This window comes from Streptomyces resistomycificus (genome assembly GCF_001514265.1).
GTDB classification, from domain to species: Bacteria; Actinomycetota; Actinomycetes; order Streptomycetales; family Streptomycetaceae; genus Streptomyces; species Streptomyces resistomycificus.
Map to the genome: position 1 here is coordinate 190,575 of NZ_KQ948990.1, position 54,207 is coordinate 244,781.

A 54,207-nucleotide genomic window follows, 5' to 3' on the forward strand; every position below is an offset into this window, starting at 1 on the left:
GGGTGCCGTGCCCCTTGCTACTTCTAGAACCCGTTACTACCTTCACGGCGACCTCATCCCTGATGGGCCGTCAGAAAACGTCACGGTCCGGAACCTCAGCCGGAGTCGCCCATGCCCTGTCCAGCTCTTCCCGACGGGTTCGACTTCACCGACCCCGATCTGCTGCAACACCGCGTCCCCCTCCCGGAGTTCGCCGAGCTGCGCCGAGCCGAGCCGGTCCGCTGGATCCCCCAGACGGACAACCTCGCCGGCTTCGAGGACGCTGGGTACTGGGCCGTCACCCGGCACGCGGACGTCAAGTACGTCTCCACGCACCCGGAGCTCTTCTCCTCCTACCTCAACACGGCGATCATCCGCTTCAACGACCACATCGAGCGCGACGCCATCGACGCCCAGCGGCTGATCCTGCTCAACATGGACCCGCCGGAGCACACCCGGGTCCGCCAGATCGTGCAGCGCGTGTTCACGCCGCGGGCCATCCGCGCCCTGGAGGGCACCCTGCGCGACCGCGCCCACGCGATCGTGGCCGAGGCGCGCGCCCGCTCCGGATCCTTCGACTTCGTCACCCAGGTCGCCTGCGAACTGCCCCTCCAGGCGATAGCCGAGCTCATCGGCATCCCGCAGGACGACCGGTCGAAGATCTTCGACTGGTCCAACAAGATGATCTCGTACGACGACCCGGAGTACGCGATCACCGAGGAGGTCGGCGCCGAGTCGGCCATCGAGCTGATCGCCTACGCCATGAACATGGCCGCCGACCGCAAGCAGTGCCCGGCGAAGGACATCGTGACGACGATGGTGGCGGCGGAGGACGAGGGCAACCTCAGCTCCGACGAGTTCGGTTTCTTCGTGCTGATGCTGGCCGTGGCGGGCAACGAGACGACCCGCAACGCGATCACCCACGGCATGCACGCCTTCCTCACCCACCCCGAGCAGTGGGAGCTGTACAAGGCGCGGCGCCCGTCCACGGCGGCCGAGGAGATCGTCCGCTGGGCGACCCCCGTCAACTCCTTCCAGCGCACCGCCACCCAGGACACCAAGCTCGGCGGCAAGCAGATCAGGAAGGGCGACCGCGTCGGCCTCTTCTACGCCTCCGCCAACCACGACCCCGACGTCTTCGAGAACCCGGACGCCTTCGACATCACCCGCGACCCGAACCCCCACCTCGGCTTCGGCGGCGGTGGCCCGCACTACTGCCTCGGCAAGTCGCTGGCCGTCCTCGAGATCGACCTCATCTTCAACGCCGTCGCCGACGCCATGCCCGACCTGCGCCAGACCGGCGATCCACGACGGCTGCGCTCCGCCTGGATCAACGGCGTCAAGGAGCTCCAGGTCAGCGCGGGTTGACGTACCTCCCGGTACTCGGGCCGACGGCTTCCCGGCGCCGTCGGCCCGTCCCGCGGGCGGGAGCACACCGGATCAGCCCGGCGTGCGGTCCTTCTCCAGGGTCGCGGGCGCACTTCTCGCGGCCGCCGTCGCCTCCGTCGCCTGCCGTGCCCGCGGCCCCTGGAACAGGTAGGCGAGGCCGAAGCCCGCGCCGACCACGACCGCGCCGCCCGCCGCGTCCAGCACCCAGTGGTTGCCGGTCACCACGATCGCCGCGGCCGTGAGCAGCGGGTGCAGCAGGCCCAGGGCCTTCATCCACCCCTTCGGCGCGATGACCGCGATGACGAGGCCGCACCACAGGGACCAGCCGAAGTGCAGGGACGGCATCGCGGCGTACTGGTTGGTGAGGGCGGTCAAAGTGCCGTAGTCCGGCTTGGAGAAGTCCTGGACGCCGTGCACGGTGTCGATGACGCCGAGGTTCGGCATCAGGCGGGGTGGGGCGAGCGGGTAGAGCCAGAAGCCGACCAGGGCGAGCAGGGTGGTGAAGCCGAGGGAGGAACGGGCCCAGCGGTAGTCGACGGGCCGGCGCCAGTACAGGACGGCGAGGACGCTCAGCGGGACGGCGAAGTGGAAGGACCCGTAGTAGAAGTCGAAGAAGTCGCGCAACCAGCCGACCTCGACGATGGCGTGGTTGGCCCAGTACTCGACGTCGAGGTGGAGCAGCCGCTCCAGGTCGTGGATCTGGTGGCCGTGCTCCTCCGCGCGGGCCCGGCCGGCCGATTGGGAACCCCCGGTCGCCGCCAGCCTGACCTGCTGGTAGGCGGCGTACGTGACGCGGATGAGGAGCAGTTCGAGCAGCAGGTTCGGGCGGGTGAGGACCCGGCGCAGGAACGGCAGCAGGGGGACACGCTCGAAGCGGGCGGGGACGGGTGGGGCGTAGTCCGTCGGGATCGGTGAGCGGTGGTACGGCGAGGTGCGGGACAGGAACGGGACGACGGTGGCCGCGGCGAGGGCGGCGAGCAGGACCCCGTCGTCACGCAGGGGGTTGAGGACGGCCATGTGCGGCAGCATCATCTTCGCGGGCAGCGTCATCACCAGGACGACGGCGACCGGCCACACGTACCGGTCGCAGGCCCGCTTGCCGACCCGGCCGACGACCGCGAGCAGCACCCACAGCAACTGGTGCTGCCAGGTGGTCGGCGAGACGGCGATCGCGGCGCAGCCGGTGATCGCGACGGCGAGCAGGAGCTGTCCGTCCTGCGCGTAGCGCACCGCGCGGCGCAGGCCGAGGGCGGCGACGACCCCGCCCAACAGCAGGAAGAGCGAGATCTCCAGCGGACCGGACAGGCCCGCGCGGAGCAGGAAGCCGTGCAGGGACTGGTTGGCGAGGTCGTCGGCCGGGCCGCCGAGGCCGACACCGGCCATGTGGTGCACCCAGTAGGTGTGCGAGTCGTGCGCCATCGCCGCCCAGGCCAGAGCCGTGCAGCCGGCGAAGGTGACGCCCGCGGACAGGGCGGCCTTGCGGCGGCCGGTGAACCACAGCAGCGGGGCGAAGAGCAGGACCGTGGGCTGCAGGGCGGCGGCGAACCCGATGAGCAGTCCACTGCCACGTTGGCCGCGCACCGCGAAGCAGCCCAGGAGCACGAGCAGGACCGGGACGATGCTGGTCTGGCCGAGCCAGAGCGTGTTGCGCACCGGCAGCGACAGCATGAGCAGGCTGATGGCGACGGGGGCGGCGAACAGGGCGGTCCGTCTGCTCACCGGCTGGGGCAGGGCGCGGGCGGCGACCAGGCCGAGCGCGGCCACCAGCAGCAGGGTGCCGAAGGTCCAGCCCCAGCCGAGGGCCTGCTCGGCGGCCCGGGTGAGCGGCTTCATGACGAGTCCCCCGAAAGGGGTACCGGTGAAGCGCGTCGAGTTGTACAACGAGCCCCTCACGTGCAGGACGCCGTTCGGCCCGACCCAGGTCTCCAGATCCGTCAGCCGGTCCCCGCGGGGGGTACCGAGAACGACGGCCACCTGCCGGCCGGCGAGGACCGCGGCGATCAGCCACAGGCCGAGCCGGGCCGCGCTCAGGCGGGCCCGGGCGGCTGCGGCCGTACCCGCGGCCGTCGCTCCGAGAGCTTCCGCCGGTCGCCCACTGTGCTCCGCGTTCGCCACGCCTCGTCGGCCTCTCGCCCCGTCCGTCCCCTTTTGCCCGGATGACGATAGTGCGCGGAAGGGACGAATGCCTCCACAGGACGCGAGAAGGATCACATCGGGGCATCCGAACACCCGTCCCGGGGCCGGGACACGGGCCTGCGTACGGCGCCTTTAAGTGCACTATGCATTGACCTGTGCGCGGCGCGTGAACAGGAAAAGTCGCACTATCGTCGCCCTTCGGCCTGCCGCCCGGGCCGCGTCCCTGTCCCCGTCGAAAGGTAGGCGAGCGAAGCTTTGCCGACTGCCCCGGTCGCTCCCCCGTCCCCCCGCGCCGCCGCCCCGGCGGACGCCACCGTCGCCGACCCTGCCCTGGTCAAGCGCGCCGTGAAGGCCGCCGCCCTGGGCAACGCGATGGAGTGGTTCGACTTCGGTGTCTACAGCTACATCGCGGTCACCCTGGGCAAGGTCTTCTTCCCGTCCGGGAACCCGACCGCCCAGCTCCTCTCCACGTTCGGCGCGTTCGCCGCGGCCTTCCTGGTCCGCCCGCTCGGCGGCATGGTCTTCGGTCCGCTCGGCGACCGCGTCGGGCGCCAGAAGGTCCTCGCCGTCACGATGATCATGATGGCGGTGGGCACCTTCGCCATCGGCCTCATCCCGTCGTACGCCTCGATCGGCGTCGGCGCCCCGCTGCTCCTGCTGGCCGCCCGTCTGGTGCAGGGCTTCTCCACCGGCGGCGAGTACGCCGGCGCCGCCACCTTCATCGCCGAGTACGCCCCCGACAAGCGGCGCGGCTTCCTCGGCAGCTGGCTGGAGTTCGGCACGCTCGCCGGGTACATCGCCGGCGCGGGCCTGGTCACGGTGATGACCGCCCTGCTGTCCAGCGAGGACCTGCTGAGCTGGGGCTGGCGGATCCCGTTCCTCATCGCCGGTCCGATGGGCGTCATCGGCCTCTACCTGCGGATGCGGCTGGAGGAGACCCCGGCGTTCGCGGCCGAGGCCGCCAAGGCCGAGACGGACCGCCCGAAGGTGCCGCTGCGCGAGATGGTCACAGGCCAGTGGCGGGCGCTGCTGCTCTGCGTCGGCCTGGTCCTGGTCTTCAACGTCACCGACTACATGCTGCTGTCGTACATGCCGAGCTACCTGACCAGCGAGCTGAAGTACGACGAGACCCACGGCCTGCTCGTCGTCCTCGCCGTGATGGCGCTGATGATGGTCGTCCAGCCCTTCGCGGGCGCCCTGTCCGACCGCGTCGGGCGCCGCCCGGTGATCGCCGCCGGCTGCGCCGGCTTCCTGCTGCTGTCCGTGCCGGCCCTGCTGCTGATCCGCGAGGGCAGTCTGCTCGCGGTCGCGCTCGGCATGGGTGCGCTGGGCCTGCTGCTGGTCTGCTTCACGGCGGCGATGCCGGCCGCGCTGCCGGCGCTGTTCCCGACGCGGGTGCGCTACGGATCGCTGTCGATCGGCTTCAACGTCTCCGTCTCGCTGTTCGGCGGCACGACCCCGCTGGTGGTGACGGCCCTGATCGGCGCGACCGGGAACATGATGATGCCCGCCTACTACATGATGGCCGCGGCCGTGGTCGGCGGCGTGGCGGTGTGGTTCATGGCGGAGTCCGCGGGACGGCCGCTGCCGGGCTCGGCACCCTCGGTGGCCGGCTGAGCCGATCGGCTGAAACCGGTCGGCGGGTGGGCGCTGACAGAGAACCGTCGCGCGACTATATTCGTTAGCACAGCTAGTTAGCGGCACTAACTAGACATACGAAAGGCACAGGTGCATGAGCCAGTCGCAGCGCTGGGACGACGTCGACGCCTACTTCACCGCCCACCTCTCGCCCCACGACGAAGCCCTGGAGGCGGCCGTCCGCGACAGCGAGGCCGCCGAACTCCCGCACGCCGCCGTCACGGCACCCCAGGGCAAGCTCCTCCAGCTCCTCGCCCAGATCCAGGGCGCCCGCAACATCCTGGAGATCGGGACCCTCGGCGGCTACAGCACCATCTGGCTGGCCCGCGCGCTGCCCGCCGACGGCCGTCTGGTCTCCCTGGAGTACAGCCCCCGGCACGCCGAGGTCGCCACCCGCAACATCGCCCGCGCGGGCCTCGACAAGGTCGTCGAGGTGCGGGTGGGCCCGGCGCTGGAGTCGCTGCCCCGGCTGGCCGACGAGAACCCGGCCCCGTTCGACCTGGTCTTCGTCGACGCCGACAAGGCCAACAACCCGCACTACGTGGAGTGGGCGCTCAGGCTCACCCGCGCGGGCAGCCTGATCATCGTCGACAACGTGGTGCGGGACGGCCGGGTCGTCGACGCCGACAGCATCGCCCCGGACGTCCAGGGGACCCGGACCGCCGTCGAACTGATCGGCAAGCACCCGAGGTTGAGCGCCACGGCGATCCAGACGGTGGGCAGCAAGGGTTACGACGGCTTCGCACTGGCCCGCGTCCTCGCCTGACCCCCGCCCCTCACCCCCGCTTTCCTCCGCCCCTCACCCCCCGCTTTCTCACACCCCGCTTCTCACACCTCGTGGTAGAAGCCGACGTTGACGCTGCGCGGGGCGGTGCGGTCCTGGACGACGACCTCGCCGCTGCCGCCCCTGGGCAGCGGCACCGACCCGCCGTAGGCAAGCGGCTGCACGTACTCGCCGACGGTGAGGCGGACCTCGGAGGACGGGTCGGGCTGGGAGCCCTGCAGCCAGGTCAGGTGCCAGGTGCCGTCGGGCCCGCAGAGGAACTCCAGGTGGACGCGGGAGACGAACAGCCAGTCCTCGGGCGTCGCCAGACGGCACACCGTCTTGTCCCGGCCCACCCGCAGCACGGCCCCCGGCTCGCTGGGTGAGTCGGCCATGAGCATGCCGGCCGTGGCACCCTCCTCCGCCGCGGAGACGGCGGCCATGGTGAGTTCGAGCACGTGCGTTCCTCCTGAAGTGTCCTTACACAGCCGCCGCATGATAAATCGCCCGGCCCCGGCCCGTCCGGCACAATGGACTCATGACCGAGCGAAAGCCGCCCGGAGTTCCGTTCGAGTCCTGGGTGGACCAGCAGATCCGCGATGCCGAGCGTCGCGGCGATTTCGCCCAACTGGCGGGCGCGGGCAAGCCGTTGCCGGACACCGACACGCCGTACGACGAACTGTGGTGGATCAGACAGAAGATGGCCCGCGAGGGCCTCGCCGTCCTGCCGCCGACGCTCGCGCTGCGCAAGGAGGCCGAGGACGCGCTCACGGCGGCCTATGCGGCACCCTCGGAGCGGATCGTCCGCAAGCTCCTCACCGACGTCAACGTCAAGATCCGCGACATGATGCTCAGGCCGCCGCCCGGCCCCCCGCTGGGAATGAAGCCGTACGACGTCGAGGACGTCGTACGGCAGTGGCGGGAGCGCCGGGCGGCGGCCGAGGCGGACGCGTCAGATGTGTAGCAGCCGTTCCGCCAGCTCACGGTAGTCCCGCAGGGCCAGCCGGAGCTGCTCGGTGTCGGTGGCCGACGCGGTCCTGCCCGCGCCTCCGTCCGAGGCCTCCCACGAGTTGCGGAGGGTACGGCGCCGCTGTGTCACCGCGTCGGTGAAGCGGGCCGCGGCCTCCTCCAGCACGTGGTCGGCCTCCTCCACGGCGTGCTTGGGCTCGTCCACGAACCCGGCGACCGCGTGCTGCAGCCGCTGCGCGAGCTTGTCGGACTCGTCGCTCGGCAGCAGACGGGAGCCGTGGCCGCCCGCTCCGTTCGTGCCGTGGCTACCCGCACCGTTCGTGCCGTGCCGTTCGGCTCCGCCGGCGCCGGGGCTCGTCGTCACGTTGGTGCCGCGGCCTTCCGTGCCCACTGTGCCGTGGCTCTGGTCGGAGCCGGTGACCAGCGGGGCCGCGTCGCCGGTGGTGCCGGAGGGCCCGTGGCTGCCCGGCGTACCCGCGGGGTCGGGGACCCCGTCGCGGCCGGTGGTGGTCTCGCCGCCGAGGCCGCCCCGTCCACGGGACGCCGCCCCCGCGCCCGGCTCGGTGTCACGGCCGTGCCCGGTGTCGATGTCCGCACCGGTCGTCGGCACGTTGCCCGGCACCTTCTCGCCGGTCACGGGGTCACGGCCGGGAGCGGCCGCCGGAACGGTCGCGCGGCCCCTCGTCTTTCCGTCGCGCGGGGCGCCCTCGGTGCCCGAGCCGGTCGTCGCATCCGTCATGTCGCTCAACTCCCCTTCGCGTGACGCCTGGTGAATCCCCACGGCTGGTGGGCGCGGCCGTCGGCGCGGCCGTGCGCCCGATCGCCGTCGGACCTTTCGACGGACTTCCGGGACTCGTCCCGGTGCCGGGCCGGGCCTACCAGGTCCTCGAAGAGGGCCCGTGCCTCGACCATGGCCTCGCGCATCTCCTCGGTGCCCGTCCGGCCGTCGCCGTTGTCCATGCCGCTCTCGCCCGTGCGGGCGACGCTGTGCACACGCCGGTAGCCGTGCACATGGTGTGCGTGGTGCACGGAGAGGGCGTCGACCTGCTCCTCGTACCGCCCGCCGTCCGGGAAGCCCCGGGCGGCGGCCAGCTCGGCGAGCAGCCGGTCCGCCTCGGCCACGGCCTCCCGCGGCGAGTCGACGAACCGCTCCTGCGCGGCCGTCCAGCGGGCCTCGTACTGTTCGCGCTGCGCGGGCTCCAGCGAGCGCTCACGCAGCGATCCGTGCCGCTCCACGCGCTCGGTGAGCTCGTGCTCGGCAGCCTTGGTGTCTCCGTCGTGCCTGGCGACGGCCCGGTCGTACTCGGGCCCGAAGCGCCGCTTCAGGTTCTGACCACCGGGCCCACGCCGGGCCCGCAGGGTCAGGACGGCCGCGATGAGGACGACGGCCGCCAGGATCACGATCAGAGCGATGATCACGCCTGTGGACATGAGTGCCTTCCGGGTTCTCGACCCAACCGGCTCTCCGTACGAGCCGGTTTCAACAACCGGGTAGCCCGGTCGGCGCCGTCCAAACGGCCCGCGCATCAGTGGCGACGGCGTGTCGATCCGGTGTGGGCCCGATCGACGCAAGGGTGAAGGCACCTGACGGGTGCCCCTGAGGAGGAGGTCGCCATGAGTGACGTCATCGCCCAGCTGTCCATGTCGCTCGACGGATACGTCGCCGGACCCGGGTCGGGGCGCGAGCACCCCCTGGGGATCGGTGGGGAACGGCTGCACCGGTGGGTGTTCGGGCTGCGCTCGTGGCGCGCGGGCCAGGGACTGGAGGGCGGCCGGGGCGGCCCGGAGGACGAGTTGCTCGCCGACTGGATCGCCCGTCCCGGGGCGGTCGTGATGGGGCACGGCATGTACGTCACCGGAGAGCTCCCCTGGGGCGACGACCCGCCCTTCCACATGCCGGTCCACGTGGTGACCCACCACCCGCGCGAGCCCCTGGTGAAGCAGGGCGGCACCACCTTCCACTTCGTCACCCAGGGCCCCGGACACGCGCTCGCCCTCGCCCGGGAGGCGGCCGGGGACAAGGACGTCTCGCTGGCCGGAGGCGCGGACCTGGTACAGCAGTTCATCCGCGCCGGGTGGCTCGACGAACTGTGGCTGCACGTGGTGCCCGTGTTCGTCGGCGGCGGCCGGCGGCTCTTCGACGGCCTCGGCGACCAGCCCGTCGAGTGGCGCCCGACCCAGGTGCTGGACGGTCCGGAGGCGACCCATATTCGCTTGCGGGCGGTGTAGGCGGCCTGCCGAAAATGGGCGCCATGCCCACCTGGACCATCGCCCCGGAACCCTTCGACTCGCCCGTCGCCGCCGCGCTCTGGCGGGCGTACTACACGGAGGTCAGCGACCGCTGGTACCTGCTGCACGAGGGGCGCCGCACGGACCCCGGCGAGCTGGAGCGCGAGATCGCCGCCCACTCGGGGGGCGAACTCGCCCCGCCGACCGGGCGGTTGCTCGTGGGACGGTACGGCGGCGAGCCGGCCGGCACCGCGGGCGTACGGCTGCGGGCGGACGGACGCGCCGAGCTCACCCGGGTGTTCGTGTACGAGGGGATGCGCGGCCGGGGCGGTGCCGCGCTCCTCGTCCACGCCGCCGAGGACGCGGCCCGCGCCCTCGGTGCCGAGCGGATCGTCCTCGACACCCGCCACGACCTGGTGGAGGCCCGTGCCCTGTACGCGCGACTCGGCTACCAGGAGACCGGCGCGCACAACGCCGCCACGTACGCCGACCACTGGTTCGCCAAACGACTCAGGTGAACCGGGGCACCGCGCGCTCGTCGTGCGGGCGCTCCGACTCGGATCCGCACAGTTCGCCGTTCAGCTCCTTGACCAGCTGGATCAGGTCGGTGGGCCGGTCCGGTCCCCACCAGTCGCCCAGCAGTTCGGAGAGGGACTCCTCGCGGGCCTCGGCGAGCCGGTCGGCGACCGCGCTGCCCTCCTCGGTCAGCAGCAGGTCGAGGCCCTGCCGGAAGGCGAGGTGCCGCTCCTCGACCTGCCGGGCGGCCTCGATGACGACCGTCAGCGGGACGCTGGTGCGCTCGACGAGCATCGCCGGCTCGACCCGGCCGTACTTCCTGACCCGCAGCAGCAGCCAGCTCGCCGCGGGCAGCAGGTCGTAGCCGGCCCTCGCGGTGATCCTCCGGTAGATCTCCCGCCGGCCGTCCCGCGTGCCGAGCACGGACAACGCCCGGCACACCTCGTCGTGCGACGACCGCTCCACCGGGTTGCTGGCGAGGGTCTCCGTGACGTCCGGCGCCGTCACCGACTCGCGCAGCCGGTCCTCCTTCAGGAACCACGCCAGCACGAAGCCGACGAGGGCTACCGGCACGGCGTACAGGAACACGTCGGTGATGGACGACGCGTACGCGTGCACGGCGGGCGGTCGCAGCGCGGCCGGCAGGGCCTCGATGCCACGCGGGTCGGACTCCAGCGCGCCCACCGAGACGCCGGGCGGGAGCGGGGCGCCGGCGAACGCGTCGGTCAGCTTCTCGCCGAGGCGGCTCGCGAAGATCGTGCCGAAGATCGCGACGCCGAAGGAGGCCCCGATGGACCGGAAGAAGGTCGCGCCGGAGGTGGCGACACCGAGATCCTCGTAGGCGACCGCGTTCTGCACGATGAGCACGAGGACCTGCATGACCAGGCCCAGTCCCAGGCCGAAGACGAAGAAGCAGGTGCTCATCTCGGCGTCGGAGCTGTTCTCGTCGAGGCGGTGCAACAGGAGCAGGCCGAAGGTGGTGATCCCGGTGCCCGCGACCGGGAAGACCTTCCAGCGGCCGGTGCGGCTCACGATCTGCCCGGAGAGCGTCGACGACAGCAGCAGGCCGAGCACCATCGGCAGCATGTGCACACCGGACATGGTCGGGCTGACGCCCTGGACGACCTGGAGGAAGGTCGGCAGATAGGTCATCGCGCCGAACATCGCGAAGCCGACGACGAAACTGATGACCGCGGAGAGCGTGAAGGTGCGGATCCTGAACAGCTTGAGCGGGATCACGGGTTCGGCGGCCCGCCGCTCCACCGCCACGAACGCGACGGCGAGTACGACGCCGAGCACCGCCAGGCCGACGATCTGCGGCGAAGCCCAGTCCCACGTCGTGCCGCCCAGCGACGCCACCAGCACCAGACAGGTGGCCACGGCGGCGATGAGGAAGGTGCCGAGGTAGTCGATGACGTGCCGCGTCGACTTGCGCGGGATCCGCAGGACCACGGCGATGACCGCCAGGGCGACGACACCGACGGGCAGGTTGACGTAGAACACCCAACGCCAGCTCAGATGCTCCGTGAACAGCCCGCCGAGCAGCGGCCCGAGGACGCTGGTCGCCCCGAACACGGCACCGAACAGCCCCTGGTAGCGCCCGCGTTCCCGCGGTGGGACGAGGTCGCCCACGATCGCCATCGAGAGCACCATCAGTCCGCCGCCGCCGAGGCCCTGCAGCGCCCGGAACGCGATGAGCTGGGACATGTCCTGCGCCGCGCCGCACAGCGCCGAGCCCACCAGGAAGATCACGATCGCGATCTGGAACAGCCTTTTCCGGCCGTACTGGTCGCCGAGCTTGCCCCACAGCGGGGTCGCGGCGGTCGAGGCCAGCAGATACGCGGTGACCACCCAGGACAGGTGCTCCATGCCGCCGAGTTCACTGACGATGGTGGGCAGCGCGGTCGACACGATCGTCTGGTCGAGAGCGGCGAGCAGCATCCCGAGGAGCAGGGCGCCGATCGAGACGAGGACGTTGCCCGGCACGTGTTCGTCGCCTACGTCCCTCGGCTGCCGCGTCACTGCGCGCGCGTCCCCGGCCATGTAGACCTCCCGAGCGTCTCGTTCCCTCTGTCCATCGTGATCGGTGTGACCAGTTATGGCCTGTCGAGTCCTCCGGAAGCCGTTGTTCCGGGGGCTCGTGACCCATGGTGTGGAGGAGACCTGGATAATCTCTGGAGTTCGCGAGGGGGAGACGCGAGGGGAGGGACAAGAGCGTGGACCAGTCCAAGGGGCACCTGTGCCCGGAGTGCGGTGCCCCCAGAGGCACCGACAACACCCCGTCCTGCGCCTGCACCCGACGAGCAGCCGACGCCCTGCGCGCCACCCGCACGGCGGAGGCGGCCGCCGCGGAGGACTTCGATCCGCTGCGCATACGGCCGTACGTCGAGCTGGAGGGGGCGACGGAGGGCGAGGAGGACGGTGGGCCGACGCCCGTCGGCGGCGCCGAGGGCAGTGGGGCAGGGCGGACAGCGGGCGGGACCGACAGGGCCGACCATCACCCGGCGCCACCGGTGGAAGCCACCATGCTGCTGCGCCCCGTCGATCCCGCCGCGCCGCGGCCGGCCGGGGCGCCCGACACGGACGCCACCGTGACGCTTCCCGCCGTGGACGCCACCACGGCGTTCCCCGCCGTCGGTGCCGGGCCACAACCGCCCTCGGCCGACGCCACCGCCGCGCTCCCCCGCACGGACGCCGACGCCACCACCGTCCTCCACCGCACGGACCCGACAGCCGCCGCACCCTCAGCGGCCGGGACGCCGGTGCCGCCCGGGCCTCCCGCGGTCGACGCGACCTCGGTGCTCCCCACCCCCTTCGCGCCCCCGGCGACCACGCCCAGCCCCACCGACCTGCACCTCTTCGAGGCGGCCGGCGGACCGGGCGCCGTCGCCTCCGGCCCGTTCGGCGACGACGAGGGGCCGAGCCGCCGACGGCGCCGCAGCGTGCTGCTCGGTGTCGCCGGTGCGGTCGTCTCGGTCGTGGCCGTGGCCGGGATCGCGAGCGGAGTGTTCTCGTACGAGTCGCCGTCGCGGGAGGGCGCCCCGCAGGACGTCCGCGCGGCCGTTCCGGACACGTCGACCAGCGCGGCGTCGGTGGCCCCGTCCACACCTGCCTCTTCCGCTCCGCCGACCTCCGCCTCACCGTCACCGACGGCCGACGACAGCCCGTCGCCCAGTCCGTCGCCGTCGGCCTCCGCCTCCAACGCCTCGCCGAGCCCGTCCCGGTCGGCCGAGGCGACCCAGGCCCCGACGAGCACGGGAGCCGCCGGCTCCGCTGCGGATGCCGGGGAAGCGTCCGAGGACGACCGCCGCGTCGGGCCCGTCCTGCGCCGCGGGGACCAGGGCCCCGAGGTGACCGAGCTCCAGCAGCGGCTGCACGAGCTGTACCTGTACGCCGAGGCGATCGACGGCGACTTCAGCGGCAAGGTCGAGGACGCCCTGCGCAACTACCAGTGGTCGAGAAACGTCGGGACCGACAACCTCGGCGTCTACGACGAGACAACGCGGACCAAGCTGGAGTCGGAGACGACGGAGCCGTAGGGCGCCGGAGCCGTAGGGCGCCCGAGCCGTAGGGACGCCGGGCCGGACCGGACGCCCTCACCGGGCGCTCAGGCCGGTGTCGCGTCGGGGTGTCACCCCACGTACAGCCCGATCGTCCCGTCCTCCAGGGCCTCCACCCGTACCTCCGTCAGGTCGGGCACCACCACGTCCGGCCCGTGCGAGCCGGCCCGCGGCCCCACCCCGACGACCCGCATGCCGGCCGCGCGCCCGGCCTGGATCCCGGCGCCGGAGTCCTCGAAGACGACGCAGTCGGCCGGGGCGACGCCCAGTTCGGCGGCGGCCTTCAGGAACCCCTCCGGGTCGGGCTTGCTCGCGCCGACGGACTCGGCGGTGATCCTCAGGTCGGGCAGGGCGAGCCCCGCGGCGGCCATGCGCGCGGTGGACAGCGCGACGTCGGCGGAGGTCACCAGGGCGTGCGGCAGCCCGTGCAGGGAGGCGAGGAACCCGGCGGCACCCGGTATCGCGACCACGCCGTCCATGTCGGCGGTCTCCTCGGCGAGCATGCGCGCGTTGTCCGCGTGGTTGTGCTCCATGGGCCGGCCGGGCAGCAGCAGTGCCATCGAGGCGTACCCCTGGCGGCCGTGGACGACCTTCATGACCTGGTCGCCGTCCAGCCCGTGCAGGTCGGCCCAGCGCCGCCAGCAGCGCTCGACGACGGCGTCGGAATTGACCAGCGTGCCGTCCATGTCGAGCAGCAGGGCACGGGCGGTGAGCACGGCGGTGGCCGTCATCGGCAGCTCCAAGACGCGGGGCGAGGGGCCTGCGGGTGAGCCCCGGAGTGAACAAGGCGGCCCCGCCCGCCGGTCAGGGAAAACGGGCGGGAGCCACTTTGTTTCTCCACGGTACAAAACAACCCGGCTTCCCGCCACCGTCTCCCGGAACAGTTCACCCGGCGTTCAGCCGGCTCAGCCCGCCACGGCCTCCCACAGGCTCCACACCCCGAGCCCGAGCATCAGTACCGCCGCACACTTGGTGATCAGCCGCAGCGGCACCCGCTTCATCAGGGCCTTCCCGCCCACGATGCCCAGCCCGGCCACCGCCCACAGCGCGAGCACCGCGCCGAGGCCGACGGAGAGCGGATCGTCGTAACGGGCCGCGAGGTTGGCCGTCATGATTTGCGTGAGGTCACCGAACTCCGCGACCAGGATGAGCATGAAGCCCGCTCCGGAGACCTTCCAGAAGGACTGGTTCTCCGGCTTGCGGACCTCCTCCTCGTCCTCGTCCTTCTTCATCAGCAGCACCGCCGCGCCACCGAGGAAGAGCACGCCGGTCAGCGCGTGCACGATCTGCTGCGGCAGCAGCGTCAGCACGCTGCCGGCCGCGACGGCGAGCGCGACGTGCAGCGCGAAGGCGGCGGCGACGCCCGCGAAGACGTAGGAGGCGCGGTAGCGGGTGCCGAGGACGAGCCCGGCGAGGGCGGTCTTGTCCGGCAGTTCGGCGAGGAAGACGACGCCGAAGACTAGCGCCGTGACGGTGATGCTGATCAAGGGTCCTCAATCGGTCGGGGCTGCCCCACCGAGAGCGCTGGATCTTCGAAGACACCTCGGCACGGCAGCACACTCGGCACCCGCACCACGACGTACGGGCGTGCACTGCTTGCCGAAGGTCTCGCTGGCGGGCCAGTGAAAAAGGCCTGCCTCCGGGCGCCGGCTCAGACGAGCTGAGCAGTATGTCGACGGTCCGGCGAAGAGCTACTCCCCTTCTGCGCCGTCCATCGTACGGGAAAGCCGTGACGCCTGAACCCTTGTTCTGTCATGGACGCGTCACTAGCTTCTTACCCAACGCTCATCCCCCCGCAACACGGCGTCGCGAGCATTCCCCTCGCTCGCACCCAACGCCTCCACACCCCACGGGAGTTCGCATGTCCAGGTTCTACGCGCGTCGACGGGTCAGCATACTCACGGCGCTCACCGGCCTCATAGCCTCCGTCGCGCTTTTCAACAGCCCGACCGCCTCCGCCGCCCTCCCCACGCCGGTCAGCGCCGCCACCGCCCGCACCTACCTCGCCTCGCTCACCGTGGCGACCGAGGACCGCACCGGGTACAACCGGGACCTGTTCAACCACTGGATCACCATCAGCGGCACCTGCAACACCCGCGAGACCGTCCTCAAGCGCGACGGCTCCAACGTCGTCACGAGCTCCGCCTGTGCCGCCACCAGCGGCACCTGGTACTCCCCGTACGACGGCGCCACCTGGACCGCGGCCTCCGACCTGGACATCGACCACCTGGTGCCGCTGGCCGAGGCCTGGGACTCCGGGGCCGACGGCTGGACCAGCACCCAGCGCCAGAACTTCGCCAACGACCTCACCCGCCCGCAGCTCATCGCCGTCACGGACAACGTGAACCAGGCGAAGAGCGACCAGGACCCGGCCGAGTGGATGCCGTCGGTCACGTCCTACCGCTGCACCTACGTCCGCGCCTGGGTCCAGGTGAAGTACTACTACGGCCTCTCGGTCGACTCGGCCGAGAAGAGCGCGCTCACGAGCTACCTCTCGGGCTGCTGAACCGGGGCCCCGGACGCGGGGTCGCGGACGGATCCACAACTCGCGGCAAACCGTGATCCGCCGAATGCTCCCGTTCCCCTCCGTCGTTCCGTACCGTACGGGACGACGGAGGAGGGCGATCACGTGCCGGGACTGCGCCTGGGACCACTGCTGAGGTATGCCGACGGCTCGTCCGCGACCGTATGGGTCGAGACGAGCCGCCCGTGCACCGCCGAGGTGCGCTGTGCGGACGGCGCAGGGGGCGAGACACACACGTTCCAGATCGAGGGACACCACTACGCCCTCGTGCCGGTGACCGGCCTCACGCCGGGGACCTCGCAGCCGTACGAGGTGTTCCTCGACGGCACGCGGGTGTGGCCGCTGCCCGACACGGCCTTCCCGCCGTCCGTCATCAGCACCCCTGCCGAGGACCCGGACATCCGTATCGCCTTCGGCTCCTGCCGCTGGGCCTCGCCCGCCGCCGACGAGCACGACCCGGTCGGCCCGGACGCCCTGGACACGCTGGCGACCCGGATCGCCACCGCCCCGGAGGGCGAGCGGCCGGACGCCCTCCTGCTGCTGGGCGACCAGGTCTACGCCGACGAGACCTCCCCGGCGACCCGGAAGTGGCTGGCCGCCCGCCGCGATCTGAGCGACCCGCCGGGCAGCCAGGTGGCGGACTACGAGGAGTACACCCACCTCTACTACGAGTCCTGGCTCGACGCCGAGGTGCGCTGGCTGCTGTCCACCGTGCCCAGCTGCATGATCTTCGACGACCACGACGTCATCGACGACTGGAACACCTCCGCCGCCTGGCTGGAGGACATGCGGACCACCGGCTGGTGGCAGCAGCGGCTGCTGAGCGGCCTGATGTCGTACTGGGTGTACCAGCACCTCGGCAACCTGTCCCCGGCCGAACTGGCCGCCGACCCGCTGTACGCGGCCGTACGCGCCGCGCCCGACGGCACCGACGCGCTGCGTGCCTTCGCCGCCGGGGCCGACGCCGACTCCGCTTCGGTGCGCTGGAGCTACCGGCGCGACTTCGGCCGGGTCCGGCTGGTGATGGTGGACAGCCGGGCGGCCCGCGTCCTCGACGAGCAGAACCGCTCGATGCTCGATGCGGGCGAGGCCGAGTGGGTGCGCGAGCAGGCGCTGGACACGCCGGAGTCCTACGACCACCTGTTGATCGGCACCTCCCTGCCGTGGCTGCTGCCGCACCTGGTGCACGACGCCGAGGCGTGGAACGCGGCGCTGTGCCGGGGCGACAAGGGCGCCCGCTGGGCCCGCTTCGGGGAGAAGCTGCGACGGGGCGCCGACCTGGAGCACTGGGCGGCCTTCCCGGCGTCCTTCACGGCGCTGGCGGACCTGATCGCCGAGGTCGGTTCGGGGCCGGACGCCCCGGCGACGGTGCTCGTGCTGTCCGGGGACGTGCACCACGCGTACGTGGCCGAGCCGAAGTGGCGTGCCGACGGGCCCGACGCCGTCGTCCTCCAGCTGACCTGCTCGCCCGTCCACAACTCCATCCCGCTGTCGATAAGGCTCGGTTTCCGGTTCGGCTGGAGTGCGGTGGCCCGCGCCCTCGGCCGCCGCTTCGCCTGGCACGCGGGCGGCCCACGGCCGCCGGTCAGCTGGCGCCGGACGGGCGGCCCGTGGTTCGGCAACCAGCTCATGACGCTGACCCTGCGCGGCCGTTCGGCGCGGCTGCGGCTGGAACAGGCACAGTCCGTACGGGGCCGGAGTCCCCGGCTGGTGACGGTCACGGAGTCCGAACTCGCCCGGTAATAGACCCCTTACGGCCGTTTGTTGTGCCCGTGGCCCGTGATGCCCGTGATGCATCCCACAGTCCGCGCACCCTGCTCTCGGCACCCCCGGCTCCCGACGGCATGATGAGGCGGACCGTCCGCTTCCAGCGGCCGCCGCCACGCGCCCCACACGCCCGGGAGTCCCCGTCTTGCCCGCACCGCCCGAGGACCACGTGCCCCTCTCCGTCGCCCTGGTCGGCGCCGGGCCGCGCGGCACCAGCGTCCTGGAACGACTCTGCGCCTCCGCCCCGGAACTCCTGGCGCCCGGCGCCCTGCTGACGGTCCACGTCGTCGACCCCGCGCCGCCCGGCCCCGGCCGCGTCTGGCGTACGGCGCAGTCGTCCGAGCTGTTGATGAACACCGTGGCCTCGCAGGTCACCCTGTTCACCGACGACAGCGTGGACTGCTCGGGCCCGGTCCGGCCCGGTCCGAGCCTGCACGAGTGGGCGGGCGGCACGATCGGCCCGGACGAGTACCCGACCCGGGCCCGGTACGGCCAGTACCTGGAGTGGGTGTTCGCCCGGACCGTGCGCGAGGCGCCGCCGGGGGTGCGGGTGGAGACGCACGCGGCACGGGCCGTACGGCTGGACGACGCCCCCGACGGCCGCCAGTCGCTCACCCTCGACGACGGCCGGGTCCTGTCCGGCCTGTCCGCCGTCGTCCTGGCGCAGGGCCATCTGCCGGTGGTCGCGGACCCGGTCGTACGCGATCTCACGGCCTACGCCGAACAGCACGGCCTGCGGCACGTACCGCCCGCCAACCCGGCCGACGTCGACCTGTCCGTCGTACCCCCCGGCGAGCCGGTGCTGTTGCGCGGCCTGGGCCTCAACTTCTTCGATCACGTCGCCCTGTTGACGACCGGGCGGGGCGGACGCTTCGCCCGGGAGGAGGGCGGAGGGCTGGTCTACACACCCTCCGGCCGCGAGCCCCGGCTGTACGCCGGCTCCCGGCGCGGCATCCCCTACCAGGCCCGCGGCGACAACGCGAAGGGCCCCTCCGGCCGTCATCTCCCGCTCGTCCTCACCGACGACGTGATCGCCCGCTTCCGCAAGCGCGCCGACTCCGGCGAGGCACCGGACTTCCTCGCGGAGATATGGCCGCTGGTGGCGAAGGAGGTGGAGACGGTCTACTACGAGGCGCTGGTCGCCGACAGCGAGTTCGGCGTCGCGGCGGGGACCGCCGCGTTCGGGGCCGGGCGGTTCGGGCCCGCCGCGTTCAGGGACCGTTTCCTCCCCACCCCGCACGGCAGCGCCGAGGAGGCAGCCGTACTGGAGGAGTTCGGGGTGTCCCGGTCCGACCACTGGTCCTGGGACCGGATGTCCCGCCCGTACACGGGACACGTCTTCACCGGCCCGGACGCCTGGCGCGACTGGCTGCTCGGCCACCTCCGCGAGGACGCCGCCCAGGCCGCCCTCGGCAATGTCTCGGGCCCGCTGAAGGCCGCTCAGGACGTGCTGCGCGACCTGCGCAACGAGCTGCGGCTGATCGTCGACCACGGTGGCCTCTCGGGCACCTCCCGCCGGGACCACCTGGACCGCTGGTACACCCCGCTCAACGCCTTCCTGTCCATCGGACCGCCCCGGCGCCGCACAGAGGAACTGGCGGCGCTCGTGGAGGCGGGTGTGGTGGAGGTGCTGGGGCCGCGCCTGGAGGTGCGTGCGGAGGACGGGGTGTGGCTGGCGCACTCCCCCGACGTGCCCGGCTCGGCCGTGCGCGTGACCACGCTCGTCGAGGCGCGGCTGCCGGAACCTGATCTGCGGCGCACGGCCGACGACCTGCTCGCCCGGCTGCTGAAGACCGGACAGTGCCGGCCCCACACGGTGGACGGTTACGAAACCGGGGGGCTGGACGTCACAGAGCGGCCGTATCGTCTGATAGACCGTCAAGGTCGGTCACACGTAAGGCGGTTGGCCTTCGGGGTACCGACGGAGGGCGTGCACTGGGTGACCGCGGCGGGGGCCCGGCCGGGTGTGGATTCGGTCACGCTTTCGGACGCGGATGCTGTGGCGAGAGCGGCTCTACGTGCGGCTGGGGACGAAATCGAGGGCCAAGCAGAGGTAAACCAGTGGCCAAATGTTGAACTTGCAACCATCGATTAGGTCCACCTAGCGTGGGTGACCCACTCGGTTCCGTCCCCGACCGGTCCGCCCCACGGGCCGGCCCGACCGAAGGAGCACCCCCCACATGACCGGACGCCTCAACAGCGCCCAGCCCTACGCCATCGGACTGTTCCGCATCGTCGTCGGCCTGCTCTTCGCCTGCCACGGCGCCGCCTCGCTCTTCGGCGTCCTCGGTGGCGCCGGCGGCAACGGAGCCACGGTCGAGACCGGCGCCTGGCCCAACTGGTACGCGGCCGTGATCGAACTGGTCGGCGGCTCTTTAGTACTGCTCGGCCTCGGCACCCGGGCCGCCGCGTTCATCTCCTCCGGCGCGATGGCCTACGCGTACTTCAAGGTCCACCAGCCGAGCGCCCTGTGGCCCATGGAGAACAACGGTGAGGGCGCGGCGATGTACTGCTGGGCCTTCTTCCTGCTGATCTTCACCGGTTCCGGCGCCTTCGGACTGGACCAGCTGTTCGCCAAGCGCTCCGAAGCGGCACGCGACCAGGCACCGAACAAGACGCCGGTGACCGCCTGACCGCCTGACCCCTGGGCCGCGCACCTGCCGCTCCCGGAGAAAGCAGCCGGGGGCGGCAGCCGGGTGAACATGCCGTGCCGAACACACGAGCCCCCGGTGAAAGTCCTGTCAGACCCCACGCGTACGCTGTATGGCTGTTGTGGGCCAGGTGTGGCCACGGGGGATCACGGGGAGTTCGCGGTGCTGGAAAGCATGGAGAGTATGGGGCTGCTGACCGGCAGTCCATGGATCTACGCGGTGATCGCCGCTTCCGTACTGCTGGACGTGTTCGTGCCGGTCCTGCCGAGCGGGGTCCTCGTCATCACGGCCGCCACCGCGGCGGCCGCCGGCACCGGCGCGGCGACCGGGCAGGTCTCGCCGCACGAGGTGCCCGACATTCTGGCCCTCATCCTCTGTGCCACGACGGCCTCCGTGCTGGGCGACCTGGTGGCCTACCGGCTGGCCTGGCGCGGCGGGGCCCGGCTGGACCGCGCGATCGCCCGCTCCCGTCGGCTGACCGTCGCGCAGGAACGTCTCGGCGCGACCCTCGCCCGTGGCGGCGGCGCCCTGGTCGTCCTCGCCCGCTTCGCACCCGCCGGCCGTTCGGTGGTCTCCCTCGGCGCCGGCGCCGCCCACCGCCGCGCCCGCGACTTCCTGCCCTGGTCCGCCCTGGCCGGCCTCTCCTGGGCCGCCTACAGCGTGGCCCTCGGCTACTTCGGCGCCCAGTGGCTGGGCACCACCTGGCTGGCGACCGGCGTGTCCGTACTGGCGCTGTTCGCCGCGGGGGCGGGAGCGGCCTACGTGATGCGCCGCAGCCCGGAGCCCGCGAAGGCGCCCTAGCGCCGACCGGCGCCGGGCTGTGTGCCCTGCCATGCCTGTCCGGTCCCGCGGGCGGCCACGCCCCTGATCTCCCGCCCGGCCGGCGGCACCGAGACGCCCTCGGTGAGGACACCGGCGCAGGAGCCGCCCACGGGCACGCCGCAGCCCATGCCCACGAAAGGCGCGCCCCCGACACGGGCTGTCCGGCCCTGCGGGCGGTCATGCCCCTGACCACGGCCCGGCCGACGGCTCCGGACCCCGGCGACACCTCCCGGGCTGCCCGGGAAGGTGCACCCGCGCAGGGCCGCCCGCGCGGTAGAGCCGAAGCCCGCGAAGGCTCTTCGCCGCCCGCCCGGCACGGATCTGACCGCCCTGCCCGCAACCCACCACCCTGACCACGGTCCGGCCGCCACCTCCGCGGTGACCCGGCCGGCGTCGGACACCTCCCGGGGAGGTGCCCTGCGCCGACTGCCCTGCGCCGGGTTATCCGGCCTTGCGGGCGGTCATGCCCCTGACCTCCAGGCCGGTCAGCAGGTCCGCCGTGGCCTCGGCGATCACCTCCACGGCACGGTCGAACACCTCCTGGTTGTGCGCGGCGGGGGCGCGGAACCCGGAGACCTTGCGGACGTACTGCAGGGCGGCGGCGCGGATCTCCTCCTGCGTCGCCTCCTCGGGCAGTACGGGCGGACGTAGCGTCTTGATACTGCGGCACATGCCCCAAGTGTCGCTCCGGACGAGCCGAGGCGCCGGGCATCCGTCCGATTCCGTCGAACACGCCCGCCGCCGAACCACTCCTGGGATGATCACTTCGAGGCGGCCACCGACCAGGGGCCGACCCAGGAGAGGAACCCACACATGGCACACGACGAACTCACAGTGGCCGTCCTCGGCCCCGGCGGCACCGGCGGTCTGCTCGCCGCGCTGCTGTCCCGCGCCGGCCACCGCGTGATCTGCCTGGCCGGCGAGGAGACGGCGGCCACCCTCCGCACGGCCGGGATCCGCGTCCGCAGCGAGAAGTTCGGCGACTTCACGGCCCCGGTCGAGGCGGACACGACCCTGCGCGAGCCGGTCGACGCGTGTGTCGTGGCGGTCAAGCACACCACCCTCGACGCGGCCCTCGAGCGCGTCGCGCCTCAGGCACTCGGCGACGGTCTGGTCGTCCCGCTCCTGAACGGCGTCGAGCACCCCGCGACCCTGCGCGCCCGCTACCGCCCCGACCGGGTCGCCCCCGCCGTCATCCGCGTGGAGTCGACGCGGGTGGCACCGGGCGTGATCGAGCACGGCAGCCCCTTCGCCGAGATCGACCTGACCGGCGACGGCGTCCCGCGTGAGCGCCTCGACGCGCTGGCCGAGGCCCTCACGGCGGCCGGCCCGATCACCCGTGTGCTCCCCGACGAGTCGGCGGCCCTGTGGGCGAAGATGTCGTTCCTGGCCCCCTTCGCCCTGCTGACGACCCGCCGCGCACTCCCGCTGGGCGCGGTACGCACCGAGCACCGCGAGGAGTTGACGGCCCTGGTGGCGGAGACGGCGGCGGTCAGCGCCGCCTGCGGCGGCCCGGCCGACCCCGCCCAGGCACTCGCCCGCTACGACGCCTTCCCGCCCGCGACCAAGTCGTCGATGCAACGCGACGCTGAGGCGGGCCGCCCTCTCGAACTGGACGCGATCGGCGGGGCGTTGCTGCGCGCGGCCGAGCGGCACGGAATCGAGGTCCCGGTGACGTCCCGTCTGGTAGGGGAGTTGCGGGCCGCCGGGCACTGACGACCAGGGACGGCCGCTCTCCGCGCGCCGACCGCCACCGCGTCGCCCCGCGGACGGACGTGGGAGGACCCGCAACACCGTCATTCGGGGCGGCCGGGCAGCGCACCGGGTCCGCCGCTGCCCCCTCCCGCCCGGTCAGCGCAGGTCGAGCCGCATCACGACCCGGGGATGACCGGCCAGCACCGAGGTGGTGTCGGCGGCATGCGTGACGGCACGTTCGAAGTTCCTGCGGATCCCCGCGTACGCCATCGTCAGGTCGACCCTGGCGTCACCGCAGTCGAGGGGGTAAGCCTCGACGGCCGGCGCCCCCTGAGCGCGGGCGAACTCGACCGCGCCGGCGATGAGGGCGTGCGAGATGCCCTGCTTGCGGTGACCGGGGCGCACCCGGATGCACCAGAGCGACCAGACCGGCAGGTCGTCGACGTGCGGGATGCGGCGGTTGCGGGCGAAGGAGGTGGTCGAGCGCGGCGCCACGGCCGCCCAGCCGACCGGCTCGTCACCGTCGTAGGCGAGCACCCCCGGAGGAGGGTCGGCACGGCACAGCCCGGCGACGTACTCACCGCGGGCCGGTCCGCGCAGCTCCTTGTTGAGTCCGGACGGGATCCGGTAACTCAGACACCAGCAGACGTTGGCTCCGGGCGACTTCGGGCCGACCAGGGCACGGACGTCCTCGAAGAGAGAAGCCGGTCGAACCTCGATGGTCATGACACCACGCTGTCACGGCCGGCACGGCGAGTCGAGCTGTCCTGTCGAGCTGTCCTGTCGAGCTGTCCTGTGGCACGGATGATCAGGAGACCGTGGCGGCCGGTGGGGTCCATCGGCGGGTGCGGGACGCCGTGCGGGAGACGCCGTAGTCCTTCTTGAGCTGCTCGGGGATGGCGTAGTGCATGACGCGTCCCCGGGTGAGGGAGGACAGCTCCAGGACCGTGGTGAGGTGGCCGAGACGGTCCAGGGCCCAGGCCCCGAGCGGGGAGCGGTCCTCGATGGTCTCCAGGATGCCGAGGAGGTGGGGCACTGCTTTGACGACGGTGTCCCACGGGGTCTGCGGCACGCGGAGCCAGTCGGCGCAGGTGTCGCCGACGAGGTGGCGGATGAGGGCGGAGACGATCGGGTCGAAGAAGGCGCCGGGCACCACCTCCTCGTAGAGATCGATGAGCTGGCGGGTCAGGCGCGCGCCCTCCTCGGAAGGCCCCATGTGCCGGATCATGTACAGGTCGAGGAAGGCGCGGGCCTCCTCCAGGGTCCTGGGGACGGCGTCCTGGTCGACGCCGAGCATGGCACCGACCACGCGCCACGCGTAGTAGTAGGCCTCGGCGCCCTCCTGTGACATGTGGATGCCGAGTCGGTTCAGGCTGTCCAGGACGAGCAGCGAGAAGAACATCTGGCCGCCGATCATGTCCTCCTGGCAGATCGGCGTTCCCAGCGCCGTGGTGTCCCACCGTTCCTCGCGCCTGAGGTGATGACGGATGGAGGCGTGCAGGAGGCGGACCTTCTGCGCGGCGGGGATGAAGCGGCTGCCGGCTTCGAAGGCGTCGGGCTGCATCAGGTAGACGGTGAACTGCCCCGTCTCCGCCATCCGTTTGGACGGGTACTCCAGTCCGTGGGTGGCCGACAGCAGTCTCGCCACGTGCGGGACGACGTAACAGGCGGGCATGGAGGCGAAGGACAGCGCGGTGGAGATGTGCACGTTGTTGTCGACGAAGAACAGCCGGGCCTTCTCCATCTCCGCCCAGTCCACCCAGGACGGCGGGACCCGGGTCGCCTCCAGGTACTCCCGGGCGACGTCGGGCAGACCGTCCGGCAGGGGAGCGCCCACGGTGGAGACGTAGCGCATCAAGGTGTTGTACGTGCCCACCTGGCCTTGTTCGAAGAGGGCGGCGACGGTGGCGTCGGCGAGCTCGTCCCCAGCGTGCCGCAGGGTGTCCATCGATGCCTCGGTGCGGGTCATGGCGGGGCTCCTTGTTCGTTTCGTCGGGACCGTCGTCGATCGACCGCCGGCCTGCGGCCGCCGGGACACGGTGTAGGACCGCGCCCCGGGGTGAGGCTCAGGACAGGCGGTTGGCCGCGGACTGCGCCAGCGTGGTCAGGGCGCCGGTGGCCTGCGTCGGTACGTCCAGCTCGTGCAGCGCACCGAGCGCCAGCTCCACGCGTGCGCCGATCATGTTCTCGACTCGGTCGAACGCCTTCACCCGGCGCATGACCTCACGCACCTCGTCCAGCTCCCCCGCGGCCAGGCGGCGCCTGCCGACCAGGGCGCGCAGCCGTACGCGGTCGGTGTCGTCGGCCAGGCGCCAGGTCTCCGCCAGCAGAGCCGTGGGCCGGTTGCCGCGCACGTCGTCGGCGACGGCCTTGCCGGTGCGTTCCGGGTCTCCGAACAGGCCGAGCAGGTCGTCCCGGAGCTGGAACGCCTCGCCCAGCGGCAGCCCGTACGCGGAGTAGCCCTCGCGCAGCCGCCCGCCCGCCCCCGCCAGGGCACCGCCGATCAACAGGGGCTGCTCGACGGTGTACTTGGCGGTCTTGTAGCGGACCACCTTCAGCGACGCGGCCGTGTCCGGACCCGCTCCGGTTCGCAGAATCTCCAGGCACTCTCCGGCGATCAGCTCGCGGGCCATCACCGTCCACAACGGGCGAGCCCGGGCCAGGTACGCGGCGGGCAGACCGCTGGTGGCGAACAGCTGCCCGGCCAGTGCCATCAGCAGGTCCCCCACCAGCATCGCGAGCGACCGCGCGGCGGCGTCGGCGCGGGGGCGACCGCGTACGGCGCCACGCAGGGCGACCTGGGCCGTGGGCCGCCCGTGCCGCAGCGAGCTGTCGTCGATGAGGTCGTCGTGCACGATCGCGGCGGCGTGCACCAGCTCCATGGAGGCCGCTGCCCGCACCAGCGGGTCGCTGTCCGGCTGTCCCACCGCGCGCCAGCCCCAGTAGCAGAACGCCGCCCGCAGCCGTTTGCCGTCCGCGACGGCCGCCTCCAGTTGCTCGGCCACCGGGCCGAGGAGCGGGTCGATCGCCGCGAACTGGTCGGCCTCCTGCGCGACCAGCCGGTGGAGCACGTCGTCGATGCGGGTCTTGAACGCGGCCGGCTCCCACCGGTCAGACGTCATCGGCGGCCCTCCGGGCCAGGGCGTGCCGGGCGAGGATCTCCAGATGGGCAGGGGGTGCGGTCGCGTAGCGGTCCAGCACCAGGCGTCCACGCGCCAGCAGTTCGTTCTCGGCCTCCGCCGCCAGCTCCGCGGTGTCCGAGCGGCGCAGCAGCCCCCGCACCGTCCCCAGCGCGGCACCCAGCGTGCTGACCGCCAGGTCGGCCAGCCCGGCCACCAGCAGCACCGCCTGCTCCTCCGCGCCGTCCCGTCGTCCCTCTTCTCGCGTCATGCTCTCCCCACCCACAGAACATCCGGGCGGCGCCGGTCACGCGCCGTTCCTCCGAGCATCGGGCCGCTCCGGGCGCGCGAGCGCGACAACTCACGATCGAGTGATCACATCGCTCGGCTGTGCGGATCACCGCGGCCGCGGCCACGTCCGGCACCCCGCGCCCCGCGCCCCGCGCCAACCCTGCACGCATCACCCGGCACCCGGCACCTTTAATCGTCTTTCCCGCCCGGCCGCCTGAGGCTAGTGTTCGGGTTCGGTGCGTGACCCACGAGGAGCTGAGAGATGCCCGGTCGTCCGAGCGCGCGTTGACGTCGTAGGCCGTGATCGGCCCGTCATCGCGTGCTGCCCTTGATGTTGCGGCACAGCGAGCCTTCCCCTTCCCGAGCCGTCGGTGCGCCTGTCGTGCGCCCGGTGGCGGGCCTCGTTGCCGGCAATCCAAGGATTCCCCGTGCCGTCCGCTTCCTCCGCCGTATCCGGTTCCGATCGGCCTGTTCCGTCGAGTCTGTGGCGGGACGGTGACTTCCGTAGACTCTGGGTGGGCCAGACGGCCTCCCAACTCGGCGAACACGCAAGCCTGTTGATGTTGCCGCTCTTCGCCGTCCTGACACTCGACGCCGGCGCCGGCCAGTTGGGTGTGCTGCGCGCGGTGGGGCAGGCGCCGATCCTGTTGCTCTCACTCCTCGTCGGCGCGTGGGTGGACAGATGGCGGACCCGCACGGTGATGGTGGTGACGGACGCCGGCCGGACCCTGGCCCTGTGCGCCGCCGCGCTGGCCGGCCTCCTCGGCTGGCTCGGCCTGCCCGCGCTGCTCGTGCTCGCCTTCGCGGTCGGAGCCCTGTCCGTCTTCTTCGACGTGGCCTACCAGGCGTCTCTCGTACGGCTGGTGAGACGCGATCAGCTGGTGCGGGGCAACAGCGCGCTCGAGGGCAGCCGGTCCGCGGCGCAGATCGGCGGTCCCGCCCTCGGCGGTGCGTTGGTGTCACTGCTGTCGGCGCCACTCGCCGTGGCCTCCGGCGCGCTGTTCTTCGCGCTGTCGTTCCTGTCGATCCGGCGGATCCGTCACCGCGAATCGATCCCGGAGCGCGCACGACGCCCCCCTCGCACAGGGCGGCGGATTCACGAGGGCCTGCGTTTTGTTCTCGGCGACACCTCGCTGCGGACCGTGTGCCTCGCCTCGGCCGCCTTCCAGTTCTCCTTCGCGGCCATGATGACCGTCTATCTGCTCTTCCTGCCGCGGGAACTGCACCTGTCGGGCACCGCCGTCGGGCTGACGCTCGCGGCGACGGGGCCGGGCGCGCTCCTGGGCTCGGTGCTGGCCGCCCACCTGCCGAGCCGGCTGGGTCATGGTGCGGTGCTCGTGTCCGCGGCGGCACTCGCCGACGGCGCGTTCCTGTGCGTGCCCGCGCTGCACGCCTCCTCCGCGGTGACGCTGCCCGTGCTCCTCGCGGTCGGTTTCGTGTTCGGGACCGGCGGCCAGTTGGTGAACGTCACGGTCATGGCCGTCCGGCAGGCCGTCACCCCGGACGGGATGCAAGGCCGCGCGGCAGCGACGATCACGTTCGTCGGCATGGGGCTGACCCCGCTCGGCTCCCTGCTCGGCGGATTCCTCGCGCAGGAGTGGGGGTTGCGCACCGGACTCCTGGTGGCGGCCGCGGGCATGCTGCTGTCCCCGGTACTGATGGCCCTGTCCCCCCTCGCCCGCCTGGGACGGGCGCTTCCGGTCCCCGCGGGGCACGCCGCCGACCCACGCTCCCCCTGACTCTCGCCGGAGTACGCCGAACCGCCGAAGGAACTCGCGACCCAAAATCGAACAGGCGTAGCATTGTGCCGTGGCAACGACCTATGACTTTCCCAGTGACCTCCTCGCCGGTCAGGAGGAGCTGCATCAGGTCCGGGCCGAGCTGTCGGCCCTGCTCAAGCGGCTTCCCTGGTCGGTCGAGCCTCTCGACGGCTTCAGCGACGCGGGTGGCTGGCGCAAGGTCGAGCGGCCCGCCTCCCCGGGCTGGACGGCCGACGAACAGGCCGCGGTGGAGAAACTGCGGCAGCGGGAGCACGAGCTCGCGGTCTTCGTGAGCGGCCACCGCTTCTGGGCGGAGGTCGTGGCGGGGGACCGCGTGGACGCCCGTATGAGACTGAAGCACGCGCACGAGGCCGCGGAGACACCCGCGGAGCCGGAGGAGGAGAGTCCCTGAACCGAGAGGACCCCGGCCGCGATCGGCCGGGGTCCTCTATCGGTGTGGGCGCGGACGGTTTCGAACCGCCGACATCCTGCTTGTAAGAGCGGATGTGCATAGCAATCGCCGTTGGCGTTCGATGCAACCACCAGCGCGAACGAGGCGGAAAGCGCAGTTCAGGGGCCTACCGTCGAGCGACTCCTCACGCACTGGACCCTCAGTGCTACACCAGTGCGCGCTAGTGCGCGCGGGTGCGACAGGGGGCCGTCTCCTAAATTTCCCCCAAACGATCATGCCGTTTTCGCAGGTCAGTCGGGATGATGAAGACAGACGGCCCCCCGCCTCCGCGCTAGCGGGATGCGAGGGGCCGCCCTAGTGCCGGTCCCCCGTCACTGAGGGGGGGCTGCCGCTTAGCGACGGGGCCGGCACGTTCTGGGGTGCTTCGACCTTGCGTATTGCCTAACGGCTGCAGGTCTAGGCGGTGGTTCACCCCTTCGAGCGAACTTACGTTCGAATCTTGGACACTACATGGAGCCGTGCGGCATATGCCAGGCTGCCGCAAAGCTCGGGCCAATCCTGATCGATTGGCGACCGTTTGGGTACTGACACAAGATCACTAAAGCTTGAGCGTGTGGGGGGTGCCAGCCCGCCGCAACGACAGACCCGACTGGGTCAACGACCGATGCGTAACCCTCGGTCACCGCATCGCCGACCTGAGACGACAGGCTGAACTGTCACAGGAGGAGCTCGCCCACCTGGCCGGCCTGGAACGCCGCAGCATCCAGCGCTACGAAAACGCCCGGCGTGATCCGCGGTACTCCGACTTGCTCCTGATCGCCCACGCGTTGCGGGTGCACGTCACCGACCTCCTGAGTAGCTAGGGGTCGGTACCGCTGTGGGGGGTTGGGTCGCGGTACCGAATCGAAAGTCAACATCACGTGTGCCCCGGTAGGAACCACGCCCGATGCATATATGCGTGGAGACCCTGTGTACTCCATATGGATTTGTAACCGCTTGCTGACCCTCTGGCCTGGGGTTAGGGCAGCTTATCCAGACTTCCTGTAACCGCAGGTAGAGCATTGGCCAAACGTTTCTTCGGGTAACCCGCTGAGCGGGTCCTGTGCTTAGGCTGGCCCGATCACGCGCACTCGCCCGCGGTGGCAGGGGTGTGTGCAGCGGATGAGCGGGACGGCCGGGCCGGCGCCGCTCTTCAAGCTGATGTTGCCGGTGCAGTAGCGGCACTCCCCGAGCCTGCAGGCGTCCGCGACATCGTTGCGGGGGTCGGCCGGCGGCGGCTTCACAGGACACCGCGCAGGCCGCTGGAGGATTCGGCGGGGCACACGTACACGCCACCCAAGCCGGCGCCAGTCGGTGAGAGGCGTTCCCCGATGCGTAAGGGGTCGTGGTCGCGGTTGCCGCATGGGCAGGCCGGTTCTGGCGGGGTGGTCTGGCGGTTGGGCGGGGGATCCGTAGGCTCGTCCACGTCGACGCTCCAGTTCGTCGGCTCGCCCCTGGGTCGCGTGGGCCGCGGCCTGGGGGCTTCATCATGCAATTGCACGGTATACCGCAGTAGACCGCACTGTACTGCGGTCGCGCGGTGTACTGCGGCTATCTAGCGTCAACCGTGTGAGCGTTGATCTTGACCGGACGAGGCCGATCTGGCGGCAGGTAGCTGCGATCGTGCAGGCCCGCATCGCCGACGGCACCTACCCGCCTGGCAGCAAGGTTCCCTCGGTCGTGGAACTTTCGACCGAGTTCGGTGTGGCAGCATCCACCGCCCAGAAAGTCCTCGGGCACCTCAAGGCGGAGGGCCTGGTGCGGACCGAGGTCGGGCTCGGAAGCTTCGTCGAGCCGCCCGCTTCATAGCCTGCTGACGGTGCCCGCCGATAGACTCGGATCATGTCCCCCTCTCCCCCGCCGGATGGCTGTGAGCTGTCTGCTGCGGAGCTGAATGAGCGGATCCGTGCGCTCTGGATTGATGGGCGCGGGCATCCTGCGGTGGGGCTGACGGACGTGCAGCGGGCGGAGTATCAGCGGCTGCTGGCCGCGCTCCGGGCTGTCGAGCGCGGGGACGTCGTCGAAGCGGCGTAACCTGACACGGCGACGCCCCGCCTGCTTTCCTCAGGCGGGGCGTCGTCTCAGGATCAGTCGCCCTGCGCGCCAATCCACTCGACGCCGGACACGACGCCAGTCTGCGCAGTGGAGACGAACGAAGGCGCCCAGCCGCTCTTAACGAAGCTCAGGGCGGATTCATAGCTCGGACGGTCAGAGTCCGCCTTGACCGCTCCCCATGTGTATGCCGGGGACGACATCCAGTCGGCCAGCTCCTCGGCGGCGGCAAAGACTGGACTGATCGGCGACCCCTCGGAGACGGTCTCCCACAGCTGCCAACCGTCACCCTTCGGTGGCTCGGTCGGCTCCCACGCTTCGGCCTCGGCTCGCTGCCCTTCGTACTTCTCCAGGCTGGCGTAGCCCTTGCAGGTCGGGCAGGTGTCGTCGATGCCTTCGCGCTCACAGCGGGCACGGATGACGACGCTGGCGTTGATGCCGTCATGAGCAAGACCGGCGAGTGACCACTCGTTGACCTGTGCTGCGGTCGGTACGACGGGCGGCTCCTTGGGCTGCCAGCCATTCTCGCGGGTCCATGTATGCGTGAAGTCGTGGAGCCGTTCGCCAGCGACGAGCGCGTCAACGTCCTCCTGGGCGAGGTGATGCGACCAGGAGCCGTTGAACAGGTCGGCCAGACGGCGGGCCTCACGGACGATGGCGGGCTCGCCGCTTCCGTAGTACTCCGGGGCGTTGGCGATGTTCTGCTCGGCGCGTGTCCGGATCGCCGGAGTGTCCGGACCCCACGGCGTGGAGCCGGTGGTGGCCAGGTCGAAGGGGATCTTTCCGTACCAGAGGTCGTACAGGTTCTGAGCGCGCGGCGAGTAGCCGTTTGCACAGTCGGGGCACTTCTCTTCGTCGAACCGGTCGGGCGACAGGAAGCCGTCCCAGATCTTGTTGAACGGCCAGTCGAAGTCGAGGGGAACTCGGCGGACTTCTCGTCCCATGTCAGCTCTCTCCGTTGATGATCCGGTCGATGGTAGTGCGGGCGATGCCGGACAGAACGTGGATCCGGTTTTTACTGAGCCCGGCGGCGCGGGCCCGGCGCACCATGTCGTCGCGCCCTTCCAGGGTCGCCCGGAAGTCGGCCAGCTCCTTCTCGGAGGCGGCTTGTTCATCGCTCATCATGCATCGAACGCTACATGTAGCACACGCTACGGTCAAGGGGCGTGGGGAGCGGCGGGCGACGCCACGTAGGATCCCCCGGTGGCTGACATCGCTTTCCCCGAGGATCTGATTGCGCTGGAGACGACCGCCTGGGAGGAAATCCAGGCCGGGCGGCTGACCGTGGAGACCGCGACCGCCGTGCAGACGCGACTCACGGAGTTCGCGGCCGAAGCCGGAGTCGACCGGTACACCGCCGAGATGGGGCTCAAGCGGGCCGTCCGGCACCCGGAGCCTGCCGAGGGCTGACAGCAGCGCACCCCGCCCGGGGTTCTACGTCGGACGGGGTGCAGCAAACCCGACTTGGTTGTGTCGGATAGTCAGACCAGCTTAGGCGTCACCACTGACAACGCCCGGATGCTCCGTCAGGGTGACAGCCGCAAGCCCTCCCGTGGGGAGGACCGGGAGGGGCGGCGGGCCCCGCCGTCCCAAGGGCGGCAGGGCCCAGCAGGAGCATCCACCCGGGGGAAGGGGAGCGCCTGGACGCACAGCATGCGCCACAAACAAGCCACCGGGGAAGATCCCGGCCGGAAGTAGTTCGCCGGGCGATGTCAGTGTCGCCCGCAATGATGACCGCATGACGATCACCATGCAGAACTACGGGCTCACCTGGACCGACCCGGACGGGATACCGCGGGCCTCCGCCGTCGCCTACGACAAGCCCAGCGCGGAACGACAGAAGGAGAAGCTCGAGGCCGGCAGGTGCACCAGCGTGGAGGTCGTCGAGACCAAGCCCGGGACACTCCCCGTCCCGAAGGCCTGATCGCGAAAGCGCCCGCCCCCTCCACGAGGGCGGGCGCTCAACGCGTACCGGTCAGGCGCGCTGCCGGCGGTCGATCAGCACAACGGCCAGCGTGACCGCGGCAAGCGCAGCCCACGCCGCCCACAGCCAGCTGGGCGAGCCAGCCGCGACGGTCGCAGCGATGACCGCGACGAGGCTGGCCAGCGTGCAGACCAGGAGTGCCTTGACGGGGGTCGGCATTCTTCCTCCTTCCGTTGCATCGCGGGGGGCGACGGTGGGATTGTGGGGGCCGGGACCCGGAGTTGATAAGCGCATCTCCGGGTCCCTTCTTCACTCCTTGCGGTGGCGGCCCCGGCGCTTAGGCTTCCGGATTGCCTTGACGGCGGCCACTGCGGCTACCGCGTTCACCGCGAGGGTCGCGATTGCGACCGCCAGAGTGATGTCCCCACTATTCATTTGTCACCCCCCTTCTTGCTGGGGTACCCCCACCTTATAGGGGGGCCTTGAATTCTGTCAAGACCCCCCTTGAAATCAAGTCTTCGCAGCCCTACCCTGGGAACATGACCGACACCCTCGCCCGCATCGAGCAACACCTAGCCGCGGCAGCAGCCGCCATCCAGGGGGAACTAGCCGCGATCACCGACCCCGCCGCGCGCCAGGACGTCGCCCGCGAAACACTCGAAACCCTCCTCCCCAAACTCGGCCACGACGTCAAGATGGCACGGGCGGCAGCCGTCGCCGAACTCAAGCAAGGCCGCACCCTCGCCCAAGTTGGACAGCTGCTAGGCGGCCTCTCCATCGCCCGCGTCGACCAAATCCTCAAGGCTGGCGGCATCACCGCGAAGACGAAGTAATGCAGAACGCCCGCCTCGACGGGGGATGCGAGGCGGGCTGCTGCCAGTGTGGCACGAGGCCGGTTCAGCGGCGGCGCTTCCCCAGCGATGGAGCGCCCCCGGGCACCGTGCGCACGCCTTGCTTGGAGACGCCCCTCGCCTTCGCCTGCGCCGGACCCGCTGCGGCCGTGGCCACCGCCTTGGCGTCTGCGTCCAGTGTTGCGGCTTGCGCCTCCAGCTCTTCGTCACTGGGCGAGCCGCAGCTGGGCTGCAGGAATACTTGCTCCGGGATCGACGGCCTCACGGGCTTGTCCGTCACGGCGTCTCCTTCTCCAGCCGCTCGCCGAGTCTGGCGGCGAGGGCGTAGGCGGGGTGGTTGTCGAGCTGTCGTCGTCGCCGGTTGTACCGCTGTGTGGTGCGCGGGTCGGAGTGCGACACGGCGTCCTGGACGTCCTGCAGGGGGACGCCGTTGGCGAGGTTGTCGGTGATGAACTGGTGTCGCAGCGTGTGGGGCTTGATGGTGGCGGCTTGCGGGATGCCTGCGCGGCGGGCGAGGACGCGGAGGTGCTTCCACACTTCGGGCTGGGTCCAGCGGCGGCCGGTCTCGGTGGTGAACAGGGGGCCGTCGGTGCGGTCGCCGAGGTAGGCGAGGAGAGCGTCGAGGGCGAGCGGCGGTACGGGCGCGGGTCGCTTCTTGCCGCCTTTCTGGGTGAGGGGCAGGGTGCGGTGTCCTCGGTCGTAGCCGAGCTGGTCGGCGTTGAGGGAGAGGAGTTCGTCGACGCGGGCGCCGGTGAGGTAGAGGAGCATGACGAGGGCGTAGGAGCGGGGCGCCCAGTCGCGTGCGGTCTCGATGAGCCGCATCGTCTCCTGCTCGGTCATCCCCTCCGTCGGCGAGTAGTCGGGGTCGACGTAGGGCCGGTTGACGGCGGCGAACGGGTCGCTGTCGACGGCTTGGAGGCGGGCCGCGTAGGTGTAGAAGGAACCGGCGGCGGCCAGGGCTTGGGCCTGAGTGGTCTCGGCGGGCGGCTTGCCGTTGCGGGTGGGGGTCTTGGCGAGGTGTTTGGCGTAGGCGTCGGCGAGCGGCAGCTTCGCTTGGAGCGGGTGGATGCCGGTGGAGCGGGCGTACTCCTCCCACGCCTTGAAGGTGCGGACGTAGGCGCGCCTCGTGTGGCGGGACTTCTGGCGGGCGATCCATCCTCCGGCGATGGTGGGGAGCGGGTCGCGGTCGCCGTAGATGGCGGTGAGGTGGTCGGCGAGTTGGCGGGCTTCGTCGGGCCAGTCGTCGCGGGGGTCGTGCCGGTCGGTCGACAGCTCCGCCGACGGGCGCGGGACGACGGCGGTCACGGCCGCCACTCCTCGCGGTAGCCGGGCCGGTCCGCGTAGGGCAGCGAGAGCACTTGAAGCGTCTCATGCAGGACGTCACGCCTGTGGATGGCGGTCGCCCGGTCCATCTCCGGCATGAACGTGTCCTTACCCTCGGCCTTCAGCCTCTCGCATAGGGAGGCGAGTTCCTCCATTCGCTCAACCGCTTTGATATACGTCGCGATCACCCGCCGCTTGGCGTCGATCTCGCGCAGCACCCGCGCCGCTACGACTGGTGGAAGCCCGGCCACCGTGCTCTTGTCCCAGCCGTCGTAGTCGGGAGGGGGCTCGGCCTTCAGATAGCCGCGCCGCGCCTCCCCTTCATCCGTGTCCAGCTGTTCGCCCAACCACCGCGCCAGCTCACCCATCCCGTTCCTCCCAAGTATTGGATAACTGTCATTATCAACCACAGAGTTGGGTGATCGCCAGGGTCGCCGGCGCGGCGTCGAGGTGCTTCTCGGCTGCCTCTTCCATGGCGGCCAGGACGGCGAGCGTCGCAGCGTCGTAGGCGGCAGGGGTGGCGTCCGGCTGACGCGGGATGAGGTCGGTCACGGGTTCTCCGATCGGGTACGGTACGGGCGATGCCCCGGCTGCTTTCCTCAGCCGGGGCATCGCTCATCCGGGTCAACGCTGCACGGCAGTCGTCCCTTGCCGGGGCGATGGCTCAGCAAGACCGTCGCGTCTTGAGTTCTTCCTCGGTGAGCGCGCTGTGGCTGAGGCAGAACGCGTCGCCGTTCTTTACGTCGCGGAACCGATAGATCATCGGGTTGCGCCGCGCTTCGCGCTCGGTGAAGAGGGCGTCCCTGTCTGAGGTCGGGGTCGCGTCTATCACCTGACAGGTGAGGTCGAAGCGGCCGAGGGTGACGATTTCGCCCTCTCGGAGCCACTCGTTCGGGGTGCTCATCGCACGCACCACCAGGTGTAGCGCGGGCCGTTGGGTCGCTGGTTGAGCATCTCGACGCTGGCCTCTGCGGTCTTGAACTCCGTATGGGTTCCGTGCCAGCGGCCGGTCTTGACGTTGAAGACCTCGAAGGTCCCCTGAATGTTCATGCTGTTGATCGGCCTTACGTGATTCGCGGCCATTTCACCCTCCCCGGTCAATACCTGTTTCTGTTTAACAAGAATGACGCATACGGATCCCCTCGTCAAGCCATCACGCCAGATGGATGCTAGATTCTGTTAAACACTTACCGAGGGGGAGAGATGGGTCGACCCGCCACAGGCAAAACCAAGGTCATGGGCTTCCGTCCACCTAAGCCGCTGCGCGACGAGTTCGAGTGGCTCGCCGGGATCGAAGACCGAACACCATCCGACGCGCTCATCGAAGCGATGCACGACTGGGTGAAGAAGAAGCGGCGCGAGCGAGCGACGGAAGGCGATCCACTGGAGTCACTCCCCCCTGACGGAGAGTCGGACAATCACCCCAAATAATGCCCGCGATATGGCATGTTATCGAGAGCTGAGCACGCCAACTCCGCACCCGGACACAGCAGAACGCCCCCACCGCCGAAGCGGTGGGGGCGTCTGTCACGCGGGCTCATCGTCGGGCGGCCAGTCGGGTTCGCGGAACGGCCAGCGCGACAGGTACATCGGCGTGCCGGGGTCGTCGTCGGGGATGTGGGGCATGGCGCCTCCCCTACTTGGTGTCGGGCTTCTTCTTCGTCTTCACCCAGCGGGCCACGGCTTCGACGGTGGTGGTGTCGAGTCGGGCGAGAGCCTGCACGGCAGCTTGGTCTTCTGCCGTGGTGGTGATGCCCGCATCGAGCAGGGCCGCTTTCAGGGTGGCCGCGTCGGCATCGTCCCCCGGCGGCCCGGGCGCCGGCGCGGTAGGGGCGGGCACAGGCGGCGGTTCCTCGCGGCCGAGGCGCACGAGGCTGCCCACATCGGCCGCCGTGTCGTCGCGGCGCGGCGACAGGGGGATCGGGTCGGGCATGCCGAACTCCAGTTCTCACACGTCCATGTGGTGGATGTAGTGGCGGGCCCGCTCCGACATCGGCTCGGCGGCCGGGGGTTCGAGGCCGGCCTTCTTGATGTGCGACACCAGCGAGCGCACACGGTGCAGGAGCCAGCCGATCGCCTCGTCCTGGTCGCCGATGCGTTCCCGCTGCTTCTCCGCCTCGGTCTCCTGCCGCTGGACGCGCCTCTCCAGCCGCTCGATCGCCGCGCCTTGTTGGGTGGAGATGGCGAGGAAGTCGTCCCGCTTCTCCTGCCGCTTCGTCCTTCGCGCCGACCGTGCTGAGACGACGCCGCCGATCGCGGCGACCAGTGCCATGCCGCCCTGGATCCAGGTGTCCAACGCCATCAGATGCCCTCAACTCTCTTGGGCCGGGGCGCCTCCCGCCATCCGGCAACGACGATCACCGGTACGGCGATCGCGCCCCACACGGCAGCAGCCACCCAGCCTCTCGAGAAGTCGCCCTGCAGCCACGACACCAGATACGACAGGGTCCACGGCAGGACGATGAGGACGAGGGCGACGAACCCGAACCAGTCCACACCCTGCGGCACGAAAGCCGAGACGACGGCCAGGACGCCGGTCACGAGCCACAGCCAGCCCCACACGGTGATCGACAGCATCTGCAGAGCGAGCGTCAGACCAGGCTGAGCAGCTGGCGGTGAGATGAGCTGCCCGTACCCGTACAGCGCCCACACCGTCCCGTAGGAGAGCAGGATTGCGCCGCGGCGGCCCAGCATGAGGCCCAGCCGCCGGACCACCCGGCGCGGCACTCAGACGCTCCGCGGTGCGCCGCCGCCGAGCGCGGCCTGCGCCTTGTCGGAGACGCCGACCGGCTTCCACAGGCCGAAGTGGCTGAGCACACCAATACCGAAGGCGACGAGCGACAGGATGACGGCGGTGCCGAGGTCGTAGTCGGGGCCCGGGTTGGCGAGCTCGACGAGGAAGCCGTTCAGCGTCGACAGGGCGAGCAGGAGGACGGCCTTCACGCCGGCATGCGTGACCCGCTTCGTGACGAGGCCGACGAGGACGGGCAGGACGACGGAGATGAGCAGGCCCAGCCAGTAGGCCTTGTCGAGGTCAGCGTTCATGGTCAGGACTCCTTCGCTACGGCGGCCCGCAGCTGCGCGACTTCGGTGCGCAGGGCCTTGAGTTCGGTGAGGATGGCGTCGGTGTTCTCGCGAGCCTTGCGCGCGTGCGCGTAGCCGGAGCCGAGTGCCGCATTGACGGCGATCTTCCCGTCGGCGAGGCCCTTGTCGTCGGGCCACTCCTGCGGCACCCACGCGCCGAGAATGACGGCGTCGGACAGTTTCATCTCGTTGGTCTCCTCGGGCGTGGCGGTCTTCGGCGGCGTGGCGGCCGCGGGTCGGGGCGCTCCCGCCTTGACCCAGGCGTAGATGGCGTCGCCGGGGCAGCTGGTGGCGTAGCCGTCTCGGTGGCCGCCCAGCCACGTTCCGGCCGGGCCTTCCTTGCGGCAGTAGTCGATCGCATCCCGGGCGCCGGACAGCTGGGCGTCGGTGGGCTTGGTCAGGCCGGACGAGCCGACGAGCAACAGCACGGCGTAGTCCTGATCGTTGAGCGTGGTGTTGCCGTTCGCCGAGTTGCGGCGCTTCAGGCCGCGGCCTTCGTACACGTAGCCGTGGGTGCAGACGACGAAGCTGTAGCCGATGTCGGACCAGCCGTTGCCGTCCATGTGCTGGGCCTGGATCTGCCGCACGTAGTCGTCGCACTTGTCGTGCGTCCGGTCGGTGTAGGCGGTGCCGAGGTAGTGGAGCTTTACGCCGCGGCGCGGCCGGCTGTACGGGGTGGCGCCGTTGGGTGTGCGGTACGCGCGGGCACCCCACTGGGATCTGGTGACGAGCTGCAAGACGCCCTCCTTGGCTGGGCATAAAGAAGGCGCCCGGAGTCTTCGGGGCGCGGGTTGGGGTGGTGCGGGGTCAGAAGGTGGTGCGCAGGAACGCGATGTGGAGGCGCAGGTTGGTGTTGTTGGCGAGGTCGTTGGAGGCGGTGCGGAGGGTGACGATGCCGTCGACTCCGAGGACGAATCCGCCGTGGACGATGCCGGTGTCGTAGCAGCCGGTGATGGTGTCGTGGGTGGGGCGCCAGCTGGCGGGGACGACGCAGCAGACGGTGTCGACGATGTTCCCGTTGGTGGCGTTGATCGTGGCGCCGGTGCGGGTGAGGTAGATGTCGAGGACCGTCATGCGGCCCTGCCGGTAGCCGGTGAAGTCGTTCAGGCTGAACCCGGACGATGCGGACAGGCCGGTGGTGCCGCTGACGAGGGACGGCTCCGGCGTGACCCACGAGGAACCGTTGTAGATCTCCAGCCGGTTGACGTCCTCCAGCCACGACGGCATGCCCTCGATCGGCGCGGTGAGGGTGGCGCCCCGCGCGGAGGCGGACGCGAACCTCATCAGGCTGCGCTGGGCGATTGCGTTGGCGAGATCCTTGGCCAGCTTCGACGCGTCTGGGGCGTCGGTGAGGGAGGCGATGTTGACGCCCTGCCCGTAGTCGTCCGTGGTGGGCACGCGGCCTCCCTTAGATGGTGTACGAGATGCCGTCGAGGCCCACCCATGTGGGCAGGTTCGAGGACTGGAATGTGCGGAGGACGCCCGTGGTGACGATTTCGAGGCGGAGCACGGCCGGCACGACGGTGGCGTCGCGGACGACGGCCCAGGCCACGGTCTCGCTGGGGCGGATCGCGGCGGGCAGGGTGAGGATGGTGGCCCCGTCGGCGATCGTGCCCGCTGTCGGTCCGATGCGGCCGCGTAGCCAGATCCGGCGGCCCTCCCGCAAGTAGGAGGCCGTGTAGCCGTGTCCCGGGTTCTGGAATCCGGCGGCGAGGGTGAGGGGCGTCCAGCCTTGTCCGCTGGTGGCGGTGCGCCCCCAGGCCAGCCAGTTCCCCATGCTGTTCTGGTCGATGACGATGACGTCGCCGACGGCGGGCAGGACGTAGGTTTCCATGCAGCGGATCGATGGAATGCCGTCGGCGGCGACGGTCCCGTCTCCGTTGACGGCGGTGACGGTGGCGGTCCGCCAGTCGGAGCCGCGCACCGACGGCGACTCCTCCCCGGTCCGTTTGGCCTGCTGTTTGAGCGCCCAGGCGAGGTCGCGGTGGACGGCGAGGGCGGGCTTGCTCGTGCTCACGCGTCCTCCTTCGCGGCGATCGTGGAGATGGGGAAGTCGCCGCCGAGGTCGAGGGGCACCGTGAACGCCGCCGCTTGGTGGAGTTCGCGACTCCCGTCCGCGTGCCGCACCCGCAGGACATCCCCGGGTTCGAGCGCCGGGTTGGGCAGCGAACTGATGTCGCCGGACGCGTTGGGGGCTTTCGCCTTGGCGAGGGTCACCGTTGCGGCGGCCTGGCAGGCTCCTGCGGTGACCAGCGTGGATGAGCTGATGAACTTCGGCCGCCTCCCGAAGGGGCCGCCCCAATAGGTCGGGCTGTTGGGGTCGTTGTCGGTGGCCAGGTAGGAGACGGGCGGGGCGTTGTCCGACGTGTTCTCACCGCGGGCGAGGACTCCGTTGTGGACGGCCTTGCTGCTCATGGCGCGCTTGCCGGAGATGTAGGCGCCGCCCTCCGTGGCTTCGATCGCCCACACGGGTTCCGTGGTCGCCAGGTCGGGCAACGTGGAGATGATGAACTCGCCGTCCGGGGAGGCGTAGCACTCGGCGCCGGCGGCTGCGGCGATCTCCTGTACGCCGGCCCACGGGTCCGCTTCGACGTCGAAGACGCGGGAGCCGATGGCGGTGTTAGTGATCCTGCTGATCACATCGGCGCCGGGCACGCTCCGCTGGATGATTTCGGTGATGGCGGAGACGACGGTGCCGGTCACCCGGTAGGGGGTGGTGAACTTGTCGTCGGCCACGATGATCGATAGGTCGCTGCCGGTCAGGGTGACCGGCCCTTCGGACACGTCTCCGTCAACGTCGTCCAGCCTGAACACGCCAAGGGGCACCAGCTCGGGCTGGCTACCGTCTCCGAAGTCGATACCTCGACTAATCCGCAGCCGGGCCCCATACGTGGCGAGCTCGTCGGCGGGAGTGCGGGGTATGAGCGTCGGGTCGGCGATGGTGACCGTGCAGGTGCGGCGGATCGCCTGCGCCCGATCCACAGTCACCTGCCCGCCCGTGTGCGGCAGGTTGATGACCTCGCCCGTCGTCAGGAACAACTGGACCTGTGTGACGGGGATGTGGTCCTCGGTGAGCCGTTTCAGGAATCGCTCGGAGACGGGGTACACGTTCACTCCCTCCGGCGGTTCAGGAGTACGTCCTCCCAGGTGGCGAACGTGTCGAGGACGCGCTGCCAGGTCTCGAATTCGGTCAGTACGTCCTGCCAGGTCCGGCCGCCGGAGCCGTTGACGCCGGTGGTGACAGGCATGTCTGCTTCGGTCAGCGGAAGCGTCCACGTCCTGATTTGCTCCTGCGCCAACGCGCCTACCCGAGCCTCAGGGACTTGGCCGACGGTGACGTACATGTCGTCGACGCCCAGGTCCGGCGCTGCCTGCCACAGCAGGGTGTTGCCGGAGTCGAGCAGCAGGTGCAGTGCCTTGCGTTCCGTATTCGACCGTGTCCAGATGGCGAGGTCGCCCTCAAGTCCCTGGCGCTTTCCGCTGAACGTGACCTTGTTTCGGCGTCCCCGGACGACGAATGTCGACTGGTCGATAGGACGGGTCCAGTCTGGCGCTCGCTGCACCATCACCTTGAGGTTGCGCTGCGGGTTCCCCGGATCCTTCAGCCACGCCTGGTTGATGTCGGCGAGGGTGAGCGAGACCACAGACGATGTCCGCGAGGACGCGAGCGCGCCTGAGGGGGCGTAGATGCTGATCGTGTAGTAGACCTGCACGCCCATCGGCGCCTCATGGTCCTCGATCACCAGCAGGTCAGAGTCGATGAGCTGCTGGTCGATGAGCCCGTCCGGGCCGCGCACCAGGGTGCGTGATCCGTCCTCGGCGACTCGGTGCACGCTGACCAGATAGTCGAGCGGCAGCTCCCGCAGCGTCAGCGTCACGTAGCCGGCGGCACTGTCCGCGGAGACGGCGGTCTGCGGCAAGACCTGCCACAGCACGACCTGGTCGACGTGGAGGACGCTGCTGGTCGCGCCTGCGGTGGCGATGAGCTCGACGGCCGCCTGCGTGGCGCCGGCCGGGGCGATCGCATCGGAGGGCAGGGCGTACCAGGAGGAGCCGGGGATGGCGTAGGTGGTGGCGGTGGATGTGCCGAGGTCGGCGCCGACGGCGTCGTACCAGTGGACGCGGACGCCGACGGTGGGCCAGGACCCGGCCGCCGGATGGATGAGGGCCTGGGCGCGGAAGTTTTCGCCCTCGATGATCCCGCCGACGGTGCCGGAGCGCATCGTGGATGCGGTGGCGGTCGCCGAGGTCGCGGCGAGCGCATACGCACCCGAATACCAGGACTCTCCCCACGGCGTCGTTCGTGCCAGCGTCGCCACACCTGAGGCGGTCGTCCACCCACCGACACCCTGCTCGAACGATGAGTCGGCATAGGTCAGCAGTGATCCGGCCTGGAGTTTCGGCGCCACGATGACGACCGCGGTCTCCAGGCGCAGCACCTGCCCGGCCGACGCCGAGTCCAGGCCGGCCGCCACCGAGCAGGTCGCGGCGTTCGCCGGTGCCACCATCGACGCCCGCTGCCGGTACATGCCCGTCGCCGGTGTCGGCGGCGCCAGAGTGGAGCGCTGGGCGCCGACTTGGTTGCCATTGCTGTCGTAGAACCGCAGCTCGATCCAGCACGTCGACGCGATGGTCGGCGGCTGCAGGTAGGCGTAGGCCAGGTATTCCTCGCCCGGCGTGACGGTCGGCCGGTCCACCGCCAGAATGCTCGCGTTGCCGGAGGCGACCGCGGTCATCGCCAGCGTGTGCCCGCCCGCCAGATAGTTGTCGACCGCCCAGTTGATCACGGGGACTTGGCGGGTCACGCTCGCGTTGACGACGGAAGCCCACCCGGAGGCGTCGACCTCGGACGATTCCGTGTTGAAAGGCAGCAGGTTGCCCTGGGTGGTGATCGGCAGGCCGAGGTAGACGTTCTCCCAGTAGTGGGAGACGAGCGACCCGACCTCCGTCGACGACAGGATGACCTGCGCCTGGACGGCGATCGGCGGCGCCACCCCGGCCACGCCCACCCGATGCCATGCGGATGAGGCGGCGCTCGTCGTCAGCGACCAGGTGATGCCGACCTCGAGGCCGCCGTGGGCGAGCCAGCGAATCCCGATCCGCTCCCCCACGACGCCCGCCGTGTCCGCGAACACCTGGTAGGTGGTCCCCGCGGTGACGGAGTAGGAGGAGACGGTGCGGGCCTGCATCTCCCCCGCCGCCACGGACTTCACGGCGAGGCAGCCGTCCCCGTTGCGTCCGCCCGTGCCCTTGCCGATCGTGCAGTTCAGCTTGGACGTCCACCCGGAGGTGTTCGGGTCGATCGACTCCGTCGTCGGGCTGAGGAGGTTACCGGGGATTGCCAAAGCGACCTCCTCAACCAGCGTTGATGACGGCGGCGAGTTCCTGATTGTTGCGGTGGACACGCACGTCGATGAAGTCCGCCAAGGCCCGGTCCTGGGTGTGGATCTCTACCACGACCGGCTCGTCCGTGCCGCGGGCCGCCAGATCGTTGAACTGCGCCCCGGTCAGCACGGGTTCGGGCCGGCCGGTGCCGTTGTAAGCCAAGTTGAATCCGGGTTGGAGGAAGCCACCCGCGTCATACTTGCCGGGCTGGAAGCCGTACCAGGACTGGAACAGCCGGTCGTTGTAGCCGCGGGCTCCCTTGCCGACGACGACGCCGTCCCCGCCGCGGGACTCGACGTTGACCTTGCCGAGGGTGCCCGCTGTGTGGCCGACGCCGTCGGCGGTGATGCCGACCCGGAAGGGGCTATTGCCTTTCAGTACCCATCCGGGCGGAGCAGTCTTGCCGTGGAAGGCGTGTGTGCTCCACCTGCGGTGCGGCTTCTGCCCGCGGATGACGGACTCGATCGCGGACATGAAACCGGAGCAGTCCCAGCTGGGGTTTCCGTTTCCTGCCCACTGGTAGGGCAGCCCGTCCTGGGTTTTCGCCCACTTCAGCGCAGCCTGGATCCGTGGGCCACCAATGCCTCCGGCGCCCTTCTTGTCGGCCTCCTTGCTGTAGCCGAACAGGGTGTCGAGGATCTTGTCGGGGACCCTCCGCAGCAGGGCACCAAAGCCGGTGTCCATGCCGGGGAAAGACTTCAGCAGCGGGTCCACGACGTTCTTGACGCCCGCGCGGGCGGACTCTTCCAGGGTGTCGGCGAGCCAGCTCGCGCCCTTCTTGATCGTGTTCCAGGCGGCCGTGCCGGCGCCGACCGTGGCCGACGCGGCCTTGCCGATCCAGCCGAAGATCCCGCCGTCCGCGAACGCTTGGTGGATACCGCCGCTGGCGTAGCGCAGAGACCGGTCGGTGCCGGTGTGCGGGTTGCCGCCCAGTATGGGGGCGAGGGCCCGGCGTACTCCGTTCGCGCCCGACGAGCGGGCGATCTGGTTGAAGTGCGACACGAAGCCCGACCCGACCGCGCGGGTGAACTCTGGCCGCATGATGGCCTCGCCGCCGGACAGGTCGAGCGCCCCGCCCGTCGGGGAGATGAAGCGGTGCACGTCGCGGCCGGGCGTGTAGCCGGGCAGCACGCCGCCGCCGGCGAATCCCTTCGGGTGGATGGGGTCGAGCGTTGGTGCCCCGAAAGCCTTCGCGATGGCGTTCCAGATGCTCCGCAAGCCCGAGTTGTACACCGTGTCCACGATGAACGAGACGGGCTTTTTGGCGATACCGGAGATCTTGTCCCACGCCGTCTTGATTGCCTTGCGTGCCGTCTCGAAGCTGGCGCCCACCTGGCCCACTGCAGCCCGCAGCGTGTCAAAGATCGGTTTGACGCCGTTCTTCCACACGCTCGATACGTGCTCCCTGATGCCGTTCCACACCGGCTTCACGGCGTTGTCGCGCAGCCACCGGAATACCGCTCCGACGTCCCGGATTCCGCCCTCCAAGAGATCGAAGTGCGGCTTGATGACGTTGTTCCACGCTGCTTTCACCGCCGCCTGGATCGCCCGCCACACCGGCAGCACGACTTTGTCACGCAGCCAGGCGAACGCCGGACCCAAGCCGGTGGTCACCCACGAGATCAGGCCTGCGATCGACTGGACCATGCCACCAATCCAGCCGATCGCCACGGACAGTGCGGACGCGAGGCCGCCGATCAGGAATTCGGCAAGACCGATCAACGGAGGCAGCAGCCACGACAGGACGTTGACGGCCAACTCCAGCACCAGCCCGATGATCTCCGCCAGCGGAGGCAGGATCGGCAGCAGCGCAACGACCAGATCGACGCCCGCCTGGACGAGCAGCAGCAACGGAGGCAACAGCTGCATGAGCACACCGGCAGCCATTTCCAGGATCATCCCGACGAGTTCGCCGAGCACAGGGAACAGCGGCGCGAGCGCCTCCACCAGGATCAGTAGTGCACCAGTGAGCGGCGGCAACACCTGGGCGAGGGTGTCGGCGAGCATCCCGACGAACGCCCCCAGGACGGGGGCGATTCCGGCGAGGATGGGGGCGAGTTGCTGGGCGATCGCCCCTGCCATTTCGGCGAGGGGGCCCACGATGCCCAAAAGTGCCGTCGAGATCGCCACGAATGCGTCCGCGATCGTGGGCAGGATGGGCAGCAGCGCCCCCAGGACTGTGGTGACGAGCTGCACGCCGATCGGGATGAGCGGAGCCAGGCCCTGCACCAGGACGATGGCCGCGTCGGCGAAGCCGAGCAGTGCGGGCAGCATGGTGAGCAGGGCTTCGCCGATTGCCGTGAATGCCTCGGAGATGACCGGGAGGAGGGGCTCCAGGGCGGCGAATACGACCTCGACGAGTTGCATGCCGACTGCGATGAGCGGCTCAAGTACGGCCATGAGCTGCGTCAGCGCGGCGGCGAACACGTCGGCGACTAGCTGCGCCACCATCGTCAGCAAGCCGATAAGGGGGGTGAGCAGGGGCTCCAAGTCGCGGAATACCTGCGCGGTGATGTCGGCGACAGCCACCATCACGGGAGTCAGGGCCTGCACGACCTGCATCAGCGGCCCGACCAGCAGATTGATCAGCTGAGTGGTCACAGCCAGCACGGGCGCCAGGGCAGGCGCGAGCGCGGTGATGACCGCGCTGATCAGTTCCGCAATGGGCTGCAGCAACGGCATCACAGACTGGACGATCTGCACGATCGTCGTGCCCACCATGACGAGCGCTGGGGCGAGGGCCTGAACGATCGGCGTCAGGGCCGCGCCGAGTGTCGTAGCCAGCTGCTGCAGGACCGGCCCGAGCGCGGTGGCGAGGGCGGCAATCGGCTGAGCGATCGCCGCGAGGAGCGGCACGACGGCCTGCACGACCGCCCCGATGACAGGGACGATCGCACCAACGATCTGCGCCACGGAAGCGAACAGGCTGCGCATCTGCGCCTGCATCTGCGGCGCGGCAAGAATCTTCTCCAGCTCGCCGAAGACGGCGCCGAGCGTGCCGACGATCTGACCGCCCGCATCGCTCGCCGCTTTGAAGATCTCGCTGACGACCCCGAAGACGTTGCCCAGCAGCGTGCCGAACTGGGAGAGGATCCCGAACGCCGTCTCGGTGGCCTGCTGCAGGCCGCCCGACTCGAAGCTCGCGGCGATGCCGTCAGTGAAGCTGGTGATGGCGCCGGCCATCTGGGTGAGCAGTGCGTTGAACGCGGGCTGCGCGGCGACCGCCAACTGCCCCCAGGCGGTGAGCAGCTGCCCCGGGGTGTCCGCGAACACCTTCAGATTGGCCGTCGCCCCGGCGAGGATCTTGTCGAGCATCCCCGTCCTCGCCATCTCGGTGATGGCGCCGGCGGCGTTCTTCGCCATGTCGTTCCACACGCCGGCCGTGGCGGTCAGCTGCCGCTGCAGGATCGGGATCGTGGTGTTGCCGAGCGTCGTGACGGTGGAGTCCAGGCCCTTGAACAGTTCGTTCTGCACCGACAGGCGCATGGCGTCCCACGCCGGCGCAAGGCCCTGCACGGCCCGCACAAAGCTCTGCGCGTTCGGTGCGAGTTTGGCCATGGCCTCGCCGAACTTTGACGTCTGCGCGGCGGCTGCGGCCTGCGCGTCCGCCACTGCGGCAGCGGCGTCGGCGACGGCGCGTTGTGCGTCCTCGATCTGCCGGGCGCCGTCGGCGCGCGCCTCATCCACGCCGCGCTGGGCGTCCGCGAGTGCGCGCTCTTTGTCGGCGACGGTCTCGTTGGCGTCAGCGATGCGTTCGCGGACGTCGAGCACCTGCTCGCTGCCCTCGATGCCGGCCTTGTTGGCCTTCTTCGTGTCTTCGGCGAGCCGCTTCGTCTCTGTGCGCTGCTCGGTCAAGTTCAGCCGGGCCCGCTCGTAGCTGATGCGGAGCCGTTCCAGCTCGTCAGGGGTGACGCCCGGCTTCTTCTGTGCCGCCTTGAGCTCTTCCTCGGCCTCCTTGAGGCGCAGGACGGCCTCGCGCTCGTCGAGGTGGGATTCGGAAAGCTGCTGGTTCATGTCCTGCAGGGCGCGCGCCGCCTCTCGGCGGGCGTCGTTCAGTTCTCCCTGTACGGCGCGGGCATCGCGCTGCGCGTCGGCGAGGTCCCGCTCGGAGTCGGCGACCTGCCGCTGTGCGTCCTTGACGCGCTCGGCCGCATCCACGCGGGCCTGCGCGAGGGAGCGCTGCGCGTTGGCCAGCCCCCGCTGCGCTGATTCGACCGCCTTCGTCGCCGAGGCGGCGGCACCGGCGTCGGCGGACGAGTCCGCGAACGCGGCCTTGAACGCCTCCCCCACTCCGCTGAGCCCGAGCTTCAGCGCGCCGGCCGCGGCGCCTGCGGTGGCCAGCGCGGGCGCGAGGACGGCAGCCCCGGCCGCAGCCGAGGAGAGGTTCGCACCGATCGCGACACCGGCCAGCAGGCCGACACCCTTCATTCCGGCGCCGAACGCCTTCGAGAAGGCGCCTGCCCCGGACTTGCCCGCAGACGATGCGCGCGAGGTGACAGATCGGGACCAGTCCCCTTCGAACTCGGGCCGGATGGAGACGTATCCGCGTCCGACGAGGACACCGCCAGCTGCCACCGCGCACCCCCTGTTACCGGTTCGCGGCGGGCCTTCCGAAGACGGCCGCCAACTGCTTTGCCCCGGAGCCGTGCTTGCCACCGAAGCGGATGATGTTGGACTTCTTCTGTTCGACGCCCGGGCGCGGAATGGGGTCCGGCGGCTTCAGGCGGCCGGTCTTCTTCGGATCGCCTCCGAGCTTGACCGTGGCGAACGTGTTCTCCCGGATGGCGTCCACCGCGCTGGCCAGCAGTTGCCGCTCCAGCGTCCACGCGTCCTCTTCGGGGGTGGATCCGCGCACCGCCCGGGCGGTCGCCGAGTCTGGCGGCAGATACCGCAGGAAGACGCGCAGCTCACGCCACGACATCTCGCCGCGGTACAGCTCCAGCAGGGACCGGCCGGGCCAGTAGTGCGGGATGTCCCACTCGACAGCCTCCCCGTACTCCGCTAGGAAGCGGCGGAGGCCTCGGATTCCCCCGCTTCGACACCGGAGCGCTTCTGCCATTCCTGGCCGATCAGCTCGATGTCGAGGAACGTGTATCCGGCCTTGTACATCTGCTGGACGGTGTCGACGCCGAGGACGTCCTTCAGGACACCGGTGATGTTGTTGAGGTCGCCAACACGTTCCTGCAGTTCGAACGGCAGGGAGCGGATCGGGGGCAGGGTGAACTCCACGCCGTGCAGCTCGAACGTGGTGGGCTCGGGCAGCGCGTCGCGCTTCTGCTTCGCCATGCTGTCGAGGGAGACAACCTGACGGCCGGGAGTGGTCTTCTTGCTGGTGGTCATGCTTGTTCTCCTTGCGGGTGTAGCGGGTTGAGGCCCGGCAGGCGCGACCCGCATGGCACGCCTGCCGGGAGTCTGATTACGCCGCAGCGGCCCAGGCCGGGTCGTTGGACAGCCAGACCGCGATCTCGGGGGCGGTGTCCGCGTAGGCGGAAACCGTCATCGGCAGGGACACGGCGCCCGAGCGGGCCAGGGTGATGCTGTCGCGGTTGGTGACCTCGCCGCGGGCGATGACGAGCCGGTTCTTGATGTCGCCGTCCACCCACTCCAGGCCGATGGCTCGCTCGTCCGGGCTGGGCGCGGCCGGGATGGACAGTTTGTGCACGCCCGTCGTGACGTCTGTCATCGTCGACGACGGGAAGTACAGGGTGACCGTCGACGTCTTCAGTTCGATCGCGGTGAAGCCGAGCGTCATGTCGACGCCGGTGAGCACCTTGCGGACCGGGGACAGGCTCTGCCAGGCGTTGATGTCCTCGGTCTCCGTCGAGTACGACATCTCCACGCCGTCGTCCGACAGGTAGCCGAGATCCACCCAGCCCGCGGCCCACGCGGTGTCCAGATCTGTCGGTGCGGTCGTGCCCTTCGGGGCGATGTAGATGGAGCCGTTGAGCCCCACGCGCACGTTGTCGGCGTCATTCGCCATCGGGTTGCCTCCAGGCATAGCGAGGACCCGCACGGCCAGACGCCGACGGGTGAATGGGTGAAGGGAGTGCGGGTTGGGTGCTGCTACGCGGGGCGGACCACCATGCTCATCACGAGCACGTAGCGGGGGATCGTGTCCGTCTCAGCGGACGGCGTGTAAGGCAGCCAAATCAGGGACGTCTCGTCCACGCCATAGATGCGGACGCCGTGCTGCGCGGTGCCCTGAGCGGCGATGAGATGCGCGGAGACGCTGGCGGCCAGGTCCCGGGCCTGCTTCTTCGTCGCGCCGAGGATGTCGATGTCGAGGGTGCGGTCCACGGTCACCGGCTTCTGCCGGGAGCCTCCACCGCCCAGCGTCACCGACACGATGCCCACGGCCAGCTTCGTGTCCCAACGGTCGGGCCACTCAGTCCCCACGACCGTGCCCGCAGGGAGCAGTGGTTTGAGATACTTCACGGCGGCCTGCTCGACGTCCGGCATGGCCGCCACTTGCAGGCCGCCGCTCACCGCTTCCTACGTCCCGGCTGCGCAGCCTCGTGGCCGGCGTCGACAGCGTTCTCCGGTTGGGCCGGGTTCTCGGCGACCGGCGCTGGCGCCTGCTCCTCTTGCAGCGTCTCTCGTTCGGGCTGGGCGACGAGGCCGTCCCGGCGCAGCGCCTTCGCGGTCACCTCGTCGACGTCGATGGTCTCGCCGGGAGCCTTGTCCCCGTACCAGTGGGCGAGCGTGATCTGGGGCATCAGGTGCTCCTCAGCGAATCCAGGGCGCGTCCCAGCGGGCGCGCCTTCGGGGACCAGCCCGCCTGCGGGCGGTCGCGGGAAGAGGCGGGGCGGCCGGTACCGAATTCGACCTGCAGGGTCCAGTCGGCGGTGGCCCCGAACTCGGCCCGCCAGCCGTTCGGGGCCATGCTCGCCGCCGAGTACACGCTCGCCGCGTACTCGCCGTGCCGCTGCACCGCCGGGTCGTAAGTGGGGCCCGTGTACTTGGGGGCGATCGCCCGGGTCACGCTGGCGCCGCGCTCGGCGACATCGCTGAGCGCGTCCCGCATCTGCGACGAGCGGGCCAGCTCGTCGTACAGGCCCGGGTTGGGGACGAAACGAAACGAGGTGCGGGCCATCACGCCACCTCCCGCAGATCGGCCTCGACGTGGTGCACTCCCCCGCCCGGCGCAGGCCAGCGGGCCACCTTGCCGATGACCTGCATCGTCGTGCCCCACGCTTCGACCCGGTCGGTCTCGCGCAGGTCGACGTCCATGCCGCGCGGCGTGTACAGCCGCCAGCCCGTCACGACGACCTGCTTGTCCTCGGTGTCCTCGGTCGAGCCGCCGTTCGGCTGCACGTTCACCCCGGACACCGTGATCCGGGTGGCTCCCTCGCCCCAGTCGGCTTGCTCGTTGCCGTAGTCGTCCTCAACCGTGCTGGGCCGGACGATGACGATCGACTGCATATACAGCATCAGCAGCTCCGCAGCCGCACGGTGCCCGAGGCGGGACGGTAGCGGCGCAAAGCCCGCTTCTCCAGCTCGCTCAGCAGCACACCCAGCGCCTCGCCACCATTCGGCACCAGGTAGGTGACGGACTCACCGCCCACCGTCTCAGACCGCAGGCCGCCGGGATTCACGATGACCCGGTTCGCGGCCTGCAGCACGATCGCCTTGATGTCGCCCGGGACTTCCTCCCAGCCGTGCGTGTAGGTGACCGTGACCTGCGGCGGTCGGTGCGCGACGGGAGGCCCGTCCCACGCCCACGAACGAAGCAGCAGATCACTGCCGTCCTGCCACCAGTCCGAGGTCTCGACCTCATTGACCGAAACCGTGTCGATGCCGACGACCGGACGTTGCGGTAGCGTCACCACGCCACCGCACCGGTGCAGAAGCGGGTCCGCGCGGCGCATCGTGAACGTGTCCGTCGTTGTCGCCCGGGTGATGTGCTGGCGGAGGTAGGCGCGAACCACCGCGGACGCCTGCTCCAAAAGTGCCTGCGCCTGCGCTTCCTGCTCTGGGGTGAAGGTGCGGCCCAGGAGGGTGGCGAGGTCGGCCACCGTAGCCAGCGGCGGCAATGGCATGGTGGCCTCCCCTCGTCAGCGTCGTCGGGCGTCGTCGTCCAGCTGCTGCCGGACCTCGCGCGCGTGGCCGGCGTCCGTCTCCGGGGTCGGCTTGCCGGCCAGGACGCCCGCCACGGTGTAGTTCTCCTTGGGCGTGGGGTCCACCGGGACCCCGATGTAGCCCTTGTCCTCCGCCTCATCGACGGCCTTCTGTACGTCTGCCTGCGCCTCGTCCTTCGGCGCGGCGGTCTTCCGCTCAGCCATGGATCTGCTCCTCAGCTCCTGGAGATGGTCACCCGGACGACGCCGCCCGGGTCGGTGATGCCGGTGCCGACCGCGACGGAACGCCACAGCAGGGTGTCCCCCGCGGCGAGGACGAGGCTCGCCGCAGTGCCCGACAGGGTGATGGTCCGCTCGTTGTTCGCCGCGGCAGTCACGCTGCCGCTGTCGAAGGCGAGCGACGCCACGGTCGTGCTGCCGGATCCTGCCTGGCCCTTGTTGACCACGGAGAAGGTCCGGTGGTTGGTGGCGGCGCCGGTGATGGCCGCCTCGGCCACGTACTCGACGCCGGTGACGGTGCAATCGAACGGCGCCTGGCCGAGCACGGTGTCGTCGGAGGCGTTCGCGGTCGATACCGCGGGGACGTTCCGCTCGATGACCTGCACGTAGGGAGCAGTCGTCATGGTGATGTCCTCTCTTCCTCAGTGCGGGTCAGTACTTCAGGACGGCGGCCGGGTAGCGGTCGGCCTCGGTGGCCTGCTCGTTGTTGAGCGGGTTGGAGACCTGCCAGCCCACGCGGAAGGTGAGGCGCACGGCCGTCATGTCCTGCTGCGCGAGGTTGAACATGATCGCGCCGGTGTTGTCCTGGATGACGGCCTGGTCGAGGATCTTCATGGTGATGTCCTGGCGAACGCCGAGGACGAACTGGCTGAAGTCCCCGCCGAACAGCCGGATGTTGGTGCCCGCGCCGCCGCCGGCCGGGAACAGGCCCTTCATGGCGTAGGCGACCGGCAGGCCGTCGAGGGTTCCGAGGTCGCCGCTCACGCGGGTCTCGTCCAGCTTGCGGCCCTGGGTGTCGCGGGCCTTGCGGAGCTTCGACTTGGCCGCGGTCGAGGCGACCCAGCCGTCGATCTCGTAGCCGTCAGCCTCGACCTTCTCGTACAGGTTGTCCAGGTCGCCGAAGAACCCGCCCTGCGCGGCGGTCGCGGCCTCCGTGACGCTGTTGCCCGCAGCAGTCGCCGCGGTCGTAACGTCCGACGGCCAGCTGGACGGCGCGTTCGTGCCGAAGAACACCGCGGCGTCCAGAGTGCGACCGAACGCCTCGGTGAGCAGAGGCATCGCCTCGTCCCAGATGTTGGCGTCCACGTCGGCCAGGACGTTGTCCGGGACCGGCATGATCGTGGCGATCTCCTCGATGTTGAGGAACTTGTTCTGCCAGGCGATCTCCGTGGTCTGCTTCAGACCCGTGTCGCCACCCACGAAGTACGCCACCGGCAGGGCCGACAGGACCGGGAAGCGGACCTGCGCACGGCCCACCGGTACCCGGCGGAACAGCGACAGGGCCGCGGACTGCTCCGTGGCCTTGCCGAGCATCTCGGTGGAGACTTCCTCGGGGATGAGCGCCGCGGCGTCCGTCCGGGAAGTCACGTTGTTGTAGGCCATGGTCCGGCCTCCTCCTGGATTTGAGCCGGCCGGACCGTTCCGTGCCGGGGTGGGTCAGCCCAGACCCGCCTTCTGGCGGATCAGGGAGTTCATATCGGTCGGGGCGGGCGCCGGTTTGCGCACACCGCCGTCGTAGCTGGGCGAGTTGGCCTGCTGCTGGGCCCCCAGAACCTCCAGGAGGGCATCCGCATCGGCGGCCATCTCCTCCTCGGTGGAGCCGCGCAGGCGCACGGCCAGCGAGGCGGGGAGTTTCTTGTCCGCGGCGATGCGGTAGCGCATCAGCTCCTGGCGGGCGTCAGCCGCATCCTTCTCGGCTGCCGCCTTTGCCTCGGCGAGCTTCTGAGCCTCGCTCTTGTCGCGGTCCTCAAAGGCCTGCAGTCGTTTCTGCAGCTCGGTCAGTTCCTTCTGCGCGGCCCGCTTCTCTCGGCGCTCGGCCTCGAGCGCCTTCTTCCCGCCGTCACCCAGCCCCTCCTCTCCCTGCGACGTGGGCGCCTCGGAGACCGTCGCGGTCTCGTCCGGTCCCGGTGCGGGGGTGTTCTCGTCAGCCATCGCGGCTGTCCTTCCAATCGCCCCGCCCTCGCGGCAGGGAAGCCTCAGACGATGTAGCCGTAACGGCGCAGCAGCCGCTGCTGGTCGGCCCGGTCGTCCGCGATACGCAAAATCTCCTCTGGCATCAGGCGCGGCGTCGTCGAGCGTGCGTACCGCTGCCCGGGAACCCTCGCGAAGCCGCCTCCCGCGCGACGCATCCGCCGCCCGTACAGGCCGCGCCGGGTGACACCTTCCGACGTCACCCGGAGATCCCTTCCGTGCAGGTGGGCCTGGTTCATGCCGCGCCGGGCGTTGACGACCTGCCCGATGTCCGCGCCCTGCCCGATCGCCTCCGCGCCCGCGGCGCCGAACACCCGGCGCCGCTCAGCTGCGGACATCGAGGCGGTGAGCCGTTCCGGGGACTGGACGCCGCTCCAGTCCCGCTCGCGCAAGGGAACGGTCTGGCAGTCACAGTTCGGATGACGCAGAAAACCTTCGCTGTACGAGTACTGCTGGCCGGCCAGCACGATGCACCGCGCGCACGCGGGGAGCGTCACCACCCGGGTGTAGGCCACGCACTGGCGGTCGGCCACCATGGCGACCTGCGCGGAAGAGCGTGCAGTGTCGGAGATCGATGTGGCCGCATAGCGGGCCATGTCCGCCAAGCCGCCGATCATCGCCTGTTCGCCGGTCATCCCAGCGGTAAGACGCCGCCGCACGCCGATCGCCGGCAGGAACAGCAGCGTCTCCAAAGGGCCGCCGTCCGGAGCGATGCCCGCGAACGCCTCCGCCACCAACAGGGCTTCCGGCACGGCAGTGCCGCCCTGCTCGGCCATCGCGCCGGCGACAAACGCCTGAGCTCCCTCGGCGACCGTCAGCTGCCCCGCCACAACCGCCGCCACGATCGCGGCGCCCGCTTCGCCTTCCAGGTCCGAGGCGATCGTCGCGGCCGACATGCCGCGCCATAGCTGCTGGATCAGCGCCAACAGGGACCGGGTGACCGTCGTGACCTGCCGGTAGCGGGCCGCTGCCAGCTCAGAGGCCGTCGCCACCGGCCGCCTCCACGTTCACGGGACCCTCGGGTTTCGGCCCGTACAGGGCCGCGATGTCGCCGCCGACGA

General features: G+C 70.5%; 66 protein-coding genes (1 of these 66 cut by a window edge). 22 read left to right on the plus strand and 44 right to left on the minus strand.

The features are described from left to right. Nucleotides 1–111: 111 nt before the first annotated feature. The gene (locus AQJ84_RS10830; RefSeq protein ID WP_030040262.1) at nt 112–1,347 is read left to right on the plus strand and encodes a cytochrome P450; all 1,236 of its coding nucleotides are present in this window, start codon (nt 112–114) and stop codon (nt 1,345–1,347) included. Between the two features lie 72 nt (nt 1,348–1,419). Here AQJ84_RS10830 and AQJ84_RS10835 read toward each other — a convergent pair whose 3' ends face one another. Beyond that, a complete protein-coding gene (locus AQJ84_RS10835; protein ID WP_037802794.1) occupies nt 1,420–3,483 on the minus strand; it encodes a bifunctional glycosyltransferase 87/phosphatase PAP2 family protein in 2,064 nt (687 codons plus the stop codon). 276 nt (nt 3,484–3,759) lie between these two features. On the opposite strand from AQJ84_RS10835, the gene proP reads away from it, so the two are divergent. Then, nucleotides 3,760–5,121 carry a glycine betaine/L-proline transporter ProP gene (proP, locus tag AQJ84_RS10840; RefSeq protein WP_030040260.1) on the plus strand — a complete coding sequence of 454 codons (1,362 nt, stop codon included), beginning with the start codon at nt 3,760–3,762 and terminating at the stop codon, nt 5,119–5,121. Between the two features lie 115 nt (nt 5,122–5,236). After that, nucleotides 5,237–5,908: an O-methyltransferase gene (locus AQJ84_RS10845; RefSeq protein ID WP_030040259.1), complete on the plus strand. Its 672-nt coding sequence runs from the start codon at nt 5,237–5,239 to the stop codon at nt 5,906–5,908. 62 nt (nt 5,909–5,970) lie between these two features. Here AQJ84_RS10845 and AQJ84_RS10850 read toward each other — a convergent pair whose 3' ends face one another. Further along, a complete protein-coding gene (locus tag AQJ84_RS10850) occupies nt 5,971–6,363 on the minus strand; it encodes an FHA domain-containing protein (protein ID WP_030040258.1) in 393 nt (130 codons plus the stop codon). Between the two features lie 80 nt (nt 6,364–6,443). Here AQJ84_RS10850 and AQJ84_RS10855 point away from each other — a divergent pair, with 80 nt between their 5' ends. Further along, nucleotides 6,444–6,869 (plus strand): DnaJ family domain-containing protein, encoded by a 426-nt coding sequence (locus AQJ84_RS10855; RefSeq protein WP_053192010.1) that lies wholly within the window; start codon nt 6,444–6,446, stop codon nt 6,867–6,869. Here AQJ84_RS10855 and AQJ84_RS45095 read toward each other — a convergent pair. Both AQJ84_RS45095 and AQJ84_RS10865 read right to left on the minus strand, forming a co-directional pair. Further along, entirely contained in the window at nt 6,858–7,613 is a 756-nt protein-coding gene (locus AQJ84_RS45095; protein WP_374935412.1) for a hypothetical protein, read from the minus strand. The two genes, AQJ84_RS10855 and AQJ84_RS45095, sit on opposite strands and share 12 nt — an antisense overlap. A 5-nt stretch (nt 7,614–7,618) precedes the next feature. After that, complete coding sequence (locus AQJ84_RS10865) at nt 7,619–8,305, minus strand: hypothetical protein (protein WP_030040255.1); 687 nt, start codon at nt 8,303–8,305, stop codon at nt 7,619–7,621. Between the two features lie 183 nt (nt 8,306–8,488). Between AQJ84_RS10865 and AQJ84_RS10870 the strand changes: the two genes are divergently transcribed. Continuing rightward, complete coding sequence (locus AQJ84_RS10870) at nt 8,489–9,103, plus strand: dihydrofolate reductase family protein (RefSeq protein WP_030040254.1); 615 nt, start codon at nt 8,489–8,491, stop codon at nt 9,101–9,103. Nucleotides 9,104–9,117: 14 nt separating this feature from the next. Then, the gene (locus AQJ84_RS10875; protein WP_053192012.1) at nt 9,118–9,621 is read left to right on the plus strand and encodes a GNAT family N-acetyltransferase; all 504 of its coding nucleotides are present in this window, start codon (nt 9,118–9,120) and stop codon (nt 9,619–9,621) included. Here AQJ84_RS10875 and AQJ84_RS10880 read toward each other — a convergent pair. Then, entirely contained in the window at nt 9,614–11,662 is a 2,049-nt protein-coding gene (locus AQJ84_RS10880) for an MDR family MFS transporter (RefSeq protein ID WP_053192014.1), read from the minus strand. The genes AQJ84_RS10875 and AQJ84_RS10880 overlap by 8 nt on opposite strands. 173 nt (nt 11,663–11,835) lie before the next feature. Between AQJ84_RS10880 and AQJ84_RS10885 the strand changes: the two genes are divergently transcribed. After that, nucleotides 11,836–13,158, plus strand: coding sequence for a peptidoglycan-binding domain-containing protein (locus tag AQJ84_RS10885; protein WP_051869871.1), 1,323 nt, complete (start codon nt 11,836–11,838; stop codon nt 13,156–13,158). A 92-nt stretch (nt 13,159–13,250) separates the two neighbouring features. On the opposite strand, the gene AQJ84_RS10890 is transcribed toward AQJ84_RS10885, so the two are convergent. Continuing rightward, a complete protein-coding gene (locus AQJ84_RS10890; RefSeq protein WP_030040250.1) occupies nt 13,251–13,910 on the minus strand; it encodes an HAD family hydrolase in 660 nt (219 codons plus the stop codon). A gap of 174 nt (nt 13,911–14,084) precedes the next feature. Next, nucleotides 14,085–14,666 (minus strand): TMEM165/GDT1 family protein, encoded by a 582-nt coding sequence (locus AQJ84_RS10895; protein ID WP_030040249.1) that lies wholly within the window; start codon nt 14,664–14,666, stop codon nt 14,085–14,087. 374 nt (nt 14,667–15,040) lie between these two features. On the opposite strand from AQJ84_RS10895, the gene AQJ84_RS10900 reads away from it, so the two are divergent. From AQJ84_RS10900 to AQJ84_RS10920, 5 genes are all read left to right on the plus strand, one after another. Continuing rightward, on the plus strand, nt 15,041–15,685 hold the full coding sequence (locus AQJ84_RS10900) for an HNH endonuclease family protein (protein ID WP_030040248.1): 645 nt from the start codon (nt 15,041–15,043) through the stop codon (nt 15,683–15,685). Nucleotides 15,686–15,808: 123 nt separating this feature from the next. Then, a complete protein-coding gene (locus AQJ84_RS10905; protein WP_053192016.1) occupies nt 15,809–17,446 on the plus strand; it encodes an alkaline phosphatase D family protein in 1,638 nt (545 codons plus the stop codon). Nucleotides 17,447–17,615: 169 nt separating this feature from the next. Further along, on the plus strand, nt 17,616–19,565 hold the full coding sequence (locus AQJ84_RS10910) for an FAD/NAD(P)-binding protein (RefSeq protein WP_030040247.1): 1,950 nt from the start codon (nt 17,616–17,618) through the stop codon (nt 19,563–19,565). Nucleotides 19,566–19,650: 85 nt separating this feature from the next. After that, nucleotides 19,651–20,103, plus strand: coding sequence for a DoxX family protein (locus tag AQJ84_RS10915; RefSeq protein WP_030040246.1), 453 nt, complete (start codon nt 19,651–19,653; stop codon nt 20,101–20,103). 192 nt (nt 20,104–20,295) lie between these two features. Beyond that, nucleotides 20,296–20,922, plus strand: a complete 627-nt coding sequence (locus AQJ84_RS10920) for a DedA family protein (RefSeq protein ID WP_030040245.1) — start codon at nt 20,296–20,298, stop codon at nt 20,920–20,922. A gap of 462 nt (nt 20,923–21,384) precedes the next feature. Here AQJ84_RS10920 and AQJ84_RS10925 read toward each other — a convergent pair whose 3' ends face one another. After that, entirely contained in the window at nt 21,385–21,615 is a 231-nt protein-coding gene (locus AQJ84_RS10925) for a DUF2277 domain-containing protein (RefSeq protein WP_030040244.1), read from the minus strand. Nucleotides 21,616–21,756: 141 nt separating this feature from the next. On the opposite strand from AQJ84_RS10925, the gene AQJ84_RS10930 reads away from it, so the two are divergent. Next, nucleotides 21,757–22,659 carry a ketopantoate reductase family protein gene (locus tag AQJ84_RS10930; protein WP_030040243.1) on the plus strand — a complete coding sequence of 301 codons (903 nt, stop codon included), beginning with the start codon at nt 21,757–21,759 and terminating at the stop codon, nt 22,657–22,659. 135 nt (nt 22,660–22,794) lie between these two features. Here AQJ84_RS10930 and AQJ84_RS10935 read toward each other — a convergent pair whose 3' ends face one another. From AQJ84_RS10935 to AQJ84_RS10950, 4 genes are all read right to left on the minus strand, one after another. Further along, complete coding sequence (locus AQJ84_RS10935) at nt 22,795–23,364, minus strand: GNAT family N-acetyltransferase (RefSeq protein ID WP_030040242.1); 570 nt, start codon at nt 23,362–23,364, stop codon at nt 22,795–22,797. 82 nt (nt 23,365–23,446) lie between these two features. Then, nucleotides 23,447–24,607, minus strand: coding sequence for an oxygenase MpaB family protein (locus AQJ84_RS10940; RefSeq protein WP_030040241.1), 1,161 nt, complete (start codon nt 24,605–24,607; stop codon nt 23,447–23,449). Between the two features lie 97 nt (nt 24,608–24,704). After that, entirely contained in the window at nt 24,705–25,760 is a 1,056-nt protein-coding gene (locus tag AQJ84_RS10945; protein WP_030040240.1) for a polyprenyl synthetase family protein, read from the minus strand. Beyond that, nucleotides 25,750–26,028 carry a hypothetical protein gene (locus AQJ84_RS10950; protein ID WP_030040239.1) on the minus strand — a complete coding sequence of 93 codons (279 nt, stop codon included), beginning with the start codon at nt 26,026–26,028 and terminating at the stop codon, nt 25,750–25,752. Before AQJ84_RS10950 ends, AQJ84_RS10945 begins: the two co-directional genes overlap by 11 nt. Before the next feature lie 448 nt (nt 26,029–26,476). Here AQJ84_RS10950 and AQJ84_RS10955 point away from each other — a divergent pair, with 448 nt between their 5' ends. The 5 genes from AQJ84_RS10955 (at nt 26,477) to AQJ84_RS40755 (ending at nt 30,293) form a co-directional block, all read left to right on the plus strand. Beyond that, a complete protein-coding gene (locus AQJ84_RS10955) occupies nt 26,477–27,787 on the plus strand; it encodes an MFS transporter (RefSeq protein WP_051869869.1) in 1,311 nt (436 codons plus the stop codon). A 70-nt stretch (nt 27,788–27,857) separates the two neighbouring features. Further along, nucleotides 27,858–28,220, plus strand: coding sequence for a hypothetical protein (locus AQJ84_RS10960; RefSeq protein WP_030040237.1), 363 nt, complete (start codon nt 27,858–27,860; stop codon nt 28,218–28,220). Nucleotides 28,221–28,840: 620 nt separating this feature from the next. After that, entirely contained in the window at nt 28,841–29,083 is a 243-nt protein-coding gene (locus AQJ84_RS10965) for a helix-turn-helix transcriptional regulator (protein WP_030040236.1), read from the plus strand. Between the two features lie 745 nt (nt 29,084–29,828). After that, nucleotides 29,829–30,068: a GntR family transcriptional regulator gene (locus tag AQJ84_RS10970; protein WP_030040235.1), complete on the plus strand. Its 240-nt coding sequence runs from the start codon at nt 29,829–29,831 to the stop codon at nt 30,066–30,068. Nucleotides 30,069–30,101: 33 nt separating this feature from the next. Next, nucleotides 30,102–30,293, plus strand: a complete 192-nt coding sequence (locus AQJ84_RS40755; protein ID WP_078631855.1) for a hypothetical protein — start codon at nt 30,102–30,104, stop codon at nt 30,291–30,293. Nucleotides 30,294–30,346: 53 nt separating this feature from the next. On the opposite strand, the gene AQJ84_RS10975 is transcribed toward AQJ84_RS40755, so the two are convergent. Then, nucleotides 30,347–31,255 carry a hypothetical protein gene (locus AQJ84_RS10975; RefSeq protein WP_030040234.1) on the minus strand — a complete coding sequence of 303 codons (909 nt, stop codon included), beginning with the start codon at nt 31,253–31,255 and terminating at the stop codon, nt 30,347–30,349. 1 nt (nt 31,256) lies between these two features. Beyond that, nucleotides 31,257–31,580 (minus strand): DUF6003 family protein, encoded by a 324-nt coding sequence (locus AQJ84_RS44055; RefSeq protein ID WP_225889095.1) that lies wholly within the window; start codon nt 31,578–31,580, stop codon nt 31,257–31,259. Between AQJ84_RS44055 and AQJ84_RS10985 the strand changes: the two genes are divergently transcribed. Then, entirely contained in the window at nt 31,515–31,721 is a 207-nt protein-coding gene (locus tag AQJ84_RS10985; protein ID WP_037802793.1) for a hypothetical protein, read from the plus strand. The two genes, AQJ84_RS44055 and AQJ84_RS10985, sit on opposite strands and share 66 nt — an antisense overlap. Nucleotides 31,722–32,049: 328 nt before the next feature. Continuing rightward, nucleotides 32,050–32,235 carry a hypothetical protein gene (locus tag AQJ84_RS10990; RefSeq protein WP_037802792.1) on the plus strand — a complete coding sequence of 62 codons (186 nt, stop codon included), beginning with the start codon at nt 32,050–32,052 and terminating at the stop codon, nt 32,233–32,235. Nucleotides 32,236–32,286: 51 nt separating this feature from the next. Here AQJ84_RS10990 and AQJ84_RS43430 read toward each other — a convergent pair whose 3' ends face one another. After that, the gene (locus AQJ84_RS43430) at nt 32,287–32,454 is read right to left on the minus strand and encodes a hypothetical protein (RefSeq protein WP_164873067.1); all 168 of its coding nucleotides are present in this window, start codon (nt 32,452–32,454) and stop codon (nt 32,287–32,289) included. 320 nt (nt 32,455–32,774) lie between these two features. On the opposite strand from AQJ84_RS43430, the gene AQJ84_RS10995 reads away from it, so the two are divergent. Beyond that, nucleotides 32,775–33,068 carry a hypothetical protein gene (locus AQJ84_RS10995; RefSeq protein WP_030040232.1) on the plus strand — a complete coding sequence of 98 codons (294 nt, stop codon included), beginning with the start codon at nt 32,775–32,777 and terminating at the stop codon, nt 33,066–33,068. A 294-nt stretch (nt 33,069–33,362) separates the two neighbouring features. Here AQJ84_RS10995 and AQJ84_RS11005 read toward each other — a convergent pair whose 3' ends face one another. The 5 genes from AQJ84_RS11005 to AQJ84_RS11020 form a co-directional block, all read right to left on the minus strand. Further along, nucleotides 33,363–34,391, minus strand: coding sequence for a tyrosine-type recombinase/integrase (locus AQJ84_RS11005; protein ID WP_051869866.1), 1,029 nt, complete (start codon nt 34,389–34,391; stop codon nt 33,363–33,365). Next, nucleotides 34,388–34,777, minus strand: a complete 390-nt coding sequence (locus tag AQJ84_RS40760) for a DUF6221 family protein (RefSeq protein ID WP_030040229.1) — start codon at nt 34,775–34,777, stop codon at nt 34,388–34,390. The genes AQJ84_RS11005 and AQJ84_RS40760 overlap by 4 nt, the downstream gene beginning before the upstream one ends. A gap of 34 nt (nt 34,778–34,811) precedes the next feature. Further along, on the minus strand, nt 34,812–34,961 hold the full coding sequence (locus tag AQJ84_RS42980) for a hypothetical protein (protein WP_157874973.1): 150 nt from the start codon (nt 34,959–34,961) through the stop codon (nt 34,812–34,814). Nucleotides 34,962–35,073: 112 nt separating this feature from the next. After that, nucleotides 35,074–35,313 carry a hypothetical protein gene (locus AQJ84_RS11015; RefSeq protein ID WP_030040228.1) on the minus strand — a complete coding sequence of 80 codons (240 nt, stop codon included), beginning with the start codon at nt 35,311–35,313 and terminating at the stop codon, nt 35,074–35,076. Beyond that, nucleotides 35,310–35,459, minus strand: coding sequence for a hypothetical protein (locus AQJ84_RS11020; RefSeq protein WP_157874974.1), 150 nt, complete (start codon nt 35,457–35,459; stop codon nt 35,310–35,312). The genes AQJ84_RS11015 and AQJ84_RS11020 overlap by 4 nt, the downstream gene beginning before the upstream one ends. 153 nt (nt 35,460–35,612) lie before the next feature. Here AQJ84_RS11020 and AQJ84_RS40765 point away from each other — a divergent pair, with 153 nt between their 5' ends. Continuing rightward, nucleotides 35,613–35,840, plus strand: coding sequence for a hypothetical protein (locus AQJ84_RS40765; RefSeq protein WP_078631853.1), 228 nt, complete (start codon nt 35,613–35,615; stop codon nt 35,838–35,840). A 205-nt stretch (nt 35,841–36,045) separates the two neighbouring features. Here the strand turns inward: AQJ84_RS40765 and AQJ84_RS42125 are convergent, their stop codons facing one another. The 24 genes from AQJ84_RS42125 to AQJ84_RS11140 form a co-directional block, all read right to left on the minus strand. Continuing rightward, on the minus strand, nt 36,046–36,342 hold the full coding sequence (locus AQJ84_RS42125; RefSeq protein ID WP_030040226.1) for a hypothetical protein: 297 nt from the start codon (nt 36,340–36,342) through the stop codon (nt 36,046–36,048). A gap of 15 nt (nt 36,343–36,357) precedes the next feature. Continuing rightward, nucleotides 36,358–36,711, minus strand: a complete 354-nt coding sequence (locus AQJ84_RS11030) for a hypothetical protein (protein ID WP_030040225.1) — start codon at nt 36,709–36,711, stop codon at nt 36,358–36,360. Next, complete coding sequence (locus AQJ84_RS11035) at nt 36,711–37,136, minus strand: hypothetical protein (protein WP_051869864.1); 426 nt, start codon at nt 37,134–37,136, stop codon at nt 36,711–36,713. Before AQJ84_RS11035 ends, AQJ84_RS11030 begins: the two co-directional genes overlap by 1 nt. Further along, nucleotides 37,137–37,454: a hypothetical protein gene (locus AQJ84_RS11040; RefSeq protein ID WP_030040223.1), complete on the minus strand. Its 318-nt coding sequence runs from the start codon at nt 37,452–37,454 to the stop codon at nt 37,137–37,139. A gap of 2 nt (nt 37,455–37,456) precedes the next feature. Then, on the minus strand, nt 37,457–38,230 hold the full coding sequence (locus tag AQJ84_RS11045) for an N-acetylmuramoyl-L-alanine amidase (RefSeq protein WP_225877220.1): 774 nt from the start codon (nt 38,228–38,230) through the stop codon (nt 37,457–37,459). Nucleotides 38,231–38,300: 70 nt separating this feature from the next. Further along, nucleotides 38,301–38,891, minus strand: a complete 591-nt coding sequence (locus AQJ84_RS11050; RefSeq protein ID WP_051869863.1) for a hypothetical protein — start codon at nt 38,889–38,891, stop codon at nt 38,301–38,303. Between the two features lie 10 nt (nt 38,892–38,901). After that, nucleotides 38,902–39,510, minus strand: coding sequence for a hypothetical protein (locus AQJ84_RS11055; RefSeq protein ID WP_030040220.1), 609 nt, complete (start codon nt 39,508–39,510; stop codon nt 38,902–38,904). Then, nucleotides 39,507–40,601 carry a DUF5047 domain-containing protein gene (locus AQJ84_RS11060; protein WP_030040219.1) on the minus strand — a complete coding sequence of 365 codons (1,095 nt, stop codon included), beginning with the start codon at nt 40,599–40,601 and terminating at the stop codon, nt 39,507–39,509. The genes AQJ84_RS11055 and AQJ84_RS11060 overlap by 4 nt, the downstream gene beginning before the upstream one ends. 2 nt (nt 40,602–40,603) lie before the next feature. Then, nucleotides 40,604–42,838: a hypothetical protein gene (locus AQJ84_RS11065; protein WP_030040218.1), complete on the minus strand. Its 2,235-nt coding sequence runs from the start codon at nt 42,836–42,838 to the stop codon at nt 40,604–40,606. 10 nt (nt 42,839–42,848) lie between these two features. Beyond that, on the minus strand, nt 42,849–47,453 hold the full coding sequence (locus AQJ84_RS11070; RefSeq protein ID WP_157874975.1) for a hypothetical protein: 4,605 nt from the start codon (nt 47,451–47,453) through the stop codon (nt 42,849–42,851). Between the two features lie 13 nt (nt 47,454–47,466). Beyond that, nucleotides 47,467–47,937 carry a hypothetical protein gene (locus AQJ84_RS11075; RefSeq protein ID WP_164873066.1) on the minus strand — a complete coding sequence of 157 codons (471 nt, stop codon included), beginning with the start codon at nt 47,935–47,937 and terminating at the stop codon, nt 47,467–47,469. Continuing rightward, entirely contained in the window at nt 47,880–48,218 is a 339-nt protein-coding gene (locus AQJ84_RS11080) for a hypothetical protein (RefSeq protein WP_030040214.1), read from the minus strand. Before AQJ84_RS11080 ends, AQJ84_RS11075 begins: the two co-directional genes overlap by 58 nt. Nucleotides 48,219–48,294: 76 nt before the next feature. Further along, nucleotides 48,295–48,858, minus strand: a complete 564-nt coding sequence (locus AQJ84_RS11085; RefSeq protein ID WP_051869856.1) for a phage tail tube protein — start codon at nt 48,856–48,858, stop codon at nt 48,295–48,297. Nucleotides 48,859–48,941: 83 nt separating this feature from the next. Then, complete coding sequence (locus AQJ84_RS11090; protein WP_030040212.1) at nt 48,942–49,364, minus strand: hypothetical protein; 423 nt, start codon at nt 49,362–49,364, stop codon at nt 48,942–48,944. Beyond that, nucleotides 49,361–49,594, minus strand: coding sequence for a hypothetical protein (locus AQJ84_RS11095; protein WP_030040211.1), 234 nt, complete (start codon nt 49,592–49,594; stop codon nt 49,361–49,363). Before AQJ84_RS11095 ends, AQJ84_RS11090 begins: the two co-directional genes overlap by 4 nt. After that, nucleotides 49,594–49,971 (minus strand): hypothetical protein, encoded by a 378-nt coding sequence (locus AQJ84_RS11100; RefSeq protein ID WP_030040210.1) that lies wholly within the window; start codon nt 49,969–49,971, stop codon nt 49,594–49,596. Before AQJ84_RS11100 ends, AQJ84_RS11095 begins: the two co-directional genes overlap by 1 nt. Further along, nucleotides 49,971–50,309: a hypothetical protein gene (locus AQJ84_RS11105; RefSeq protein WP_030040209.1), complete on the minus strand. Its 339-nt coding sequence runs from the start codon at nt 50,307–50,309 to the stop codon at nt 49,971–49,973. Before AQJ84_RS11105 ends, AQJ84_RS11100 begins: the two co-directional genes overlap by 1 nt. Continuing rightward, nucleotides 50,309–50,893 (minus strand): hypothetical protein, encoded by a 585-nt coding sequence (locus AQJ84_RS11110; RefSeq protein ID WP_051869854.1) that lies wholly within the window; start codon nt 50,891–50,893, stop codon nt 50,309–50,311. Before AQJ84_RS11110 ends, AQJ84_RS11105 begins: the two co-directional genes overlap by 1 nt. A gap of 39 nt (nt 50,894–50,932) precedes the next feature. Beyond that, nucleotides 50,933–51,160, minus strand: coding sequence for a hypothetical protein (locus AQJ84_RS11115; protein WP_051869853.1), 228 nt, complete (start codon nt 51,158–51,160; stop codon nt 50,933–50,935). Nucleotides 51,161–51,171: 11 nt separating this feature from the next. Continuing rightward, nucleotides 51,172–51,579, minus strand: a complete 408-nt coding sequence (locus tag AQJ84_RS11120) for a hypothetical protein (protein ID WP_128092256.1) — start codon at nt 51,577–51,579, stop codon at nt 51,172–51,174. Nucleotides 51,580–51,607: 28 nt separating this feature from the next. Next, nucleotides 51,608–52,558: a phage major capsid protein gene (locus AQJ84_RS11125; protein WP_037802789.1), complete on the minus strand. Its 951-nt coding sequence runs from the start codon at nt 52,556–52,558 to the stop codon at nt 51,608–51,610. Nucleotides 52,559–52,612: 54 nt separating this feature from the next. Further along, on the minus strand, nt 52,613–53,107 hold the full coding sequence (locus AQJ84_RS11130) for a hypothetical protein (RefSeq protein WP_051869852.1): 495 nt from the start codon (nt 53,105–53,107) through the stop codon (nt 52,613–52,615). 44 nt (nt 53,108–53,151) lie between these two features. Next, nucleotides 53,152–54,138, minus strand: a complete 987-nt coding sequence (locus tag AQJ84_RS11135) for a VG15 protein (RefSeq protein WP_030040204.1) — start codon at nt 54,136–54,138, stop codon at nt 53,152–53,154. Next, nucleotides 54,122–54,207, minus strand: the 3' end of a protein-coding gene (locus tag AQJ84_RS11140) for a phage portal protein (protein ID WP_128092255.1). Its footprint extends 1,327 nt past the window's final position; the window shows 86 of its 1,413 coding nt (coding positions 1,328–1,413); the start codon falls outside the window, past its right edge; the stop codon is at nt 54,122–54,124. Before AQJ84_RS11140 ends, AQJ84_RS11135 begins: the two co-directional genes overlap by 17 nt.

Bases quoted from the DNA above. Each gene is read 5' to 3' on its own strand.
- AQJ84_RS10830 (WP_030040262.1), top strand. From the start codon at position 112: ATGCCCTGTCCAGCTCTTCCCGACGGGTTCGACTTCACCGACCCCGAT.
- AQJ84_RS10845 (WP_030040259.1), top strand. From the start codon at position 5,237: ATGAGCCAGTCGCAGCGCTGGGACGACGTCGACGCCTACTTCACCGCC.
- AQJ84_RS10855 (WP_053192010.1), top strand. From the start codon at position 6,444: ATGACCGAGCGAAAGCCGCCCGGAGTTCCGTTCGAGTCCTGGGTGGAC.
- AQJ84_RS45095 (WP_374935412.1), bottom strand. From the start codon at position 7,613: ATGACGGATGCGACGACCGGCTCGGGCACCGAGGGCGCCCCGCGCGAC.
- AQJ84_RS10865 (WP_030040255.1), bottom strand. From the start codon at position 8,305: ATGTCCACAGGCGTGATCATCGCTCTGATCGTGATCCTGGCGGCCGTC.
- AQJ84_RS10870 (WP_030040254.1), top strand. From the start codon at position 8,489: ATGAGTGACGTCATCGCCCAGCTGTCCATGTCGCTCGACGGATACGTC.
- AQJ84_RS10875 (WP_053192012.1), top strand. From the start codon at position 9,118: ATGGGCGCCATGCCCACCTGGACCATCGCCCCGGAACCCTTCGACTCG.
- AQJ84_RS10880 (WP_053192014.1), bottom strand. From the start codon at position 11,662: ATGGCCGGGGACGCGCGCGCAGTGACGCGGCAGCCGAGGGACGTAGGC.
- AQJ84_RS10890 (WP_030040250.1), bottom strand. From the start codon at position 13,910: ATGACGGCCACCGCCGTGCTCACCGCCCGTGCCCTGCTGCTCGACATG.
- AQJ84_RS10900 (WP_030040248.1), top strand. From the start codon at position 15,041: ATGTCCAGGTTCTACGCGCGTCGACGGGTCAGCATACTCACGGCGCTC.
- AQJ84_RS10915 (WP_030040246.1), top strand. From the start codon at position 19,651: ATGACCGGACGCCTCAACAGCGCCCAGCCCTACGCCATCGGACTGTTC.
- AQJ84_RS10920 (WP_030040245.1), top strand. From the start codon at position 20,296: ATGGAGAGTATGGGGCTGCTGACCGGCAGTCCATGGATCTACGCGGTG.
- AQJ84_RS10925 (WP_030040244.1), bottom strand. From the start codon at position 21,615: ATGTGCCGCAGTATCAAGACGCTACGTCCGCCCGTACTGCCCGAGGAG.
- AQJ84_RS10930 (WP_030040243.1), top strand. From the start codon at position 21,757: ATGGCACACGACGAACTCACAGTGGCCGTCCTCGGCCCCGGCGGCACC.
- AQJ84_RS10935 (WP_030040242.1), bottom strand. From the start codon at position 23,364: ATGACCATCGAGGTTCGACCGGCTTCTCTCTTCGAGGACGTCCGTGCC.
- AQJ84_RS10940 (WP_030040241.1), bottom strand. From the start codon at position 24,607: ATGACCCGCACCGAGGCATCGATGGACACCCTGCGGCACGCTGGGGAC.
- AQJ84_RS10945 (WP_030040240.1), bottom strand. From the start codon at position 25,760: ATGACGTCTGACCGGTGGGAGCCGGCCGCGTTCAAGACCCGCATCGAC.
- AQJ84_RS10950 (WP_030040239.1), bottom strand. From the start codon at position 26,028: ATGACGCGAGAAGAGGGACGACGGGACGGCGCGGAGGAGCAGGCGGTG.
- AQJ84_RS40755 (WP_078631855.1), top strand. From the start codon at position 30,102: ATGTCCCCCTCTCCCCCGCCGGATGGCTGTGAGCTGTCTGCTGCGGAG.
- AQJ84_RS10975 (WP_030040234.1), bottom strand. From the start codon at position 31,255: ATGGGACGAGAAGTCCGCCGAGTTCCCCTCGACTTCGACTGGCCGTTC.
- AQJ84_RS10990 (WP_037802792.1), top strand. From the start codon at position 32,050: ATGACGATCACCATGCAGAACTACGGGCTCACCTGGACCGACCCGGAC.
- AQJ84_RS43430 (WP_164873067.1), bottom strand. From the start codon at position 32,454: ATGCCGACCCCCGTCAAGGCACTCCTGGTCTGCACGCTGGCCAGCCTC.
- AQJ84_RS10995 (WP_030040232.1), top strand. From the start codon at position 32,775: ATGACCGACACCCTCGCCCGCATCGAGCAACACCTAGCCGCGGCAGCA.
- AQJ84_RS40760 (WP_030040229.1), bottom strand. From the start codon at position 34,777: ATGGGTGAGCTGGCGCGGTGGTTGGGCGAACAGCTGGACACGGATGAA.
- AQJ84_RS11015 (WP_030040228.1), bottom strand. From the start codon at position 35,313: ATGAGCACCCCGAACGAGTGGCTCCGAGAGGGCGAAATCGTCACCCTC.
- AQJ84_RS11020 (WP_157874974.1), bottom strand. From the start codon at position 35,459: ATGAACATTCAGGGGACCTTCGAGGTCTTCAACGTCAAGACCGGCCGC.
- AQJ84_RS40765 (WP_078631853.1), top strand. From the start codon at position 35,613: ATGGGTCGACCCGCCACAGGCAAAACCAAGGTCATGGGCTTCCGTCCA.
- AQJ84_RS42125 (WP_030040226.1), bottom strand. From the start codon at position 36,342: ATGCCCGACCCGATCCCCCTGTCGCCGCGCCGCGACGACACGGCGGCC.
- AQJ84_RS11030 (WP_030040225.1), bottom strand. From the start codon at position 36,711: ATGGCGTTGGACACCTGGATCCAGGGCGGCATGGCACTGGTCGCCGCG.
- AQJ84_RS11040 (WP_030040223.1), bottom strand. From the start codon at position 37,454: ATGAACGCTGACCTCGACAAGGCCTACTGGCTGGGCCTGCTCATCTCC.
- AQJ84_RS11075 (WP_164873066.1), bottom strand. From the start codon at position 47,937: ATGGCAGAAGCGCTCCGGTGTCGAAGCGGGGGAATCCGAGGCCTCCGC.
- AQJ84_RS11080 (WP_030040214.1), bottom strand. From the start codon at position 48,218: ATGACCACCAGCAAGAAGACCACTCCCGGCCGTCAGGTTGTCTCCCTC.
- AQJ84_RS11085 (WP_051869856.1), bottom strand. From the start codon at position 48,858: ATGGCGAATGACGCCGACAACGTGCGCGTGGGGCTCAACGGCTCCATC.
- AQJ84_RS11095 (WP_030040211.1), bottom strand. From the start codon at position 49,594: ATGCCCCAGATCACGCTCGCCCACTGGTACGGGGACAAGGCTCCCGGC.
- AQJ84_RS11100 (WP_030040210.1), bottom strand. From the start codon at position 49,971: ATGGCCCGCACCTCGTTTCGTTTCGTCCCCAACCCGGGCCTGTACGAC.
- AQJ84_RS11105 (WP_030040209.1), bottom strand. From the start codon at position 50,309: ATGCTGTATATGCAGTCGATCGTCATCGTCCGGCCCAGCACGGTTGAG.
- AQJ84_RS11115 (WP_051869853.1), bottom strand. From the start codon at position 51,160: ATGGCTGAGCGGAAGACCGCCGCGCCGAAGGACGAGGCGCAGGCAGAC.
- AQJ84_RS11120 (WP_128092256.1), bottom strand. From the start codon at position 51,579: ATGACGACTGCTCCCTACGTGCAGGTCATCGAGCGGAACGTCCCCGCG.
- AQJ84_RS11125 (WP_037802789.1), bottom strand. From the start codon at position 52,558: ATGGCCTACAACAACGTGACTTCCCGGACGGACGCCGCGGCGCTCATC.
- AQJ84_RS11130 (WP_051869852.1), bottom strand. From the start codon at position 53,107: ATGGCTGACGAGAACACCCCCGCACCGGGACCGGACGAGACCGCGACG.